Annotated in this window: 41 protein-coding genes, 1 pseudogene and 1 riboswitch (1 of these 43 running past the window's edge); of the genes and pseudogenes, 12 read left to right on the top strand and 30 right to left on the bottom strand. The window is 72.2% G+C overall.

Annotated elements, in window-relative coordinates; genetic code table 11:
• Window positions 1-16 precede the first annotated feature (16 nt).
• The 3 genes from ACSJJR_RS02560 to ACSJJR_RS02570 form a co-directional block, all read right to left on the bottom strand.
• The gene (locus ACSJJR_RS02560; RefSeq protein ID WP_435941660.1) at window positions 17-1,033 is read right to left on the bottom strand and encodes an ABC transporter substrate-binding protein; all 1,017 of its coding nucleotides are present in this window, start codon (window positions 1,031-1,033) and stop codon (window positions 17-19) included.
• Window positions 1,034-1,085: 52 nt separating this feature from the next.
• Window positions 1,086-1,853 carry an ABC transporter permease gene (locus ACSJJR_RS02565; protein ID WP_435941761.1) on the bottom strand — a complete coding sequence of 256 codons (768 nt, stop codon included), beginning with the start codon at window positions 1,851-1,853 and terminating at the stop codon, window positions 1,086-1,088.
• 231 nt (window positions 1,854-2,084) lie between these two features.
• A riboswitch (FMN riboswitch) is annotated at window positions 2,085-2,224 on the bottom strand.
• A 94-nt stretch (window positions 2,225-2,318) separates the two neighbouring features.
• On the bottom strand, window positions 2,319-3,590 hold the full coding sequence (locus ACSJJR_RS02570) for a type I restriction endonuclease subunit R, EcoR124 family (protein WP_435941762.1): 1,272 nt from the start codon (window positions 3,588-3,590) through the stop codon (window positions 2,319-2,321).
• Here ACSJJR_RS02570 and ACSJJR_RS02575 point away from each other — a divergent pair.
• Both ACSJJR_RS02575 and ACSJJR_RS02580 read left to right on the top strand, forming a co-directional pair.
• The gene (locus tag ACSJJR_RS02575; protein WP_435941763.1) at window positions 3,501-4,274 is read left to right on the top strand and encodes a recombinase family protein; all 774 of its coding nucleotides are present in this window, start codon (window positions 3,501-3,503) and stop codon (window positions 4,272-4,274) included. The two genes, ACSJJR_RS02570 and ACSJJR_RS02575, sit on opposite strands and share 90 nt — an antisense overlap.
• Window positions 4,222-4,788, top strand: coding sequence for a zinc ribbon domain-containing protein (locus ACSJJR_RS02580; RefSeq protein ID WP_435941661.1), 567 nt, complete (start codon window positions 4,222-4,224; stop codon window positions 4,786-4,788). Before ACSJJR_RS02575 ends, ACSJJR_RS02580 begins: the two co-directional genes overlap by 53 nt.
• 10 nt (window positions 4,789-4,798) lie before the next feature.
• On the opposite strand, the gene ACSJJR_RS02585 is transcribed toward ACSJJR_RS02580, so the two are convergent.
• Window positions 4,799-6,052: an AlbA family DNA-binding domain-containing protein gene (locus ACSJJR_RS02585; RefSeq protein ID WP_435941662.1), complete on the bottom strand. Its 1,254-nt coding sequence runs from the start codon at window positions 6,050-6,052 to the stop codon at window positions 4,799-4,801.
• A gap of 136 nt (window positions 6,053-6,188) precedes the next feature.
• Window positions 6,189-6,854, bottom strand: a pseudogene (locus ACSJJR_RS02590) (type I restriction-modification system subunit M); the annotation flags it as partial.
• Between the two features lie 418 nt (window positions 6,855-7,272).
• Between ACSJJR_RS02590 and ACSJJR_RS02595 the strand changes: the two are divergent.
• Both ACSJJR_RS02595 and ACSJJR_RS02600 read left to right on the top strand, forming a co-directional pair.
• Window positions 7,273-8,202 (top strand): Sir2 silent information regulator family NAD-dependent deacetylase, encoded by a 930-nt coding sequence (locus ACSJJR_RS02595; protein ID WP_435941663.1) that lies wholly within the window; start codon window positions 7,273-7,275, stop codon window positions 8,200-8,202.
• The gene (locus tag ACSJJR_RS02600; RefSeq protein ID WP_435941664.1) at window positions 8,192-8,971 is read left to right on the top strand and encodes a protein-ADP-ribose hydrolase; all 780 of its coding nucleotides are present in this window, start codon (window positions 8,192-8,194) and stop codon (window positions 8,969-8,971) included. Before ACSJJR_RS02595 ends, ACSJJR_RS02600 begins: the two co-directional genes overlap by 11 nt.
• A 100-nt stretch (window positions 8,972-9,071) precedes the next feature.
• Here the strand turns inward: ACSJJR_RS02600 and ACSJJR_RS02605 are convergent, their stop codons facing one another.
• A complete protein-coding gene (locus ACSJJR_RS02605; RefSeq protein ID WP_435941665.1) occupies window positions 9,072-10,565 on the bottom strand; it encodes an NAD-dependent succinate-semialdehyde dehydrogenase in 1,494 nt (497 codons plus the stop codon).
• Window positions 10,566-10,815: 250 nt separating this feature from the next.
• Between ACSJJR_RS02605 and ACSJJR_RS02610 the strand changes: the two genes are divergently transcribed.
• From ACSJJR_RS02610 to ACSJJR_RS02645, 8 genes are all read left to right on the top strand, one after another.
• Window positions 10,816-12,294: a fumarylacetoacetate hydrolase family protein gene (locus ACSJJR_RS02610; protein WP_435941666.1), complete on the top strand. Its 1,479-nt coding sequence runs from the start codon at window positions 10,816-10,818 to the stop codon at window positions 12,292-12,294.
• A 39-nt stretch (window positions 12,295-12,333) separates the two neighbouring features.
• On the top strand, window positions 12,334-13,866 hold the full coding sequence (locus tag ACSJJR_RS02615) for an aldehyde dehydrogenase (protein ID WP_435941667.1): 1,533 nt from the start codon (window positions 12,334-12,336) through the stop codon (window positions 13,864-13,866).
• Window positions 13,867-14,028: 162 nt separating this feature from the next.
• Window positions 14,029-15,096 (top strand): 3,4-dihydroxyphenylacetate 2,3-dioxygenase, encoded by a 1,068-nt coding sequence (gene hpaD, locus ACSJJR_RS02620; protein WP_435941668.1) that lies wholly within the window; start codon window positions 14,029-14,031, stop codon window positions 15,094-15,096.
• 2 nt (window positions 15,097-15,098) lie between these two features.
• Window positions 15,099-16,526, top strand: coding sequence for an MFS transporter (locus ACSJJR_RS02625; RefSeq protein ID WP_435941764.1), 1,428 nt, complete (start codon window positions 15,099-15,101; stop codon window positions 16,524-16,526).
• 140 nt (window positions 16,527-16,666) lie between these two features.
• Window positions 16,667-17,344 (top strand): GntR family transcriptional regulator, encoded by a 678-nt coding sequence (locus tag ACSJJR_RS02630; protein WP_435941669.1) that lies wholly within the window; start codon window positions 16,667-16,669, stop codon window positions 17,342-17,344.
• A gap of 116 nt (window positions 17,345-17,460) precedes the next feature.
• A complete protein-coding gene (locus ACSJJR_RS02635) occupies window positions 17,461-19,338 on the top strand; it encodes an FAD-dependent monooxygenase (RefSeq protein ID WP_435941670.1) in 1,878 nt (625 codons plus the stop codon).
• 98 nt (window positions 19,339-19,436) lie between these two features.
• Window positions 19,437-20,222: a 2-oxo-hept-4-ene-1,7-dioate hydratase gene (hpaH, locus tag ACSJJR_RS02640; protein WP_435941671.1), complete on the top strand. Its 786-nt coding sequence runs from the start codon at window positions 19,437-19,439 to the stop codon at window positions 20,220-20,222.
• The gene (locus tag ACSJJR_RS02645; RefSeq protein WP_435941672.1) at window positions 20,207-21,031 is read left to right on the top strand and encodes an HpcH/HpaI aldolase family protein; all 825 of its coding nucleotides are present in this window, start codon (window positions 20,207-20,209) and stop codon (window positions 21,029-21,031) included. The genes hpaH and ACSJJR_RS02645 overlap by 16 nt, the downstream gene beginning before the upstream one ends.
• Here ACSJJR_RS02645 and acpS read toward each other — a convergent pair.
• The 24 genes from acpS to aroB all read right to left on the bottom strand — a co-directional run.
• Window positions 21,025-21,537 carry a holo-ACP synthase AcpS gene (gene acpS, locus ACSJJR_RS02650; protein ID WP_435941673.1) on the bottom strand — a complete coding sequence of 171 codons (513 nt, stop codon included), beginning with the start codon at window positions 21,535-21,537 and terminating at the stop codon, window positions 21,025-21,027. The genes ACSJJR_RS02645 and acpS overlap by 7 nt on opposite strands.
• Window positions 21,538-21,687: 150 nt before the next feature.
• The gene (locus ACSJJR_RS02655; protein WP_435941765.1) at window positions 21,688-31,137 is read right to left on the bottom strand and encodes a fatty acid synthase subunit beta domain-containing protein; all 9,450 of its coding nucleotides are present in this window, start codon (window positions 31,135-31,137) and stop codon (window positions 21,688-21,690) included.
• 64 nt (window positions 31,138-31,201) lie between these two features.
• A complete protein-coding gene (locus ACSJJR_RS02660; RefSeq protein WP_435941766.1) occupies window positions 31,202-32,770 on the bottom strand; it encodes an acyl-CoA carboxylase subunit beta in 1,569 nt (522 codons plus the stop codon).
• Between the two features lie 90 nt (window positions 32,771-32,860).
• Window positions 32,861-34,738, bottom strand: coding sequence for a biotin carboxylase N-terminal domain-containing protein (locus ACSJJR_RS02665; RefSeq protein ID WP_435941674.1), 1,878 nt, complete (start codon window positions 34,736-34,738; stop codon window positions 32,861-32,863).
• Window positions 34,739-35,078: 340 nt separating this feature from the next.
• Window positions 35,079-35,750, bottom strand: coding sequence for a ribulose-phosphate 3-epimerase (gene rpe, locus ACSJJR_RS02670; RefSeq protein WP_435941675.1), 672 nt, complete (start codon window positions 35,748-35,750; stop codon window positions 35,079-35,081).
• Window positions 35,751-35,800: 50 nt separating this feature from the next.
• Window positions 35,801-37,168, bottom strand: coding sequence for an RsmB/NOP family class I SAM-dependent RNA methyltransferase (locus ACSJJR_RS02675; RefSeq protein WP_435941767.1), 1,368 nt, complete (start codon window positions 37,166-37,168; stop codon window positions 35,801-35,803).
• Window positions 37,169-37,422: 254 nt separating this feature from the next.
• Window positions 37,423-38,379, bottom strand: a complete 957-nt coding sequence (gene fmt / locus ACSJJR_RS02680) for a methionyl-tRNA formyltransferase (RefSeq protein ID WP_435941676.1) — start codon at window positions 38,377-38,379, stop codon at window positions 37,423-37,425.
• A 5-nt stretch (window positions 38,380-38,384) separates the two neighbouring features.
• The gene (locus ACSJJR_RS02685; protein ID WP_435941677.1) at window positions 38,385-39,065 is read right to left on the bottom strand and encodes an HAD-IA family hydrolase; all 681 of its coding nucleotides are present in this window, start codon (window positions 39,063-39,065) and stop codon (window positions 38,385-38,387) included.
• A 108-nt stretch (window positions 39,066-39,173) separates the two neighbouring features.
• A complete protein-coding gene (locus ACSJJR_RS02690; RefSeq protein WP_435941678.1) occupies window positions 39,174-41,234 on the bottom strand; it encodes a primosomal protein N' in 2,061 nt (686 codons plus the stop codon).
• A 55-nt stretch (window positions 41,235-41,289) separates the two neighbouring features.
• Window positions 41,290-42,492 carry a methionine adenosyltransferase gene (gene metK, locus ACSJJR_RS02695; RefSeq protein WP_435941679.1) on the bottom strand — a complete coding sequence of 401 codons (1,203 nt, stop codon included), beginning with the start codon at window positions 42,490-42,492 and terminating at the stop codon, window positions 41,290-41,292.
• Window positions 42,493-42,544: 52 nt separating this feature from the next.
• Window positions 42,545-43,861, bottom strand: coding sequence for a bifunctional phosphopantothenoylcysteine decarboxylase/phosphopantothenate--cysteine ligase CoaBC (gene coaBC / locus ACSJJR_RS02700; RefSeq protein WP_435941680.1), 1,317 nt, complete (start codon window positions 43,859-43,861; stop codon window positions 42,545-42,547).
• A gap of 25 nt (window positions 43,862-43,886) precedes the next feature.
• Complete coding sequence (gene rpoZ / locus ACSJJR_RS02705) at window positions 43,887-44,285, bottom strand: DNA-directed RNA polymerase subunit omega (protein WP_435941681.1); 399 nt, start codon at window positions 44,283-44,285, stop codon at window positions 43,887-43,889.
• 63 nt (window positions 44,286-44,348) lie between these two features.
• Window positions 44,349-44,921 carry a guanylate kinase gene (gene gmk, locus ACSJJR_RS02710; protein WP_435941682.1) on the bottom strand — a complete coding sequence of 191 codons (573 nt, stop codon included), beginning with the start codon at window positions 44,919-44,921 and terminating at the stop codon, window positions 44,349-44,351.
• A gap of 116 nt (window positions 44,922-45,037) precedes the next feature.
• Window positions 45,038-45,934: an orotidine-5'-phosphate decarboxylase gene (gene pyrF / locus ACSJJR_RS02715; RefSeq protein ID WP_435941683.1), complete on the bottom strand. Its 897-nt coding sequence runs from the start codon at window positions 45,932-45,934 to the stop codon at window positions 45,038-45,040.
• Window positions 45,931-49,251, bottom strand: a complete 3,321-nt coding sequence (gene carB, locus ACSJJR_RS02720; protein ID WP_435941684.1) for a carbamoyl-phosphate synthase large subunit — start codon at window positions 49,249-49,251, stop codon at window positions 45,931-45,933. Before carB ends, pyrF begins: the two co-directional genes overlap by 4 nt.
• Window positions 49,251-50,504, bottom strand: coding sequence for a glutamine-hydrolyzing carbamoyl-phosphate synthase small subunit (gene carA, locus ACSJJR_RS02725; protein ID WP_435941685.1), 1,254 nt, complete (start codon window positions 50,502-50,504; stop codon window positions 49,251-49,253). The genes carB and carA overlap by 1 nt, the downstream gene beginning before the upstream one ends.
• The gene (locus tag ACSJJR_RS02730; protein ID WP_435941686.1) at window positions 50,501-51,820 is read right to left on the bottom strand and encodes a dihydroorotase; all 1,320 of its coding nucleotides are present in this window, start codon (window positions 51,818-51,820) and stop codon (window positions 50,501-50,503) included. Before ACSJJR_RS02730 ends, carA begins: the two co-directional genes overlap by 4 nt.
• Window positions 51,817-52,803: an aspartate carbamoyltransferase catalytic subunit gene (locus tag ACSJJR_RS02735; RefSeq protein WP_435941687.1), complete on the bottom strand. Its 987-nt coding sequence runs from the start codon at window positions 52,801-52,803 to the stop codon at window positions 51,817-51,819. Before ACSJJR_RS02735 ends, ACSJJR_RS02730 begins: the two co-directional genes overlap by 4 nt.
• Window positions 52,800-53,381 carry a bifunctional pyr operon transcriptional regulator/uracil phosphoribosyltransferase PyrR gene (pyrR, locus tag ACSJJR_RS02740; RefSeq protein WP_435941688.1) on the bottom strand — a complete coding sequence of 194 codons (582 nt, stop codon included), beginning with the start codon at window positions 53,379-53,381 and terminating at the stop codon, window positions 52,800-52,802. The genes ACSJJR_RS02735 and pyrR overlap by 4 nt, the downstream gene beginning before the upstream one ends.
• A gap of 122 nt (window positions 53,382-53,503) precedes the next feature.
• Entirely contained in the window at window positions 53,504-54,364 is an 861-nt protein-coding gene (locus tag ACSJJR_RS02745) for an SDR family oxidoreductase (protein WP_435941689.1), read from the bottom strand.
• 105 nt (window positions 54,365-54,469) lie between these two features.
• A complete protein-coding gene (gene nusB, locus ACSJJR_RS02750) occupies window positions 54,470-55,075 on the bottom strand; it encodes a transcription antitermination factor NusB (protein WP_435941690.1) in 606 nt (201 codons plus the stop codon).
• A gap of 4 nt (window positions 55,076-55,079) precedes the next feature.
• Window positions 55,080-55,643 carry an elongation factor P gene (gene efp / locus ACSJJR_RS02755; RefSeq protein ID WP_435941691.1) on the bottom strand — a complete coding sequence of 188 codons (564 nt, stop codon included), beginning with the start codon at window positions 55,641-55,643 and terminating at the stop codon, window positions 55,080-55,082.
• A gap of 90 nt (window positions 55,644-55,733) precedes the next feature.
• Complete coding sequence (locus ACSJJR_RS02760; RefSeq protein WP_435941692.1) at window positions 55,734-56,357, bottom strand: shikimate kinase; 624 nt, start codon at window positions 56,355-56,357, stop codon at window positions 55,734-55,736.
• Window positions 56,354-57,671, bottom strand: partial view of a 3-dehydroquinate synthase gene (gene aroB / locus ACSJJR_RS02765; RefSeq protein ID WP_435941693.1) — the 3' portion only. Its footprint extends 422 nt past the window's final position; only the last 1,318 of its 1,740 coding nucleotides appear in the window; its start codon lies off the right edge, out of view; the stop codon is at window positions 56,354-56,356. The genes ACSJJR_RS02760 and aroB overlap by 4 nt, the downstream gene beginning before the upstream one ends.

Below are 57,671 nucleotides of genomic sequence, written 5' to 3' on the forward strand. Positions count from 1 at the left end.
CACACCGCTGCGACGCTCACACGAGAGGGTCGCACACGTCGTCGGTTGACGGCGTGGTGGCGCCCAGCAGGCCGCGTCCTGCCAGGAAGTCGATCATCTCCCCGACCTGCTCGGGCCTGAGCGCACCGATGACGGCGTCCGCGTCGGGCTTGACGAGGGCGGCGGTGGCGACGGCGACCTCCCGGGCGTGGGCAGCCTGGGTGGTGTCAACGAGGTCGGTGACGTAGGCGCGGGTGGCCTCCACCGCGCCGTCGGGGTCCGCCACGAAGCGCTCCATACCAGCCACCGACGCGGCCACCGCAGCGGCCAGGTCCTCGCGGTGCGCCTCCAGCTGGGTGCGTGTGGTGACGAGGGAGGCCCCGAGCAGCGGGACGTGGGGGGCGACGTCAATGGTGCGCACAGCCATCCCGTTCTGGGCGATCTGGACGGCGTCGTTGTTCGTGAATCCCGCGATGGCGTCCACCTTGCGGGAGACGAGGGCCGCCTGCTGCGTGTAACCGATCTCCTGGATATCGACGTCGGACTCGCTCAGGCCGGCGGTCGCCAGGGCGAGCTGGACGGTGAACCAGGTGGAGCCGTAGCGGCCGGGCAGGCCGAGGCTGTGGCCCCTGAGGCCCTCCAGCGTGCTGATGCCGGAGTCCTCGGGGACGATGACGCAGCCGGGGAAGCGCTGGTAGTAACCGCCGACGACGACGAGGTCGTTGCCGTGGGAGGCCGCCACGACGGCCTCGTCGGCCGAGGCGACGACGAGCTGCTCGGTGCCCGCCAGCAGGGCGTCGAACTGGCCCTCCTGGGCGCCGTGGTGGCGCAGGCTCACCCCATCGACGTAGTCGCCGGCGTCGGCAGCCATGTAGAAGGGCGCGAACTGCACGTTGGGTGTGTAGGTCATGCCGATGACGAGGCCCGAGGTGGAGGCGGTGCTCCGTCCGTGTGAGGCCGTGCCGGAGGCGCAGGAGGCCAGCAGGACGGCGGCGCCGGTGCCGAGGGCGGCGCCCAGGAGGCTGCGGCGGGTGAGGGTGGGACGCGGGGTCATGGGGTTCCTTCCGGGTTGTGTGCGGTGAGGGGTGTCAGGAGGAGGCGGTGCCTCACGTGGCTCGCCGACCGCGCATAGCGGCCACGACGCGGCTGCGGCGCTCGAGCTCGTGCAGGCACCAGTGGATGGAGGTCGCCAGGACGCACAGCAGGACGATGGTGGAGAACAGGCCGGTGGTGTCCACGCTGTCGCGCTGGTGGGAGAGCACCATGCCCAGGCCCTCGCCGCCCATCGTCATCTCCCCGACGACCGCGCCGGTGACCGACAGGGTGAAGCCCGTGCGCAGCCCCGACAGGATCGCGGGCAGCGCCATGGGCAGCTCCATGTAGACCAGGAGCGTCACGCCGTGGGCGCCGTCGAGTCGGGCGGCGTCCATGACGTCGGTGTCCAGCCCCCTCAGGCCCAGCAGCACGGTGACCGTGATGGGGAAGAAGACCATGAAGGCGCACAGGACGACGACGGGCAGGGTCCCGTAGCCGATCCACAGCACGAGCAGCGGGGCGACGGCGATGGCGGGCACGGCCTGGGAGGCGGCGACGTAGGGCAGCACGGTGCGGCTGAACATGGGCCAGCGGTACAGGGCCCAGGCGAGAGGAAGGGCCGCGGCGGCGGCCAGCAGGCAGCCCAGCAGGGCCTCGCGCAGCGTCACCCAGGCGTAGGCGAGGACGCCGCCCTGGGTCATGGCGAGCCACAGACGGCGGGCGACGTCGGTGGGGCCGGGCAGGAAGACCGCGGGCACCAGCTGGGCGGCGGTGACGGCCCACCACAGGGTGAGTGCGCCCGCACCCAGCAGCAGGGCGGGCAGCGGGCCGGTGCGCAGCCCGGACGCGGTGGCCCGCGTCGGCGGCGCGAGGGCGCCACGCGCGGCGTGTTGGGGGGCGGTGCCCACAGGTCCTCCCGGTACTCCCCCGGGACGGGTGCCCCGGGCGGCTCCGGGGTGAGGGGCGGGGCAGCGGCTCGCGCCCGCGCGGCGCGCCCCTGGGTCCCACAGCCGCCGTCCGTGCGCGCGCGGCGCGGCGGGCGGCGACGGCGTCGGGACGCCGGGCGCACCTCGTGCTTCCTCCCATCCGGACTCTCACCGTCGGTGCTGGAGTTCCACCAGCTCAGCCGCTCACGGCGCCCCGTCGGGGCGTGTGCGCGGGTCGCGGACTGTCACCGCCGGCTCGGACTTTCACCGACCCCGGAGCACGTGCTCAGGCAGGAGGCTAGCCGGTGGCGGGGTGGGGCGGCAACTGGCGGTGGCGGCTCCGTGAGCACGCCTGGCCCACAGGCACGTCGCTGCACCTCAGACGAGCCCGCGGAAGCGGGCCACGTGAGCAGCCAGGGCGTCGAGCACCCGCGTCTTCTTGGTCTCGTGGGTGTCGTCACCCGCGTCACGCCGGAAACGTGACATGGGTGGCAGGACCGCGGTGATGGCCGTGCCTTCGGTGGGCACCTGGCCGTCGCGCATGGCGGTGGCTACGAGGGTGCGGGCGGGTTGGTCGCGCAGGTGCTCACGGGCGATGAGCCCGGCGAGCTCGGTCTCCTGGCGGCCGGTGATGAAGCCCTGCCACTGCTCGGTGACGTCGCCGTGGGCAGACACGGACCTGACGAAGTCCTCGATGAGGTCGCGCTTGGAGTGGAGGGTGGGGCTGGAGGTGACGGCGCGGGTGATGTCGGCCGGGACCTCCTTGTCGGTGCGGCCGCCCATCTCGGTCCTGTGCTGCTCAACGAGCATGAGGATGTAGTCGACGCCGACCTCCACCTGCTTGACGAGCTCGATCTCGAAGACGAGGTCCTCAGTGACGTCCTCCCTGTCCCCCGTCGCCCGCTGCCGCAGGTCCTGGTACAGGTCGACGTAGACGCTGCGGTAGTCGGCGAAGTCCGCCTCGGTGAGGACGTCGTCGTCCGCGAAGTCGTCGAAGGAGGCAAGGATGTTGCGCAGGCGCAGGATCGAGCCGAAACGGGCGATGAAGTCGCGCTGGGCGGCCTCTGAGAGGATGGGGCTACCGGGGTCATGACGCTCACGCAGCTCGGCGAGCCGTGCGAGGTACTCGCTCAGGTACTCGGCGTAGGGGCGCAGCAGGACGATGCCGCCGGCGTCCTTGTCCCCGAACAGGGCAATTGCCTCATCGGTCTCGGCCTGAAGGTCGCGGAAGCACACGATGTTGCCGTAGGACTTGACGGAGTTGAGGATCCGGTTGGTGCGGGAGAAGGCCTGGATGAGGCCGTGGGAGCGCAGGTGCTTGTCCACCCACAGGGTGTTGAGCGTCTTGGAGTCGAAGCCCGTGAGGAACATGTTGACGACGATGACAAGGTCGATCTCACGGCAGGCGAGGCGTCGCGAGATGTCCTCGTAGTAACCCTCGAAGCCGTTCGCGCTGGAGTCATAGGCGGTGCCGAACTGCGTGTTGTAGTCGTCAATGGCCCGGTCGAGGAAGGCCCGGTCGTCCGCGCTCAGGGAGGTGGGGTCCGTGGTCTCCTCATCATCACCAAGAGCGTATCCCGTTTCGCCCGCAACACCGTCGACTCGCTCACCACAGTAAGGGCGCTCAAAGACAAAGGCGTGGAAGTCTATTTCGAGAAGGAAGGGATCTGGACTTTCGACGCCAAAGGTGAACTCCTCATCACCATCATGAGTTCGCTGGCCCAGGAAGAAGCCCGTTCCATCTCCGAAAACGTCACCTGGGGACACCGCAAACGCTTCGCCGACGGGAAAGTCACCATCGCATACTCCCGGTTCCTTGGTTACGACAAGGGTGAAGACGGCAACCTCGTGGTCAACCCTGAGCAAGCCAAGATCGTGCGGCGAATCTACAACATGTACTTAGGCGGCATGGCCATCGGCGCGATCGCCCGTACCCTCACCGACGAGCCCGAGACGTTCACCGCCCCAGGGAACAAGACCTGGCACTACCAATCGGTGCGTTCGATCCTCACCAACGAGAAGTACAAGGTCGACGCCCTCCTGCAAAAGTCCTATGTTGCTGACTTCCTGACAAAGAAGCAGGTCACCAACCACGGTGAAGTGCCCCAGTACTACGTCACCGCCAGCCACGAAGCAATCATCAGCCCAGCAGTGTGGGACTTCGTCCAAGCAGAACTAGCCAACGGTGCCGCGAATCAGCGAACACAACACCGGACCCGCCCCTTCTCATCCACTCTCGTCTGCGGCCAGTGCGGGCACTTCTTCGGATCGAAAACGTGGCATGCAGGCATGCAAATACGAAAAGATCATCTGGCGGTGCGGCCACAAATATAAAGGCGACACTACGTGCGCCACCGGGCACATCGACGATGAACGACTCAAAGACATGTTCCTCGAGGCCATCCGCCTCCGCTTCGGCTCACCAGCCGATGACACCGTCAACCGCGCCGTGCTCGACGCGCTCGACACCAGCGACCTTGAAGTCAAAGCGGCCGGACTGATCGCACAGATCGACCAAGTAGCGAAGAAGCTCGAATCACTGATCGCCCGCAACGCACGCGTCGCCCAAGACCAACAAGCCTACGAGAAGACATTCAACGCCACCCACCAACAGCACCAAGCCCTGTTGGCTGAGCACGCTGCCGTGGCCGCCGAGATCCAAAACAAGCACAAACGGCTTGCTGCCTACTGCTACTACAGGGAGGAGACTGCGAAACTCGATATTGAACAGTTGGTCTTCAGCCCATACCTCTGCGTCACCCTGCTCGACAAAGGAGTCGTCAGCACCGACGGCACGGTGACGTTCATTTTCCGCGACGGAAGTCAGATCAGCATCACCAAGACCTAAACAAGTACGACTAATCGTCGCCCGGCTCAGCCATAACCTTCAAGAACTTGACTCCACCCTGATTTATCACGTCTCGAGCAAGATCATTGGCGACTGGCATCACCGTCTCGATGGATGCCAGGGGATTAAGCTCTGTCGACACCAGCTGGAAGCGGCGGATCGGTTCCGCGTACTCCGCTGACAGCAAGTAGTTCGTGTTTGATTCCGTCGTGCGAATATAGATCGGTTCGCTTGGATTTCCAACCAAACCCACCCGCACGAGGAAACCGGCATTCGATTGACGGCTCATAGCGTGAGCACGCAGCAGTGCGATGAAGTCGATCAGAGCAGATTCAATGTCCGAAGCCATGCAATGATTCGGTAGGCCCACCGGGTAGTAGTGACGGGCATCCTCCCGATCTGTCAGGCCCCCGAGTCGGTAACACGCGAGCACGGTCGCATCATCGTGCAGATATTTCCGAAATGCGTATCGGTCCTCGCGATGGCTACGCATCACCCACTGCCGCAGTCCCTTACGGACTTCCCCCGAGTCCCAGCGCACAGGTCTGTTGCCACTGTAGACGAGTCCAGGGAATGACGCTTGACCCATGAGCCTATAGACGTCTTCCTCCCTCGGTGGCTCCAGCGAACCTGATGGTTCTACCGGGGCGGCCGCCGCGACCAAGCAAACGCCGTCATCGGGATTAAGCCCTTCACTTGCGCGCTCAAAAATTGCCTGAAGCCGCTGCTCACGATTGTCTGCTTGCTGGAACCGCTCGCGGAATCCGCGCTCAATCTCACGGTCGTTCATGAACACAGTGTGGGGCCCGTTGCGCCGAGGGGCAACGAAGGCAACGTCACCGTTTCGCGCAAAATGCGGAGCATCAGGAGAATCCGGAACCCGCATCATCACGACACTACCCTCGGTGGCTGGAAGTGGGAAGAATTCCAATCCCAAGACCGGAGGTCCTATACGAGCATATGCCACTCGAAGAATGCGCTGTTGCATATCCGCATTCCACTGAATCGGAGTTATATCCATGGCAGCACTTGTCTCACCGTCCTCAGCAACTCCGAATACGATCCAGCCGCCGCCGCTGTTAGCGATGGCCGCTACATCTTTGGCAGCCTCATCATCCCATCGCGGCCTGCGAGGATCATAGAAATTGGCCTTCCAGTCGAGCGCACCAGTCTCGCGAACGCCATTTTCGACCGCTTGCTCGATCAAACTCAGCGACAGGTCGCCAGGCTCAATTCCCAAGGCCTGATGAATTGGTGTGAACATAATCCTCCTAATCAGGGACACGATCGCCATCGGTCGCAGCCGTGACAGGCTCTTCGCATCACTGGATTCCCGACTCAACCAATCAAGCGGCTAAATCGTAGTTCGCGCGCGTTTGTATCCGTCGTGGCATGAAAGTTTCGTAGACACCGTTGACACGCGTCTTACCCGCCACGGTGATCCTGGCGAGGACCTCACTGACCTCCTGCGGGGTGAAGAACTCACCACCGGACTTGCCTGCGGCGGAGGCGTACATCGTCATGAGGAACTCGTACGCGTCACCGAAGGCATCAATCGTCGAGTCTTCGTAGGACAGGTCCAGGTCACCGATGGCCTCGAGGATGCGCACGAGCTTGTCGTTGCGCTGGGCGACGGTCCGGCCCAGCTTCGACGAGTTGACATCGACGTCGTCGAACAGGCCTCGAAGGTCCGACTCCGAGCCCGTCCCCACGGCCGAGGCCTCGATGTTGTGGAAGACCCGTGAGAGCGTCTCGTTGAGGTTCTCGTCGCGCGCAGCCCTGGCGCGAACGTTGTCGAACAGCTCTGAGGGAGGGATGAAGAAGCCCTTCTCGTTGACAATGCCCTCTCGCTCCCGGTAGGCGTCCGCGTCCGACATGAGCGCGTACCTGAAACCGGGGTCCCCGGCCTCCCACTCGGCCTCGTCGATGTAGGACGTCAGGTTCTCGGAGATGAACCGGTAGAACAGGAAACCCAGCACATAGGCCTTGAAGTCCCAGCCGTCGACACTGCCGCGCAGGTCGTTGGCCACCTGCCAGATCGCGCGGTGCAGCTCCGCACGCTCCATATGTCCGCTCACTTCTCGTCCTCGTCGTCGGTGTGGCGCCCCACAGCGCTGTACCCGCGCAGTGTCTCATCCTCCACCGACGCCAATATCCGCGACACCGGTGCACCAGGCGCTGCCGGCCTGACACCGCGCGTTCGATACCGCCGTCGGTGCGCCAGTCACGGCAGGCGCACCGGTGTCCACGCAGCGGACATGGACACGGTCCTGAGGGCGACAGCGGCCCGCAATCGGCCCCATATCAAGGACGCGCCCCCGTGGGATCGGTGCAGGTTCCGGCCATGTCCGCTGCGTGGACACGCTCGCGGCACCGCCCCCTTATGCTTGGACCCGCTGCGCCGCCACCTCGCTCTCGAGGCCCGGGACGGCAGGAGTAGCACCCGCCCGGCTGGCCACGCCCGGCTGGCCACGCCCAGTGGTGATGGACGACGACGCTGAGCAAGGGAAGGTCGGCACATGCCAGCACAAGCAGCCCCGGGCGAGGACGTCGCCCGGCTCCGGCGCGGGATCCGGCCTGTCCACCGCTGCGGGCCTGACCTACTCCGGCGAGCGCTTCGAGACGCTCTTCGCCGACTTCATCGCGGTCTACGGCTTCACGGACATGTACACGGCCGGCTTCCACCCCTTCGCGAGCCTGGAGGAGCGGTGGGCCTACTGGAGCCGCCACATCTGGTGCAACCGCTACGTCGCCACACCCAAGGACACGTACTCCACCCTGCTGACCCTGCTGGAGGGGCGCGAGTTCTTCGTGCTCACCACCAACGTCGACCACCGCTTCCAGACTGCCGGCCTGCCCACACAGCGCCTGTTCTACACGCAGGGCGACTACGGCCTGTGGCAGTGTGCCGTCCCGTGCCACCCCAGGACCTATGACAACCACGAGACCGTACGGCGGATGATCCTCGCGCAGGGCCTTACCATCGCTGACGACGGCGCCCTCGTGGTGCCTGAACGCGGGCTGCTCATGACGGTCCCCGGCGAGATCGTGCCCCACTGCCCCGTGTGCGGCGAGCCCATGGCGATGAACCTGCGCGCCGACGACACCTTCGTCGAGGACGCCGGCTGGCATGAGGCGGCCGCACGCTACCGGCGGTTCCTGCAGTCGCACAGCGCAGGCCACGTCCTCTTCCTGGACCTGGGCGTGGGTGCGAACACGCCGACCATCGTCAAGTACCCCTTCTGGCGCTCGACCTATGCCAACCCCGCGGCCGTCTACGCCTGCGTCAACCTCGGCGAGGCCTACGCCCCCGTACAGATCCGTGACCGCTCCATCCTCATCGACGCCGACATCGACGCCGTCCTCACCGCGCTGACCACCACCACCTCACAGGAGCCCCGCAATGCACAATGACCGCAGAGCCGCCCTCCTGCGTTCGACAGTCGACGCCCTGTGCGCCGAGCGCGGTGCCGAGCCCCCTGCGACGACGCAGGCGGACGAGCTGTGGACCGTGCTGCGCGCCCTGGTCAACACGCGCCCGCCCGCGCCCGCCGCCCCGTCCCTGCTCGCCACGCAGGACGAGCTGTTGCGCGCCATGATCGAGGAGGCGGGCGTGAGCACCGTCGCCGACGCGCTGGCCAGCCCCCAGGACAGCCACCTGCTGCTGTGGCGCGGCGACATCACGACCCTCGCCGTCGACGCCGTCGTCAACGCGGCCAACAGCCGGCTGCTCGGCTGCTGGGTGCCCGGGCACCTGTGCATTGACAACGCCATCCACACCTTCGCGGGCATCGAGCTGCGTATCGAGTGCGCCCGCATGATGCAGGGGCGCGAGGAGCCCACAGGCGCGGCGAGGATGACCCCCGCCTACAACCTGCCGAGCCGGCACGTCATCCACACGGTCGGCCCGGTCGCGGCCGGTCACCCCACCGAGGAGCACCGCCGTCAGCTGGCCTCCTGCTACACGAGCTGCCTCGACGTCGCCTCCGAGCACGGGCTGCGCACCGTCGCGGTGTGCTCCATCAGCACGGGGGTCTTCGGCTACCCGCGCCAGGAGGCCGCTGAGACCGCCGTCGAGACGGTGCGCGGCTGGCTCAGCGCCCACGACGCCGACCTGCGGGTCATCTTCAACGTCTTCTCCCAGGAGGACGAGAGCACCTACCGGCCGCTGCTGGGGCTGTGAGCCGGCAGCGCCCGCCTGCCCCAGGAGCCCGAGGGCGGCGCCTGCGCACCTGGGCGGGGCCGGTCCCCGGCGCGCGGGCCGACGGGGACCGGCCCCGGTCTCAGGGCAGGAAGTCGGGGGTCGGCATGCCAACGTAGACGGTCTCGAGGTAGTCCTCGATGCCCTCCTTGCCTCCCTCACGGCCCATACCGGACTGCTTGACACCGCCGAAGGGCGCAGCGGCGTTGGAGATCGTCGCGGAGTTGACGCCGATCATGCCGAACTCGAGGCGTTCGGCCAGCCGCATGACGCGTGCCATGTCCCGGGTGTGGACGTAGGCGCTCAGTCCCACGAGGTCGTCGTTGGCCAGGGCGATGACCTCCTCCTCGCTCGAGAAGGACACGATGGGGGCCACGGGCCCGAAGATCTCCTCACGGACGATGTCGGTGCGCGGCTGGACGTCAACCAGGACCGTCGGGGGGTAGAAGAAGCCGGGCCCCTCGGGCACCTGGCCGCCGGTGAGCGCCCGGGCGCCGGAGGCCAGTGCCCCGTCCACCATGGCGGCGATGGCGTCGCGCTGGCGCGCCGAGACGAGCGGGCCGATGTCCACGCCGTCCTTGGTGCCGTCGCCGAGCCGCTGCGCGCCCAGCGCCTGGGCCAGACGGCGTCCGAAGTCCTCGCTGACGGACTCGTGGACGAGGAAGTGGTCCGAGGCGTTGCAGGCCTGACCCATGTTGCGCATCTTCGTCACGACGGCGGCCTCGACGGCGGCGTCGAGGTCCGCGTCCTCGAAGACGATGAAGGGCGCGTTGCCACCCAGCTCCATCGAGGTGCGCAGGACGTTACCGGCAGCCTCCTTGAGCAGGGCCCGCCCCACAGGGGTGGAGCCGGTGAAGGAGACCTTGCGCAGGCGCGGGTCCTGGAGCAGCGGGCCGGTGATGTCGCGGTTGCGCTGCGAGGGCAGGACGGACAGGACCCCGGCGGGCAGCCCGGCCTCGGACATGATCCTGGCGAAGAGCAGGGAGGTCAGCGGGGTGTCCTTCGAGGGCTTGAGGAGCGCGACGTTGCCGGCGGCAAGCGCCGGACCCGCCTTGCGGGTGGACATCGCCAGCGGGAAGTTCCACGGGGTGATGAGCAGGCACGGTCCCACGGGACGGCGCACGACGAGGGCCTGGAGGTGGCCCTCAGGCAGGCGGAAGTAGTCGCCGCGCACGCGCACAGCCTCCTCGGCGAACCAGCGCAGGAACTCCGCGCCGTAGGTGACCTCGCCGTCGGCCTGCGCCAGCGGCTTGCCCATCTCCAGGGTCATGAGCAGGGCCAGGTCCTTGCGGTAGGTGGTCGTGGTCAGCTCGAAGGCGCGTCGCAGGATGTCGGCGCGCTCGCGCGGGGAGGTGAACTGCCAGGTCCTCTGGGCGGCCACGGCCTGGTCCATGGCGGTGGCGGCGTCCTGGGGGGTGGCGCTGGCCACCGTGGTGAGGACCTCCCCCGTGGCGGGGTTGAGGACGTCGAAACGCTCGCCGGAGGAGGCCTCGGTGAACTCGCCGTTGAGGAAGATCCCGGTGGGGACGCGGCTGAGGAGGTCGCTGACCGCGTCCTGGGTGCTCGTGTGGTCCATGTGGCTTCTCCTTTGAAGTCCTGCCGGGCCGGGGCCGCGGCGGAGACTCACCGCGTGGATGAGGCTCGAGGGTGTGTGTGGCGGTGTCGATGAGTCGCCGCGGGTCACGAAAGAGATGTTGACAGGTTGCGTGACCTGGGTCATCATTCTAACACACATCGTATACGATCTCATATACGGCAATACCGGGTACCCGCCAACGGTGGCGGCGCCACACCCACGCACAGCCGTCCGTGACAAGGAGCAGCCCGTGACCACCACCCCCACCGACGTCATCAGCGAGGCCCTCGGCCACCGCGCCGGCAAGGTCATCGCGGTGCACCTGTCCTACGCCTCGCGCGCCGCCCAGCGCGGACGCACCCCGGCGCAGGCCTCCTACTTCCTCAAGGCCTCCTCCTCCATCGCCGGCCCCGGCACGGTCACCCGCCCCGAGGGCACCGAGCTGCTCGTCTTCGAGGGCGAGATCGCCCTCGTCATCGACACCGCCGCCCGCAACGTCACCGAGGAGCAGGCCTGGTCCCACGTCGGCTGGGTCACCGCCGGCAACGACATGGGCCTGCTCGACATGCGCGCTGCCGACAAGGGCTCCAACACCCGCTCCAAGTCCGGCGACGGCATGACCCCCCTCGGACCCGTCCTCCTGGACGCCTCACGTCTCGACCCCGCCCGCATCGGCCTGCGCACCCGCGTGGACGGCGCCACCGTGCAGGACGACTCCAGCGCCGGCATGCTCTTCAGCCTCCCCCACTTCATCGCCGACCTGTCCCGCTTCATGACCCTCGAGCCCGGCGACGTCATCCTCACCGGCACCCCCGCGGGCTCCTCCGTCCTCGTGCCCGGTCAGAGCGTGAGCGTCGAGGTCTACAGCCTTGACGACCCCGGCCTGAGCACCGGAGAGCTCACCACCACCGTCGTGGCCGGCCCACCGCTGGGCCCCACCGGCGCCCAACCCGCCGCCGACGACGCTCAGCGCGTGGACGCCTGGGGCAGCCCCGAGGCCGCTGGGCTCGAGCCCTCCCCCGCCCCGTGGGTGCTCACCGAGGAGCTGCGCAGACGGCTGGGAGGCCTGGCCGTCTCCACCATCTCCTCCCAGCTGCGCCGACGTGGCTACCCCGACGCCTCCATCGACGGTGTCCACCCCCTCGTGCCCGGCAGCCACATGGTCGGCACCGCCCGCACCCTGCGCTACATCGCCTACCGCCCCGACCTGTTCGCCAGCCACGGCGGCGGCTACAACGCCCAGAAGCGCGCCATCGACGCCGTCGGCGAGGGCGAGGTCCTCGTCATGGAGGCCCGCGGCCTCAGCACCGCCGGCACCCTCGGCGACGTCCTGGCCCTGCGCGCCAAGGTCCGCGGCGCCGCCGGCGTCATCACCGACGGCGCCGTGCGCGACGCCGCCGCCGTCGCCGGGACCGGGCTGCCCGTCATGTGCGCCTCCACCCATCCCTCCGTCCTCGGACGCGTCCACGTCCCGTGGGAGACCGACGTCACCATCACCTGCGGCGGCACGACCGTCCAGCCCGGAGACGTCATCGTCGCCGACGACGACGGCGCCGTCGTCATCCCACCCGCCCTGGTCACCGAGGTCCTCGAAGCCGGCGAGCAGCAGGAGGACGCGGAGCGCTTCATCGCCGAGATGGTCGCAGCCGGCCACCGCGTTGACGGCCTCTTCCCCCTGACCGCCGCCTGGCGCGAGCGCTACGAGACCTGGCGCCAGAGCCAGCACTGACCCCACACCAGCACACCGCCCACCACCCAGGAGAGCACCTTGGCCACCACGCCCACGGGCCTGCCCGACACGATCCAGCACTACATCGGCGGCGCCCTCGTCGACTCCGCCGACGGCGCGACCTTCGAGGTCATCGAGCCCACCACCAACAGGCCCTACATCACCTGCGCCAGCGGCCAGCAGGCCGACGTCAACGCGGCCGTGGCCGCCGCCAAGAAGGCCTTCGACTCCGGTCCCTGGCCGCGCATGCTCGCCCGCCAGCGCGCCACCATCCTCAACCGGATCGCCGACGAGGTCACCGCCCTCAACGACGAGCTCGCCGCCATCGAGTCCTTCGACTCCGGCCTGCCCATCCGCCAGGCCCGCGGCCAGGCCACCCGCGCCGCCGAGAACTTCCGTTTCTTCGCGGACCTCATCGTCGCCCAGGTCGATGGGGCCTTCACCGTGCCCGGACGCCAGATCAACTACGTCAACCGCAAGCCGATGGGTGTGGCCGGGCTCATCACCCCCTGGAACACCCCCTTCATGCAGGAGTCCTGGAAGCTCGCCCCCGCGCTCGCCTCCGGTTGCACCGTGGTGCTCAAGCCCGCCGAGTTCACCCCCGTCTCGGCCCAGCTGTGGGTGGGCATCATGGAGCGCGCGGGCGTGCCCGAGGGCGTGTTCAACATCGTCCACGGCTTCGGCGAGTCCGCCGGCGACGCCCTGGTCAAGCACCCTGACGTCCCCCTCATCTCCTTCACCGGCGAGCTGGGCACCGGAAAGGTCATCTACGCCAACTGCGCGCGCCACATGAAGCACATGTCGCTTGAGCTCGGCGGCAAGTCCCCCGCCATCGTCTTCGCCGACGCCGACCTCGACGCGGCCCTGGACTCCACCCTCTTCGGCGTCTTCTCCCTCAACGGCGAGCGCTGCACCGCCTCCTCTCGCATCCTCGTCGAGCGCCCCGTCTACGACCGCTTCGTGGCCGCCTTCGCCGAGCGCGCCAGCAGGGTCGTCGTCGGACCTCCCTCCGACCCCGACACCGAGATCGCTGCCCTCGTCCACCCAGAGCACTACCGCAAGGTCACCGAGTACATCGAGATCGGCAAGAGCGAGGCCCGTCTCGTCGCCGGCGGTGCGCGCCCCGAGCACCTGGGCGAGGGCAACTACGTCCAGGCCACCGTCTTCGCCGACGTGCCCCCCACCGCCCGCATCTTCCAGGAGGAGATCTTCGGCCCCGTCGTCGCCATCACCCCCTTCGACACCGAGGAGGAGGCCATCCGCCTGGCCAACGACGTCGAGTACGGCCTGGCCGCCTACGTGTGGACAGGCGACGTCGCCCGCGCGCACAACGTCGCCAGCGCCATCGAGTCCGGGATGGTGTGGATCAACTCCCACAACGTGCGTGACCTGCGCACCCCCTTCGGCGGGGTCAAGGGCTCCGGCCTTGGCCACGAGGGCGGTTACCGCTCCCTGGACTTCTACTCCGTCCAGCAGTCCGTGCACGTGCGCCTGGGCGACGTGCACACGACGCGCTTCGGCGCCACCGGGTACGCCGACGGCGACCTCGGCCTCGGCGGGCCCTCCGCCTGAGACCCTCCCAGACCGCTGCGGTGCGCCAGGCAACGGGGCCCGACGCACCGCAGCCAGCACCACCCACCACCGCGGGGCAACGCCGCCCGACCACCACACCCACGAGGTCAGAGCCACGGCGGCTCACCGACCACCACACCACAACAGCCAAAGGAGACTGTGATGACCGATCTCATTCCCACCCCCCAGGCCCCCGCGCCGGACGTGCTGCGCTGCGCCTACATGGACATCGTCGTCACCGACCTCGCCGCCTCACGCGAGTTCTACGTCGACATCCTCGGTCTCGTCGTCACCGAGGAGGACGACGAGGCCATCTACCTGCGCGGGTTCGAGGAGTTCATCCACCACAACCTCGTCCTGCGCAAGGGGCCGCAGGCCGCCGTCGCCGCCTTCGCCTTCCGCGTGCGCAGCCAGGAGGAGGTGGACAAGGCCGAGGCCTACTACCGCGAGCTCGGATGCGCCACCCGCCGCGGCAGCTTCTCCAAGGGCGTGCACAACGCCGTGCGCGTGGCCGACCCGCTCGGATTCACCTACGAGTTCTTCTACGAGGTGGACCACGTCAAGCGCCTGGCCTGGGCCTACGACCAGCAGGGCGCCGGCGCCCTGGTGCGCCTGGACCACTTCAACCAGGTCTACCCCGACGTCGTCAAGGGCACCGCCTACCTCAACGACCTCGGCTTCAAGACCACCGAGTCCATCAAGGACGAGGCCGGCGTCACCTACGCAGCCTGGATGACCCGCAAGCACACCGTGCACGACACCGCCATGACCGGAGGCACCGGCCCGCGCATGCACCACATCGCCTTCTCCACCCACGAGAAGCACAACATCCTCTACATCTGCGACAAGCTCGGCGCCCTGCGCCGCTCCGACTCCATCGAGCGCGGCCCCGGCCGCCACGGCGTCTCCAACGCCTTCTACCTCTACCTGCGCGACCCCGACGGGCACCGCGTGGAGATCTACACGCAGGACTACTACACCGGCGACCCGGACAACCCGGAGGTCGTGTGGGACGTCCACGACAACCAGCGCCGCGACTTCTGGGGCCACGCCGTCGTGCCCTCCTGGTACACCGAGGCCTCACGCGTGCTCGACCTCGATGGCAACCTCGTGCCCCTCATCGAGCGCGAGGAGCCCCGGGAGATCGACGTCACCATCGGTGCCGACGGCTTCTCCTACACCCGCAAGGGCGACACCCAGGCCGGCTACAAGGTCGGGGGGCAGGTGTGACGATGACGGCCCCCGGCAACGGCCCCGCACCCGCGGGCATCATCCTCGACGAGCACAAGCCGCAGGACCGGCGCGTCGCGCTCGGCACCCTCGTGGGCACCGCCGTCGAGTGGTACGACTTCTTCATCTACGCCAACGCGGCCGCGATCATCCTCGCCCCGCTGTTCTTCGACCCCTTCGTCGCCAGCGCCGGACAGGTCGCCGGGCGCCTGCTGTCCTTCGCCACGGTCGGTATCTCCTTCTTCTTCCGGCCGCTGGGAGCCGCCGTCGCCGGGCACTACGGCGACCGGCTCGGGCGCAAGGCGATGCTCGTGCTCACCCTCGTGCTCATGGGGACGGCCACCTTCCTCATCGGCGTGCTGCCCACCTACGCCACCATCGGCGTGTGGGCACCGGTGCTGCTCATCGTCCTCAGGGTCGTCCAGGGCTTCGCCGCCGGCGGCGAGTGGGGCGGCGCCGCCCTCATGGCGGTTGAGCACGCGCCGGCCGGCAAGCGCGGTCTCTTCGGGGGCTTCCCGCAGATCGGCGTGCCGCTGGGGATGCTGCTGGCCACCCTCGCCCTGGCCGTCATCGACGTCCTGACCACCGACAGCCAGTTCGAGACCTGGGGCTGGCGGGTGCCCTTCCTGGGGTCCATCGTCCTCGTGGCCATCGGCATGGCCATCCGCCTGGGCGTGTCGGAGTCCCCGGTCATGGACGAGCTGGCCGAGGCCGACGAGCAGGTGCGCCTGCCCCTCGTGGACATGTTCAGGACGTCGTGGCGCCCCCTGGTCCAGGGAACCCTCATCTTCGCCGGCAACGGCGTGGCCGGGTACATGATCACGGGCGGCTACATCCTGTCCTACACGACCAACGACCTGGGGCTGCACCGAGAGACGATCCTCCACCTCGTCTCGCTGGCCGCCCTGTGCTGGATCGCCACCACCCTGGCCTCTGCCCACCTGTCGGACAGGGTGGGGCGCAAGAGGATCTACCTCATCGGCTTCCTCTTCCAGATGGTCTGGATCTTCGCCACCTTCAGGCTCATCGACACCCAGAGCTACGCCCTCATCGGGCTCGCCATGGTGGTGCTCACCATCCCGCTCGGCATGACCTACGGGCCCCAGGCCGCGCTCTTCGCCGAGATGTTCCCGGCGAGGATCCGCTACTCCGGTGCGGGCCTGGCCAACGCCTTCGGCGCGATCGTGGGCGGCGCCTTCGCCCCCTTCCTGGCGACCGCGCTTCAGGCACGCTTCGGCACCTCCATGGCCGTCGCCTTCTACCTGTTCACCGTCACCACCGTCGCCCTCGTGGCCGCGCTGCTGCTGCGCGACCGCACCGGACGCGACCTGTCCGCGGCCGCCGACGCCGAGGCCAACGCCCTCATCGACGAGGTCGCCCGCTCCCGCCACGCCACCGAGGCGACCTTCGAGCGCGGCGCCGGGTACTGAGCAGAAGGGACGACACGGGCATGGCGACGACGGTGGTGGCGTGGGGGCTCCCTACACTGCGGCTGACAGCCCCTCGCACCCTGCGACACGGGGCCAGCACAGCCCGCGGGGACGCCCCCGCCACCACCGCAGGAGCCAGCGTGAGCACGACCACCGGGTCCAAGTCCAAGATGGTCTACGAGTACCTGCGCTCACGCATCCTCGACGGGCGCTACTCCCCCGGCTTCCGGCTCGTCCTGACGGCCATCGCCCAGGAGACCGGGGTGTCGGTGGTGCCGGTGCGCGAGGCCGTGCGGCGGCTCGAGTCCGAGGGCCTGGTGGACTACACCCACAACGTCGGCGCCCAGGTCCTCGGGATCAACTACACCGAGTACCAGGACACGATGACCACCCTCGCGCTCCTTGAGGGGCTGGCGACCGCCCTGTCCGCACCGCACCTGTCCCCCGCCGAGCTCGACCACGCCAGCGAGCTCAACGCGCAGATGCTCCGGCTCACCGACGTCGAGTTCGTCTCCGCCGAGTACCGGCGCCTCAACACCCGTTTCCACGCCGTGCTCACCTCGGCGTGCCCCAACGAGAGGCTGCTGACGCTCCTGGGAACCGAGGCCGAGCGCGTCGCCATGATCCGGCGCTCCGCGCTCGACTTCAGCCCCACCGCCTCGCTGGTCTCCGTCCACCAGCACGAGCACCTCCTCGATCTCATTCGACGCGCCGCCTCCCTAAACGAGATCGAGCACTACGCGCGAGCCCACAAGCTCGCCTCCATGAGGAGCCAGCTGCCCAAGGCCACCGCCGTCGCCGGCGGCCCGCTCACCTGACTCCCCCAGGGCCCTGGGTCCTGCCACCCGGCCCTGGCGCACAGGGCCCTGGGTCCTTGCGCGCCGCAGCGCCCTGCGGCCGCCTCCCACCACAACGACGTGAAGGTCTGATTACCATGAAGTTCCACCACCACGGCTATGTCTCCGACAACCCCCGCACCCTGCCGGCCGCCGGAGTCGGCGTCAACCGCTCCCCCGAGCTGCCCGAGCAGATGGACGTGCTCATCGTCGGCTCCGGCCCGGCGGCCATCGTCGCCGCCGCGCAGCTGTCCGTCTTCCCTGACATCCTCTCGTGCATGATCGACAAGCGCGACGGCCGCCTCGTGCTCGGCCACGCCGACGGCGTCCAGCAGCGTTCGGTCGAGACCTTCCAGGCCTTCGGCTTCGCCGACGAGATCATCAACGAGGCCTACCAGATCACCGAGACCGCCTTCTGGTCGCCCTCCCCGGACGAGCCCGGTCACATCGTGCGCACCCGCTACACCGACGACGACCCTCACGATCTGTCCGAGTTCCCCCACCTCATCGTCAACCAGGCACGCGTGCTCGACTACTTCCGCGAGTTCATGGAGCGCCAGCCCTCACGCTCGCGCCCCTACTGGGGCCTGGAGCTGATCGACCTGAGCATCGGTGAGGGCGAGTACCCCGTCGAGGCCCGGCTGCGGCGCACCGCGGGTGAGCGCAGCGGCGAGGAGCTGACCGTGCGCACGAAGTACCTCATCGGTGGCGACGGCGCCCACTCGCGCGTGCGCAGGGCCATCGGCGCCACCCACCAGGGCACGGTCTCCTACCACGCCTGGGGCGTGGTGGACATGGTCGCCGACACCGACTTCCCGGACATCCGCACCAAGTCGATCATCTCCTCCCGGCAGGGGCACATCCTCCACATCCCCCGTGAGGGCGGCTACCTCTTCCGCTCCTACGTGGACCTGGGCGAGGTCGGCGCCGACGACAACCACAAGGTGCGCCACACGCCCCTGGAGGAGATCATCCGGCGGCTCAACGCCATCGTCGCCCCCTACACGGTGACCCCCAAGGAGGTCGCCTGGTGGAGCGTCTACGAGGTCGGTCACCGCGTCACCGACCGCTTCGACGAGGTCGGCCTCGACCCCGACGAGTCGCGCCAGCCGCACGTGTTCATCTGTGGCGACGCCTGCCACACGCACTCGGCCAAGGCCGGTCAGGGCATGAACGTGTCCATGCAGGACTCGTGGAACATCGGCTGGAAGCTCGCCCAGGTCCTGCGCGGGTACTCCTCCGAGAAGCTGCTGCGCACCTACAACGCCGAGCGCCAGCAGATCGCCCAGGACCTCATCAGCTTCGACTCCGAGTGGTCCTCACGCATGTCCGGCCAGTACAGCGACGACGAGCCCATTGAGGACTTCTACGTCCGCACGGCCGAGTTCCCGGCCGGCTTCATGACCCAGTACCCGCCCTCGCAGATCATCTCCTCGCGCGCCGTCCAGCAGGCCGCCACCGGGTACCCGCTGGGCAAGCGCTTCAAGTCCCACCCGGCCGTGCGCCGCTGCGACGCCACGACCCTCGCCCTGGGCCACCAGCACGTGGCCGACGGACGCTGGCGCGTGTACGTCTTCGCCGACGCCGCCGCCCCCGGCGAGCCCGGCCGCGTGGCCGACTTCGCGCAGTGGTGGGCCACTGACCCCAGCTCGCCCATGGTCCGCCACACCCGGCCCGGGGACGACCCCGACACCCTCTTCGACCTCGTGGTGGTCTACCGCCAGCACCACCGCGAGTACGACATCACCGACACGCCCGAGGCCTTCCGCCCGCGCACCGGCCCCTTCCAGGTCGAGGACTGGAACCAGGTGTGGTCGGCGCTGCCAGAGGACCCGGTCTTCCAGGCCCGTGGCATCGCCGACTCCGGGGCCGTCGTCGTCGTCCGCCCGGACCAGTACGTCGCCGACATCCAGCCGCTGGACGGCACCGCCGCGATCTCGGCGTTCTTCGACGGCGTGTTCGACCTCACCAACTGACCCCACCGGGTGGGCGGGGACGTGTGCCCACGCCCCCGCCCACCCCTCCCTCCGGCACAGCACACCAGGCAGCGCACGCTGCGGAAGACGAGGACAGGATGCTCACCCAGGACCAGATCGAGCAGATCGCCGCTGAGCTCGAGCAGGCCGAGCGCACCCACGAGCTCATTGAACGGATCACGGCCCGCTACCCCCAGGCGACGGTCGAGGACTCCTACGCCATCCAGAGCGTGTGGAGCCGACGGCGCCTGGCGGCAGGCCACCGCCTCGTCGGCCGCAAGATCGGCCTGACCTCCAAGGCGATGCAGGCCGCCACCGGCATCACCGAGCCCGACTACGGGGTCATCTTCGACGACACCGTCGTGCAGACCGGCGCCGTGCTCGACACCAGCGCCTTCACCAACGTGCGCGTCGAGGTCGAGCTCGCCTTCCTCCTCAAGGACGAGCTCGCCGGCCCGGCGTGCACCCTCATGGACGTCATGCGCGCCACGGAGTACGTCATCCCGGCGCTGGAGGTCCTCAACTCCCACATCCAGCTCGAGGGACGCACCATCGTCGACACCATCGCCGACAATGCCGCCTACGGCGCCATGGTCATCGGAGGCAGCCCCACGCCGCCCCACGCCCTGGACCTGCGGCGCGTGGGGGCGGTGCTCTACCGCAACGAGGCCATCGAGGAGACCGGCCTGGCCGCTGGCGTGCTCAACCACCCGGCCACCGGCGTGGCGTGGCTCGCCAACAAGCTCCACCAGCACGGCCAGCGCCTCGAGGCCGGGCAGATCATCCTCGCCGGCTCCTTCACCCGCCCCGTGTGGGTCGAGCGCGGTGACAGCGTCGTGTGCGACTACGGCGAGCTGGGGAGCGTCTCATGCCGCTTCCTGTGACCCTGCCCCCGACCTTCGCCCAGCGCCTGGCCGGGGCCCGCCGGGCCCAGGTGGGCATGTGGGTGTGCTCCGGCTCGACCACCGCGGCGGAGATCTGCGCAGGCAGCGGGCTGGACTGGCTGCTCATCGACGGCGAGCACGCCCCCCTGTCGCTGGCCTCGGTCCAGGAGCAGCTGCGGGCCGTCGCCGCCTACCCCGTCACCCCAGTGGTGCGCGTGAGCGCCAACGACCGGGTGCTCATCAAGCAGTACCTCGACCTGGGAGCGCAGAACCTGCTCGTGCCCATGGTCGACACCCCCGAGCAGGCGGCTGAGGCGGTCAGCGCGACCCGCTACCCCCCGGCGGGCGTGCGCGGCGTCGGCTCGGCGCTGTCCCGAGGGGCGCGCTGGAACCGTGTCGAGGGGTACCTGGCGCGCGCCAACGAGGAGCACGTCTCGCTCACCGTCCAGATCGAGTCCGCTACCGCGGTCGCCAACGCCGAGGCCATCGCCAGCACCCCGGGCGTGGACGCCGTCTTCATCGGGCCGGCGGACCTGGCCGCCTCGATGGGGCTCATCGGGCAGCAGACGCACCCCGAGGTCGTGGCCCAGGTCCAGCAGGCCGTCGCCGCGGCGCGCGCAGCGGGCACGAGGGTCGGCGTCAACGCCTTCGACCCGGCCACCGCGCACGGCTACCTCGACCAGGGTGTGGACTTCATCCTCGTCGGGGCCGACGTGGCCGTGCTGGCGCGGCAGTCCGAGGCCCTCGCCCAACGCTTCATCGACGAGCGCTCCGGTGGCGCCGCGGCCCAGGAGCGCGCCAGCTACTGACCCCCGGCGCCCTGGGCGACGGGTGCGCACAGCACGACGGCGGCCGCCCAGTCGCCGTCGTGGGTCAGCGACACGGGCCAGCAGCCCGGCTCGCTGGCGCCCGCGCCCAGGGCGCGCTCGACACCGGCCGCCACCTGGCCCGTCAGCCTCAGCCCCGGGCGCCCCCAGCGGTCGGTGACGACCTCGATCTCGCGCCAGTCCAGGCTCTCGGGGACCAGCGCCGGGGGCACCGCCCGCCCCGCCACCGTGTTGGCGGCCTGTGACCACGCCTTGACCAGGGCCTCCTTGGCCGCCCAGCGGGCCGCCAGGTGCTCGGCCTGGAGGGAGCCGGCGGCGTCGGCGCGCCGTCGTGCCTCACGCAGCTCACGTGCGGTGAAGGCCCGCTCGGCGAAGACCGTTCCCGGGATCGTCAGCTGGTGGGCGAGGGCGGGCACGTGCACGAGGTCCGTGCCCACGCCCAGCACGCAGGCCGGCACGGGCACCTCGGGCAGGTGGGGCTCAGACACGGCTCCTCCTCAGGGCTCGGGGACCAGGGCACAGGACTAGCACGGCGGCGCGGCTGCCGCCACAGCAACGGGCGGGGCCCGCAGCAAGCACCTGCTCGCTGCGGGCCCCGCCCACACTCACTGACGGTGCGGCCAAGCGCACCGCCGGGGTCACTGCCCCGCGTGGTACACGCCGTCGGCGCCCAGACGGGCCTCCGGGTCGAGCAGCATGGCGGCCTCGACCTCGTGGGGGTCGCGGTGCGGGCCCTTGTCGCCCAGGCGACGGCCCTCAACCGGCTCGAAGAGCGAGGCGCGCCCGATCATGCCCGCCCGACGACGGCGCGCGCCCTCGGCCAGACGACGGTTGGCGCTGGCGAGCCAGGCGTCCACGGCCTCCTGGCCGCCGGCCTGACGCAGCGCCGCCTCGAAGGCACCGGGGTGGACCACCGCGATGAGCCCGGAGACGTGGCCGAAGCCCAGGCTCGTGAGCAGGCCGGCACGCACCACGCCGCCGCGGGTGGGCAGGCAGATCGGCGTGCGCGGCCACACCCAGAAGGCGTCCTTGGCCAGCGGCGCGTCCACGACGTCGAGGCTGGCGTTGCCGGGCGCGACCCCGGTGGCCAGGACCTCGGTGAGGCCCGCGATCTGGAACAGCGCGGCACCACCCTTGGCGTGACCGGTCACCGACTTCTGCGACACCGCCACCAGCGGGTTGCCCTCGCTGCGGCCCAGGGCACGGGCCAGGCGCGTGTGCAGCTCGGACTCGTTGGGGTCGTTGGCCTTGGTTGAGGTGTCGTGCTTGGACACCACGGCGATGTCGTCGGCCTCGACGCCCAGTGCCCTGAGCGCACGCGCCAGCCGGGAGCCCGTGCCGCCGCGGCCCGCACCGAGCGCACCCAGGCCGGGGGCCGGGATGGAGGTGTGGGCGCCGTCGGCGTAGGAGGAGACGAAGCCGAGCACACCGGCCACCGGCAGGCCCAGGCGCTGGGCCACCGAGGCCCGGGCGAGGATGACGGTGCCGCCTCCCTCGGCCTCGACGAAGCCGCCGCGACGGCGGTCGTTGGCGCGCGAGAAGTGACGGTCCGAGATGCCCTTGGCGCGCATCGCGGCCGCCTCGGCGGTGGCGTTCATGTTGCCGAAGCCGACCACCGACTCGATGGAGATGTCGTCGATGGCGCCGGCGACGACGACGTCGGCCTTGCCCAGGACGATCTTGTCGAAGCCCTCCTCGACGGAGACCGCTGCGGTGGCGCAGGCCGACACCGGCTGGACCATCGAGCCGTAGCCGCCGACGTAGGACTGCATCACGTGCGCTGCCACGACGTTGGGCAGGGCCTCCTGGAGGATGTCGCTGGGACGCTCCTCGTCCAGGAGCCTGCCGACGAACATCTTGCGCATGGACTCCATGCCGCCGAAGCCGGTGCCCTGCGTGGAGGCGACGTCGCAGGGGTGAACGGCCGTGAGCAGCTCAGCGGGAGTGAAGCCGGCCGCGAGGAAGGCCTCCACCGCGGTCACGAGGTTCCAGGAGGCGATCGTGTCCATGCCCTCGACCATCGAGGCGGGGATGCCCCACCTGCGCGGGTCGAAACCCGTGGGCATCTGGCCGCCGACCGTGCGCGAGAGCGCGGCCCGGCGCGGCACACGCACCATCGAGCCGGCCAGGCGGGTGACGGTCCACTCCCCCGTCTGCGCATCGGCCTCGATGAGCGTGTGCTCGGGGTCGGCCTGCGCCACCGAACGGGCCGTGGCCTCGTCGGGGACGCTGAGGGTGATGTCGGCGTCGAGGTAGACGGGCACGTCGATCTCCGCGTCGGGGGCGATGACCCCGTCGTCGGTGAACTGGCGGATGCCGCAGCGGGCCACCACCTCGTCGCGGTAGCGGTCGTAGATCTCGTCCTCGGCGACCATCTCGCCGTCGGCGTCGTACCAGCCGGCCGTCGGGGAGTCCTGCCACGTGAGCAGGCCCATGCCCCAGGCGAGCTCGAGCACGCCGGCGGCGGTGAGCTCGACGTCCTCGCCGCCGCTCATGCCCAGCTCGGCCTGACGGCGGGTGCGGGCGGTGCCCCAGGTCGAGACCTCGCCGGTGGAGACGATGACGACCATGTCCTCCAGGTCCGTGGTGACCTCGCCCCAGTCCGGGGCGGTGGGCTGCACCGGAGTGACCGGGGTGGGCAGGGCGGCAACGCTTGCCTGCGTCCCGGACTCCTCGACGGGGGCCTGTGGGGTGCCGGCGGCCTGCTCGCGCAGGGCCACGAGGTCCACGCCGTCACCGAGGCCGCCGGTGAGGTCGGCGTCCACCGGCGCCTGGGCGGCGGCGGCACGCACCTGGGGAAGGCACAGGGCGACGAGCTCGGCGGCGATCTCCTCGGTCGCCCAGGTGCGCACGCCCGCGGCCTCGACGGCGGCGACCAGCGGGTCGTTGCCGCCCATGAGGCCGGTGCCGCGCACCCAGCCGATGCGCGGGTGGGCCAGCGTGACGCGCTGGGACCAGGAGCTCTCGGAGGACCAGCGGTTGACCACGGCGTCCAGAGCGGACTTGACCTCGCCGTAGGCGCCGTCGCCGCCGAAGGTGCCTCGGTTCGGCGAGCCCGGCAGCACCACGTGCAGACGGTGGTCCACGTGGGTGTCCGTGCCAATGGCCGACAGCGCCGCGATGGTGCGCTCGACGCTCCACAGGAGCAGGCGGGTCTGGGACTCGGACTCGGGGCCCGCGTCGGCCAGTGTGCCCGACACGCGCGGTGCGGCGAAGGGGAACAGGAGGGTCGGAACCAGCGCCTCCTTGACGAGGGTGGAGGTGCCGCCCGAGGTGACGACCTCGTCGTTGCCGATCCACGCGGCGAGCGCGTCAACGTCGCGGTACGAGGCGAGGTTGGCCGGCACGATCCACAGGCGCGCCCCGGCGCTGGCGTGCTCACGGTAGAGCCTGGTCGCGAAGGCCAGGCGCTCGTGGGTCAGACGCGAGGAGGTGGCGATGACCGTGGCGCCGCCCGACAGCAGCTCGCCGACGACGGCCGCGGCGATGGAGCCGGGGGCCACGCCGGTGACAACGGCAACGTCCTCGGCCCAGCGGACCGGGGCGGAGCCCGGCTGCGGCGTCGTGCGGGCGGCCTCGCTGATGGCGCGGGCGAGGGTCGCACGCTTGCCGTGGCCCTCGGACTCCAGGCGCTGCGCCCACCAGGCGGCCTGGTCGGCCACGGCCTGGCCCAGGCCCGTGAAGCGCTCGGGTGCCAGGTGCTCGCGCGCCTGGCTCATGCGCATCTCGCCGTTGCCCAGGCGGGCAAGGTCCTCGCGGGCGGTGGCCCAGCGGTCGTCGATGAGCACGGCCCGCCGCGGGTCGAATGCCGGGGTGACGGAGGCCAGCCAGCCGGTGCCGAGCTCGGCGTCAACGGCGGACACGAGGGCCTGGGTGGCCGCGGAGTCCGAGGCGGCCTCGGCCAGCGCCTCAGCGCTGGCGCCCGCGGGGGCGGCCAGGCCGAGGGCCTCCAGCAGGGTGCGGGCCGTCGTGGCCAGCACGCCGGCCTCGCCGGTGACCTTCTCGCTGAAGGCGTCCAGCGCCGCGGAGTCCACGACCGAGCCTCCGGCGCCACCCCCCGCGGAGGGCTTGGCGACGGCGACGCCGTGGTCTGCGGCGACCGCCTGGACGGCCTTGTCGATAAGGGCGTCCACGGCGGCGGCGGAGCCCAGCGGGGCCGAGGAGCCCAGGGTCGCCAGGTCCTCGCCGCGCACGGAGGCGCCCTCGCGGGTGCCCAGGAACAGGGCGACGGTGACGTGGGAGACCCAGCCCTCGCCCAGGCCCCAGGTGCCGGTCACGCGCTCGGCGACGCGGCTGGCGCGCACCCCCGACGGGCCGAGGATCCGGCCCAGGCCGGAGCGGATGGCGTCGGTGAGCACGGGGCCGAAGGGCTTGTAGCCTGGGGCGCCCTTGGCGACGATGGCGGCCAGCGAGGGCATGTCGGCGTCAGCCGCGCCGTCGATGGAGGCCAGCTGGAGCTCGGTGCCCAGGTCCATGAGGAGCTGGTTGCGCCGCGAGGAGACGCCGTTGGTGAGGGTCTCGGTGGTGTCGGTGGCGCCGATCTGGCTGGGGGCCAGGCGGGCGGCGTGCGCGAGCAGGACGGTCAGGGCGTCCGTGGCGCCGAAGGGCAGGTCCTCGACCGGGCCTGCGGCCACGGCGGGAGCGGGCGCTGCGGGCACGACCTCGACCTGCGGGGCCTGCTCGGGCTCCGGAGCCTGCGCAGCCGTGTCCGGGCTCGGCGCCGAGGCCACGGGCGCGGGCGTCGCCGTCGGCAGGGCGTCGTCCATGACCTCCTCGACGGCCGGGTCGGTGTCCGTGGCGAGCACACGCGACTCGTCGCGGCGGACGTTGTGGACGACGACCCGGCGTCCGGCGTAGGCCGGCAGCAGCAGCGTGCGCGCCGCCATGTTCGCCAGCGTCGGGGAGGCGGCCAGGCCGACCTCCACGAGGTGCTCGATGCCCAGCCCGCCGTCCTGCTGGGCGCGGAAGAGCACGTCCTGCGTCTCGATCCAGCGCACCGGGGAGGCGAACTGCCAGGCCAGGAGCTCGACGAGCAGCAGGCGGGCGAGCTCACGCGGACGGCTGGCACGCGCCGGCCAGTCCGCCAGGGCCTCACGCACGGGCTCGGAGGGCACGACGTCGAGGATCGCCTGGGCGAACTCGGGCGTCAGGGCGAAGGGGCGTGCCACGAGGTTGGGCACGTAGCGGCCCACGAGGCGCTCGTGGTCGAGGTCCTGCGGGATGAGGGCGAGCAGCCGGTCACGGAACTCGGGCACGCCCGGACGCAGCACCTCGGAGTGGAAGGGCACGTCGATGCCGGGCACGTACATGAAGGGGTTCTTCGCGCCGCGCGCCTCGGCCCGCTCGCGCGAGTCGCGGGCCAGGGCCTCGAGCCCCTTGACCGTGCCTGCCACCGCGTACTGCTGGCCGGCGAGGTTGTAGTTGACGATCTGCAGGAACTCGCCCGAGGCCTCGGCGACACCGGCCACGTAGGACTCGACGTCCTCAGCGCGGATGCCGGCCATCACCGGGCGCAGGGCGCCCATGCGGTAGTTCGACGCGCCGTTCTCGTCGCGCTCGACGAGGCTGTGCATGGTCGAGCCGCGCTGGAAGACGATGGAGATCGTCGTCTCCACCGGCATGACGCGCCCGTAGGCGCTCAGGGCCGTGTACTCGCCCAGCGAGTGGCCGGCGAAGGCGGCGTCCTCGACCAGCGCCCCCGCCTCGGACAGCCTGGCCACGGTGGCCATGGCGACGGTGGCGAGCGCCACCTGCGTGAACTGGGTGAGGTTGAGCAGGCCCTCGGGGTGGCGGTAGGTGGTGCCCCGTGCCGTCATCTCGGTGGGGTTGTCGCGCACGAGGTTGATGACGGAGAAGCCGAGCTCGGCGCGGGTGTGCGCGTCGGCGCGCTCCCACACCTCGCGGGCGGCGCGCGAGGCGCTCATCTCGTCCAGGCCCATGCCCTGGGCCTGGATGCCCTGGCCGGGGAAGACGTAGGCGGTGGGCTCGGCGGTGGTGACCGCGGTGCCGCGTGAGACGACCTCGTCGCCGATGCGGCAGGTGACCTCCAGGGCGAGGCCGCCGCCGCGCACGAGGCCCGTGCGCTCGACGGAGATCTCGACGACGTCCTCCAGGTCGACGGTGCCCAGCATGACGTAGGTCCAGCCGGCGAGCACGTGGCGCTGGCCGTCGACGTCGGTGGAGGCGGCGACCTGCTCGGCAGTGGCCGACAGCCACATGCCGTGCACGAGCGGGGCCTGCATGCCCGCGACCTTCGCGGCGTGGTAGCTGGTGTGGATCGGGTTGTAGTCACCCGAGACGCGTGCGAAGGCCGTCATGTCCGTGGGCGCGGTGACGCGCACGCGGCGCAGCAGGCGGCGCGCAGCGGGCTCGACCTCGCGGCCGGTGCCGCCGGCGAGCTCGGGTGAGGAGGGCACGGCCGTGCCGTGGGCGCGCCCACGGATGGCGAAGCGCTCGCGCATGAGGGCGATGACCTCGCCGGAGCGCTCGCCCTCGGAGGCGTCGGTCAGCTGCAGGCGCACATCGACCACGCGCCCCGCGCTGGACTCCTCCAGAGCGGCGACCCAACCGTCCACGCGCACCCGAGCCTGCGGGCCCGCCCAGGCGGCCAGGTCGGCCAGCGAGCGGTGCAGGTCGACGGTGTGGTCCAGGTGGACGGCGCCCAGCAGCCCCTCGATCAGCGGCATCCCGTCCTCGACAACCGAGCCCAGGGCGGCGTAGACCGTGGGCCAGCAGGGTCCCAGCAGCGCGTCCGGCACGAGGCTGGCGGCGCTCAGGCCCGTGGGAAGGGCGTTGGCGGTGACGGCGGCGTGGTCCACGCCCAGGGTCGCCGCGAGCGTGAAGGAGTCGTGGACCGTCCCGAAGGGCTGGGTGGCGGGCCGGCCGAGCGCGTCCACAGCCCCCTCGACGGCGGCGACGACCTCGGGCAGGGCCTCGATGTGGTCACCGGCGGCGGAGACAGAGCCGACGCCGGCGGTGCGGCGCAGCAGCTCGTTCATCGTGTCACTGATACGGCTGGGGTCCACCAGGGGGGCGGCCCCGTCCCAGGCGGCGGCGAGCCGCAGGGGCACGACCAGGCGTCGCACGGCGTGGACGGACTGTCCGCCGGGAGTGGCGTCCCAGTGGGTGTCGAGGTGGATGTCGAGGTCGTAGGCGTCCTCGGCGACGTCGGGGCGGTGGACGACGTCGTAGGCGCTGTCCTCGAGGACGCGCGCCGGGTTGGTGGTCAGGTGCCCGTTCCACAGCACGTGCGGGGTGGCGCGCACCAGCTCGGTGGCGTCCTTGACGGGGGCGGCCCCCACGGCCGGCGAGCTGGCGCCCAGGCGGCCGGCGGCGGCCTGCTCGGCGGTGCCGGCCTCCTGCAGGGCCTGGACGGCGGCGGCCTCGAAACGGCCCAGGAGGTGGCCGATGGGCTCGTTGACGGTGGTGATGCCGGCGACCGCGACGGGCCCCGGGATGATACGCACCTGGTCGGCCGTGTAGCGCGGGTCCTGCGCCTGCCACAGGGAGTCCTGTCCCCAGCGGCGCAGGATGTCGGCGTCGAGGACCGGGACGAAGGGGCAGGGCTTGGGGTGCTTGGCGCACAGGTCCACGAACCAGGCGGCGTCCGCGGGCTCCACGAGGGTCGTGGTGGCGGCCGGGTAGCGCTCGGCGACGGCGGCCAGGGCGGCGTCGGAGTCGAGGACGCTGGCGTGGTCCGCGAAGAGCGTGGGGACCTCGCCGTGGTCGGCCTCGCTCAGGCGGGCCTCGACCCGGTGCAGCATGTCGAGGAAGCGGTCGTACCAGCCCTCATCCATCCAGTCGGCCTCGGTGGCCGCGCGGCCCTCGTGCGGGCTGACGGTCAGCTCGGCGTAACGGGTGAGCCACTGCAGGTAGGTCATCGCGTCAACGTCGCCGAAGTAGGGCTTGGCCGTGCGGGACATGGCCTCGATGAGCTCGTCGCGGCGGGCGGCGACGGCCTGCTCGTCACCGGCGACGGCCTGGATGAGGCGGGCGGCGCGGGCGGAGGAGTTGTCGATCTCGTACAGGTCGGCGCGCAGGTGCGACAGGCCCGAGGTCATGCCGCCGGCGGAGGCTCCCGAGGCCACCCAGCCGTCGATGGCGCCCTCGGTGCCCTCGGTGATCCCGGGGGTGTCCACGAGCAGCTGCTTGACGTCCTCGTTGGTCCTGGCCTCCAGGGCCGTCATGGCGGCGGTGCCGACCATGACGCCGTCAACCGGGGCGTCGGCAGTGCCGTAGCGGCGGGCCCAGGCACCGGTGAGGTAGCGGGCGGCCTTCTCGGGGGTGCCGATGCCGCCGCCGACGACGAGGACGATGTTGTCGCGGGCGCGCACGGCGTCGTAGGTGGCCAGGAGCATGGTGTCCAGGTCCTCCCACGAGTGGTGCCCGCCGGCGTGCCCGTCCTCGATCTGCATGATGACCTGGGCGTGCGGCGCGGCAGCGGCAATGGAGATGACCTGACGGATCTGGTCCACCGTGCCGGGCTTGAAGGCGATGTAGGGGAAGCCCTCGCCGTGCAGACGCTCGATGAGCTCGAGGGCCTCGTCCAGCTCGGGGATGCCGGCGGAGATGACGATGCCGTCGATGGGGGTGCCGGCGCCGCGGGCCTTGGACAGCAGGCGCTGCGTGCCCAGCTGGAGGTTCCACAGGTAGCGGTCCATGAACATGGCGTTGAAGGCGGCCGTCCGGCCCGGCTCGAGCTGGGCCTCAAGGGAGGCGAGGTTGTCGGCCAGGACCTTGGCGGTGACCTGGCCACCGCCGGCCAGCTCGGCCCAGTAGCCCGCGTTGGCGGCCGCGGCGACGATCTCGGCGTCAACCGTCGTGGGGGTCATGCCCGCAAGCAGGACCGCGGAGCGGCCGGTCAGACGGGTGAAGGCCGTGGACAGGGTCAGACGGCCGTCAGGCAGCCGGGTCAGGCGCGGGGCGAAGCGGGCACGGTCCACGCTGGGTGCCGGGGCGGCGCCGGGGCGGTCGAGGTCGTCCAGGGCCCGGGCGGTGCCCGCGGCGACGACGCTCGTGCCCGTGCCGGCGACGACCGCCTCGGTCAGGCGGGCCAGGACGGTGCCGGGGCCGAGGTCGAGCACGAGGCGGGCGCCGTCGGCGCGCTCCAGGGCGTCGGTGACCAGGGCCGGCCAGTCGACCGGGTCGATGAGAACGGCGACGGCGAGGTCGTGCGCCAGCCCGGTGTCGATGCCGCAGCGTCCGGCCCAGGCCACGACGTCGCTCACGGCCTGCTCGAGCAGCGGCGTGTGGAAGGGGACGGAGGTGGCGAGGAACTCGGTGACGGGAGCCAGGACGGCGCCGCCGCGGCGACGCTCCTTGCGGTCCTCGGCGGAGCGGGCCGCGGCCTTGTCCAGGGCGGTGACGACGCGCTCGAGGTCCGTCGGGCGCCCGGACAGGATGTGGGCCTGGCGGCCGTTGACGACGCCGACGGTCACGGCGTGCTCCCCGGTGAGGCCGGGCACGCGCGTCAGCACGGCATCCAGGACCTCGCGGGTGACTCCGCGCACGGAGAGCATGGGGGTGGACTCACCCGAGGCGCCCAGTCCCAGGCGCTGGGTGGTGCGGGCAGCGGCCGCGCCGATGAGACGCGCCAGGGCGTGGACGTCGGTGACGCCCTCGTGCGTCATGTCGCCGCCGGCGGCCGCCAGGGCCCGCAGCAGTGCCACGCCGAGCACGCCCTGCGAGTGGCCGATGACCGCGGCGGGGGCGGTCTCACCCAGGACGTTGACGCCGGCGCCGGGCAGTCCGGCCAGCACGGCGTGCTGGGCCATGAGGATGCCGGGCACGGACACGTCGGCGGTGTCCGCGGCGGCGCTGGCCGGGGCGAGCGGGGTGGCGGACTCGTCGAGCAGGCGGCCGCCGCGCGGGGTGACGACGAGCAGGTCGGTGGACACGGGGGCCAGACGGCGGCAGACGGCCTCGTCCAGGGCCACGAGGCCGGCGGCGAGGCTGCGGTCGGTGCCGACCAGCTCGCTGAGGGTGGCGCGCCACGGGGTGGCCTGTCCTCCGAACATGAGGACGTAGCCCTCGCCCTGGGCGAGGCGGTCGGCCGTCGTGGTGCTGGTGGTGGTGGGCTGGGTGCTCATGCGGTCCTCAGTCGTCGGGGTCTGGGTCGGGTCGGTGGTGGGGGTGCTCGTGCTCACGTGGGGCTCACAGGGGTCCGTTGTCGTGCTTCTTGGTTGGCGTGCGCGCCGCGTCCTGCTTGGCCGCCAGGGCGGCGAGGGAGTCGACGATGACGGTGCGGGTGTCCTCGGGGGCGATGACGGCGTCGATCTCCCCGATGGCCACGGCCTTGTCGGGGTTGATGACGCTGCTGTCGTACTCGGCGACCAGGCGCTCGTGCTCGGCGGCGGCGGCCTGCTCGCCCTGCTCGTCGCGCACCCTGGCCAGCTCGCGGCGGTGGATGATGCCGACGGCGCCCGCCGCGCCCAGCACGGCGATCTCGGCGCCGGGCCAGGCGAAGTTGAGGTCGGCTCCAATGGCCTTGGAGCCCATGACGATGTAGGCGCCGCCGTAGGCCTTGCGCAGCACGACGGTCACCAGCGGGACGGTGGCGGTGGCGTAGGCGTTGATGACCTTCGCGCCGCGCCGGATGATGCCGGCGTGCTCCTGCTCGGCGCCGGGGCGGTAGCCGGGCACATCGACGAAGGTGACGACGGGCAGCCCGAAGGCGTCACAGAAGCGCACGAAGCGGGCGAGCTTCTCGGAGGCGTCCACGTCGAGGGTGCCGGCGTCAACCATGGGCTGGTTGGCCACGATGCCGACCGGACGGCCCTCGAAGCAGGCGAAGCCGACCACGACGTTGGCGGCGAAGTCCTCCTGGACCTGGACGAGCTCGCCGTGGTCCACGAGGGCTGCGACGACATCGACGACGTCGTAGGCCTGCCGGGTGGAGGCGGGCACGATCGTGCCCACGCCGGCAGCGGCCAGGCGGTCCTGGACCCGGTCGGCGTCGTCGTAGGCGTAACGGGGTGCCTCCTGCTCGGCGCTGGAGGGCAGGTAGGCCAGCAGGGTGCGCACCTGGGCCAGGGCGTCGGCCTCGTCCTCGGCGACGTAGTGGACGACGCCGGAGACCGAGCCGTGGATCTGCGCGCCGCCGAGGTCCTCGGCGCTGATGCGCTCACCGGTGACGGCGCGCACGACGTCGGGCCCGGTGACGAACATGTGCGAGGCCTCGCGGGTGGCGATGACGAAGTCGGTCAGCGCGGGGCTGTAGACGGCGCCGCCGGCGCAGGGACCGAGGATGACGCTGATCTGCGGCACGAGCCCGGAGGCGGCGCAGGTGCGGTTGAAGATGCGCCCGTACTGGCGCAGGGCCGCCACCCCCTCCTGGATCTTGGCGCCGCCGGAGTCGATGAGCCCGATGACCGGGATCTGCAGCCGCAGGGCGTCGTCGAGCAGGCGCACGATCTTGTCGCCCTCCACCGCGCCCAGCGCGCCACCCGAGACGGAGAAGTCCTGGGAGTAGACGGCGACCTGACGGCCGTCGATCTGCCCGAACCCGGTGACGACACCGCTCGGGCGGGCCTTGTCCCCCGCGCCGGAGCCGGTGTAGCGGCCGATCTCGAGGAAGGTCGAGATGTCGAGCAGGGCGTCGATGCGCTCGCGGGCGGTCTGCTTGCCCTTGGCGTGCTGGCGGGCGGCGGCGGTGTCCTCGGCCTCGCGGGCGATGCGGTCCGCGCGCTCGCGGAAGGCCTCGGTGGCCGGCGAGCCGGCCAGGGTCTGTGCCAGCGGGAGGCCGCCGGGGGCCTGGTGGGGCCTCGGGGTGGTGGCGCCGGAGGCGCTGGGGGTGGCGGTTGTGGTCACGGCTCAGGCCTCCTGTGCCTCGTCGGTCGGCTCACCGGGGCTGCTCAGGCGCAGCAGCTCCTCGCCCGCGCTGACGGTCTGCCCGGCGCTGACGTCAACGGCCTCGACGAGGCCGTCATGGGGGGCGTGCACGTAGTTCTCCATCTTCATCGACTCCAGGACCACGAGGAGGTCGCCCTCGTGGACACGGCACCCGGGCTCGACGCAGATGCGGGTGACGATCGCCTGCATCGGGGCGGCGATGACGCCCTCGGGTGCGGGGGCGCCGCCGTCAACGGCAAGCTGGCCCCCGGAGCGGGCGCGTGAGCGCGAGCGCAGCGGCTGGGGGGCCCGGTGGGGACGGGCCCCGATGTTGTGCCGGGCGCCGGGCCCACCCAGGATGCCGTCGGGCAGGGTGAGGCTCAGGCGGCGGCCGTTGATCTCGATGACGTAGCTTGAGCGGGTGCGCGGCCCGGCGACGGTGCTCGTGCCCGCGCTCGGGACCTCGCCGATGAGCGGAACGCTGGCGGCCGCCGGGGCGCTGAGGGCGGGCAGGACCGAGCTCTCGATCCAGCGGGTGGTCACACCCAGGCCGCCGTCGGCGTCCGGTCCGGTGAGCTCGGGGCGGCTGAGCACGTGCTCGTGCAGGGCCGTGCACACGGTGACGCCCTCAACCACCGTCTCGCGCAGGGCGCGGCGGGCGCGGGCGAGGGCCTGCTCGCGGCTGGCGCCGGTGACGACGATCTTGGCGAGCATGGGGTCGAACAGGGGGGTGACGACGTCGCCCTCGACGACACCGGACTCGATGCGGACGCCGGGGCCCGCGGGCCAGCGCAGACGGGTGATGGTCCCGGTCGAGGGCGACATGCCGGTGGCCGGGTCCTCGCACGTGATGCGCAGCTCGACCGAGTGCCCGCGGACCTCGGGGACCTCGCCGAGCCCGCCGCCGGCGGCGATGCGCAGCTGGACCTCGACGAGGTCGGTGCCGGTGACCTCCTCCGAGACACAGTGCTCGACCTGAAGCCGGGGGTTGACCTCGAGGAACCACAGGTCGCCCTCCGGGGTGAGGAGGAACTCGCAGGTGGCGACGCCGACGTAGCTGACGGTCTCAAGCAGGCGCCGGGAGGCCTCGACGAGGCGCTCGTGGGTGCCCGCAGGCAGGAAGGGGGCCGGGGCCTCCTCGAACAGCTTCTGGTTGCGCCGCTGGAGCGTGCAGTCGCGGGTGGACACGACGGCGAAGGCGCCGTGGCCGTCGCGGGCGCACTGGGTCTCGACGTGACGGGCCGCGGTGACGAACTTCTCGAGGATGAGGGTGCCGCCGCCGGCCTCGGCCGAGGCGAAGGCGGGGGTGGTGCGGGCCTCGTCGTCGTCGTGCAGGACGGTGATGCCGCGTCCGCCACCGCCGTCGGTGCGCTTGAGGGCCACGGGGTAGCCGTGCTCGGCGGCGAAGGCGATGACGGTGGCGGGGTCCGTGACCGAGTCGGTGATGCCGGGCACGGGGGCGACCCCGGCCCGCTCGGCGGTGGCGCGGGCGCTCATCTTGTCCCCCAGGGCCCGCATGGCACTGGGGCTGGGGCCCACCCACGCGATGCCGGCGTCGATGACGGCCTGAGCGAAGGAGTCGTTCTCGGACAGGAAGCCGTAGCCGGGGTGGATGGCCTGGGCTCCGGTCTCACGGGCCAGCGCGAGGACGGCCTCGGCGTCGGTGTACCCGCTGCCCTCGGGCAGGGCGTAGGCCTCGTCCGCGAGCTCGGCGGCCGGGGACATGAGGTCCTCAGGCGTGTAGGGCAGGATCGACGTGCCGCCGAGGTCGCGGACGGTCCGCACGACCCGCAGGGCGATCTCTCCGCGGTTGGCGATGAGGACGCGGTCAAGGACCCTGGTGGTCGCTCTCGTGGGCACGGTGCTCCTCTGTGTCTCGGCGCTCTGAGGAGGATCGTGGTCCCGCACAAAGCGGGATCCCTTCGGTCCTCCGGGCCGGACGCCCGTGCCAGCACCTGAGCGCTGACGGGGGTGGTCGTCCGGCGGTGCCGTCACAGCACGTGATGCACAAGGGCATGACGTGGCTGCGCCAGCACCCCCACGCTAGAGGCGATCCGTTTCAGCGTCACTTGTGCGCACCACACAAAACACGCCGCCCTTGTTGTGCCCATGGCGCCGTTCCGCGACATCCCGGGGCTTGGGGCCCGTGCAGGAGAGGATGAGGAGATCGCAGACGAGTTTTAGAGGTTACCCACAAACCTCAGGGGTGGTGGTGCCCTGAGGCCAGCGCCCGCAGGTGCTCGACCTCCTCCAGGGCGTCCTGCGCCCCGTAGACGGCCGAGCCCGCCACGAAGACCGTCGCCCCCGCCTCGGCGGCGCGCTCGATGGTCGAGCGGTTGACACCGCCGTCCACCTGGATGCGCAGCTCGAGGTGCTGCTCGCTGACAAGGCGCCGCGCCTGGGCGATCTTGGGGAGCATGAGGTCGATGAAGGACTGGCCGCCGAAGCCGGGTTCCACCGTCATGAGCAGCAGGAGGTCGATCTCGGCCAGGACCGGCTCCAGCACGCTCAGCGGCGTCGCCGGGCGCAGGGCCAGGCCCGCGCCGGCACCCAGGCGGTGCAGCTCACGCGTCAGGACGAAGGGCGCCCTCGTGGCCTCGGCGTGGGCGGTGACCACCGCGCAGCCCATCTCCGCGTACTGGGGCGCCCAGCGGTCCGCGTCCTCGATCATGAGGTGGGCGTCCACGGGCAGGCTCGTGTGCTCCAGCACCGTCTGGGCCAGGGAGGGGCCGCCGAACTGGTTGCCGACGAAGTGGTTGTCCATGATGTCGAGGTGGAGGCCGTCGGCGCCCTCGACACGGGCGAGCTCATCGGCCAGGTGCGCCTGGTCGGCGTTGAGGATCGAGGGGTGGATAGCGGCGCACGGGGTCATCGGGGCTCCTTCACAGTGCGGGACTCACAGGGCAGGCGCGGGCTCGTCGCTCAGGAGCGCCGTCGCACGAGCGCGCAGAACATGGCGTCTGTGCCGTCCACGTGCGGCCACAGCTGGAGCATCTGGTCACGGGCGCCCGCCGGGGGCACAGGGGCCACGCGGGTGGCGACGTCACCGGCGTGCACGAGCTCGGTGTCCTGACCCTGCCGGGCCAGGCGCCTCATGACGTCCTGGACCACCAGACGGGTCTCCATCACGTGCGGCGAGCAGGTGACGTAGGCGACCAGGCCGCCCGGACGCACCGCCCCCAGGGCGCTGGTGAGCAGCTCGCGCTGGAGGCCGGCCAGCTCGGTGACGTCCGTCGCCTCCCTGCGCCAGCGCGCCTCGGGCCGGCGCCGCAGGGAGCCGAGCCCCGAGCAGGGGGCGTCAACGAGCACCCGGTCGTAGCGGCCCGGCTCGGCCTGGCCGTAGCCGCGCCCGTCCTCGCACCGGACCTCTGCCACGCCCTCGGGCACGGCGCGCAGGGCGCCGCGCACAAGAGCCGCTCGGTGCGCGGTGACCTCGTTGGCCACGAGGTGGGCACCGCGCTGGGCTGCGCGGGCGGCCAGCAGGCTCGCTTTGCCGCCGGGGCCGGCGCACAGGTCGAGCCAGCGCTCGTCACGGCCGTCGAGGGGGGCCTCGGACAGCAGGAGGGCAACGAGCTGGGAGCCCTCGTCCTCCACGCCCGCGCGCGAGCGCCGCACCGCCTCCACACGGCCGGGGTCGCCCCCGTCCATGATGAGGGCGTAGGGGCTCAGGTCACCGGGACGGGGCTTGGTACCGGTGGCGGCCTCAACCTGGCGGGCCAGGTGCTCGGGGCTGATGAGGCCGTCACGGGCACACAGGACGACGGCCGGGTCGGTGTTGTCCGCGGCGAGCAGGGCGGCGAGCTCGTCCTCCTCTCGCCCGTGGGCCATGAGGGCCTGGCGCATGGCCCACGTGACCCACAGGGGGTGGGACTCGGTCAGCGACAGGGCGGTGAGCTCGTCGGGGGCCTGGGCGGAGACCTCCTCGAGCCAGGCGTCGAGGTCCTTGCCCGCCACGCGCCTGAGCACGGCGTTGACGAGCCCGGCGGCGCCCCGCCCTGCGGCGTGGGAGGCGAGGCTGACGGTGGCGTCCACAGCGCCGTGGGTGGCCACGCGCATGCCGAGCAGCTGGTGGGCGCCCAGGCGCAGGACGTCGAGGACGACGCCGTCGAGCCTGTCCAGGGGACGGTCCACGCAGCGCGAGATGATCGCGTCGTAGCGGCCCTGCAGGCGCAGGGTCCCGTAGGTCAGGGCCGTGGCGAAGCCGGCGTCACGGCGGGTGAGGCGGGCCTCGTCGACAAGAGGCGGCAGGACGAGGTTGGCGTAGGCGCCGTCCTCACGCACCCGGGTCATGGCCTTAAGGCTCACGAGGCGCGCCGGGTCCGCCTCGTGCCGGCGCGTGCCGGGGTGCCTGCCCTGCCCGTGGCGGGTGCCCGGCTGCTGCCCGATCCCGTCTGCCTGGCCGGCCCCGCGGGCCCGGTGACGGCGCCCGCCCTGGTTGCCCTGGCCGCGCTCGCGTCCCTGACCGCGCCGTTGGGCGCCGGCGTGGGGGTGTGCTCCACCGTGCCCGGCACCACGCCCTGCCCGGGCGCCCCGGTCGCCGCCCATCAGCGAGCCTGCCCGTCGTCGCTCGTGCCCAGGCGGGTGCCGGGGACGGGGCGCGCGCCACGGGCCCAGGCGCTGGCCTCCATCCAGCTCTTGCCGGCCGGGGCCACGAGCCCCAGCCTCACGCTCGTGCTCCCAGTTCCCACCAGGACCTCTCGTTTGGTCACGTGCAGCTCTCCGGGTGCCAGGGTGGCGTCGCCCTCGGCCACGGCCTCGAGGGGGCCCAGGCGCAGGGATGTGCCGAGGTAGGTGGTGCGGGCCCCGGGGGCGGGGGTGACGCCGCGGACCTGCCGGTCGATCTGCTCGGCGGGACGGCTCCAGTCCACCACGCCGTCGGCCGGCACGAGCACGGGGGCCAGGCTCACGCCCTGCTCTGGCTGCGCGGTGGCCACGGCGCTGCCGCGGGCCAGGCCGCTGAGCACGTCCAGGACGAGGGGGACGCCCTCGTCGGCGAGGCGGGTGAGCAGGTCACCAGCCGTGTCGTGCCGTGTCACGGGCACGGTGCGCGTGGCGTAGACGGGCCCGGTGTCGAGGCCCTCCTCGAGGCGGAAGACGCTCGCCCCCGTCACCCGGTCCCCGGCCATGACAGCCCGCTGCACGGGGGCGGCGCCGCGCCAGGCCGGCAGGAGTGAGAAGTGGAGGTTGAGCCAGCCGTGGGCGGGCACGTCGAGCAGGGCGGGGGGCACGAGCCTGCCGTAGGCGACGACGACGCCGACCTGCGCCCCCAGGCCGCGTACCCAGGCCTGCGTGTCCTCGTCCTTGAGGGTGGCCGGGGTGCGCACGTCAAGGCCGGCCTCACGGGCGAGGGCGGCGACGGGTGAGGGGTGCAGTGTGCGTCCGCGGCCCCGGCGGGCGTCGGCGCGGGTGAGGACCCCGACGACCTCGTGCTCCTCGTGGTCCATGAGGGCACGCAGCACGGGCAGGGCGACCTCGGGGGTGCCGGCGAAGAGAACACGCATGGGTCTCAGTCTATGGCGGCGGGCAGCAGGCCCCGTGCTGCCAGGTCCTCGCGCAGCGCGGCAGCGGTGGTGAAGTGGTGGGTCAGCAGGCCCACGGCCGCGGCCCCGGCGGTGTTGGCCGCGGAGTCGTCCACGAAGAGAGTGCGCCCGGCACTGAGCCCGTAGCGCTCGAGCAGGAGGCGGTAGACGCGGGCGTCAGGCTTGACCAGGCGCTCCTCGCCGGAGACGACGACGCCACGGAAACGGGCGAGCTCCGGCACGCGCTCACGCCCCAGGGGCCACAGCAGGTGGTTGAAGTTCGTCAGGCAGTACAGGGGCGTCCCGGCGCCCAGCAGCGCCTGGACAAGGGCAGCGGTGCCGGGGACGGGACCGGTGAGGGTGTCCTCGAAGTGCTCCCAGTAGGTGCGCATGGCCTCGACCTTGTCCGTGCGCGCGGGCTGCTCGGCGGCGACGGCGGCCAGCACCTCCTGCTTAGTGGCGCCGGCGTCCCACAGGGCGTTCCACCGGGTGAACTCGCCGGTGGTGGCCATCTCCTCCCACACCGAGGGATCGACCCGCCCCTGGACGGCGCGGTGGGCCTGCCACCGGTGCAGGACGTTGCCCCAGTCGAGGACGACGGCGTCGATGGGGACCGCTCCGTGCCCGGCGCAGGCCGTCTGAGGGGCGGACCCGCTGCTGTGCTCCACGGCGTCTCCTCACACTCGGTGCTGCTGGCCTGCCATGCTACCCGGGGCTCCTGCCGGTGACCTCCCCGCGCCCGCCCCAGGTGGCCTGCGCGCCGCACTGGCACCGGCCTACCACAGCACGGTGGGGTCGAGCTCGATGCGCACGGGGTCCTCGCGGCGCACGGAGCGCTCGCGTGACTGCAGGCGCAGCGTCTCGGCCAGGTCATGGCCCTGGCTCAGCGGCACGCGCACGAGGGCCCGCACACGCTCAGGCACCGGCACGCCGGCCCTCGTGGGCTGGGCCACTGGCTGTGGCGCGTGGACCGGTCCGAGCACGTCCCAGCCCTGCTCCCGCGCCGTCTGGAGGTAGGCCTCGACCGCCGGGAGCGGGCCGTCGAGGCGGGCGCAGCGCACGGCGGGCGGCAGCTCGAGCTCGAGCCGCTCACGCAGCTCCTCGGCGGCGAAGCCGGCGTGGTTCCAGCGCATGAGGGCCTGGGAGACAGCCAGGTCCGGAGAGCCCAGGAGGATGACCCGGGCGTCGCGCCGGGCGAGGACGACGGCATTGGCCCACCGCCGCAGGGCCTCGCTCGAGGCCCCGAGCTCGGGGCGCGAGGACAGCACGGCGCCGTCGAGCAGGAGGACCGCCGTGTAGCCGCCCTCGGCGACCGGCTCGGCGCCGGGGGTGGCCACGACGATCCGGGGGGCGGCGTCCACCGTGGTGACCACGCCGTGGTCGGCTCGGGTGCCCGAGACAACCACGGGCACGCCCGGGAAGGCGCGGCCGAGCTCGTCCCCCGTGCGCACGGAGCCCGATCCGCCCATGCGTAGGCGCTCGCCCCCGCACTGCGGGCACGCCCACCCGGCCCCGGGACGCCCGCACCAGCGGCAGGCCGCCTCACCACGTCGGCTCATCGACAGCGGGCCCGAGCAGGAGCGGCAGCGGGCGACGGCGCGGCAGGTGGCGCACACGACGACGGGTGCGTAGCCGGAGCGGGCGACCTGGACGAGGACGGGTCCGTGGCCCAGGGCCCGGTGCAGCGCGCGGTGCGCGAGGGAGGGGACACGGGCTCGGCCGCTGGCGCCCTCGCGGCCGAGCTCGGCGTCCGCGGGGACCTCGACGCGGGGCACGGTGGCGCGGACGAGGGGGAGTGGGGCCTCAAGGTCGCGGGCCCAGCCCTGCGCGACGTAGGACTGGGCCTCGACACTGCGCGTGCGCGAGGCGATGAGCAGGGCACAGTGCTCGAGCCCGCTGCGCAGGGCCAGGACGGTGCGGGCGTGGACGTAGGGGGCACGGGGCTCGTCAAGGCGGTCGTCGCCGTCATCCCAGATGACGGCCAGGCCGAGCCCCGCCACGGGGGCGAAGGCGACGGCGCGGGTGCCGACGACCACGCGCGCGCGGCCCAGAAGCAGCCTGCTGAAGACCCGGTAGCGGCGGGCCGGGCCGTGCTCGGCGCTGAGGACGAGGACCTCCTCACCATTGAGGGCGTCACCAAGACGCGGCGCCAGCTCCTCAGCCTGGGCGGTGGTGGCGACGGCGACGAGCGCCCCGCGCCCGCTGGACAAGCTGGCCCGCACGGCCTGGGCGAGCAGGACCTCCCAGTCGTCGAGGACGCCCTCGCGCGCGGGCAGGGCGGTCAGGACCGCCCGCGGGGCGTGGCCGTCGCTGACGGCGTCCAGGAAGACGGCGCCACCGGTGTAGGCGCCCCAGCCGGTGGCGGCCGCCTGCGGGCGGGCGGGCCGGAGCAGGCGCCCGGGGGGCTCGGCGCGCACGGCGCGCTCCGTGGTGGCGTGCCGGGTGGGCACGGCCAGGCGCAGGACGTCGGAGCGGGTGCCTGCGGTGCGGGCGGCAACGGCCTCCACGAGCCTGCGGGTGGCCTCGGGCACAACCGGCAGGTCGGACACGACGCGGCGCACGGGCGCCAGCCGGCCGGTGTGCGTCGTCGTGCTGGCGCGTTCCCAGACCCATCCCTGGACCTCCTGCCCACCGAAGCGGACGACGACGCGCACGCCCTCGGCGGCGGCGGCGTCGAGCCCGGGCGGCACGAGGTAGTCGAAGAGACGGTCCAGGTGCGGCACACCCGAGTCGAGCAGGACCCTGGCCACGGGCGCCATGACGCCGCCGCCGCTCACACGGCGCTGGGCAGGGGCGGGGGCCACGAGCAGCGCGTCCTGCTGGCCGGTGCGGCTCATCGCCCCTCCTCCTGCTCGTCGTGGCCTGCTCCCCTGCGGCCCGGGCCCCGGCGGCTCAGACCGCGGCGCGCAGCAGCGGCGCGCGGCTCGTGTCCTCCCATGTGAAGCCGGGGCGGCCGAAGTGCCCGTAGGCGCTCGTCGTGCGGTAGACCGGCCGCAGCAGGTCGAGGTCGCGGATGATGGCGGCCGGGCGCAGGTCGAAGACCTCCTGCACCGCGGCCTGGATCCGCTCCACCGCGACCGTCTCGGTGCCGAAGGTCTCGATGTACAGACCCACGGGGTAGGCGGAGCCGATGGCGTAGGCGACCTGGATCTCGCAGCGCTCGGCCAGGCCTGCGGCGACGACGTTCTTGGCGACCCAGCGCATGGCGTAGGCGCCCGAGCGGTCCACCTTCGAGGGGTCCTTGCCAGAGAAGGCGCCGCCGCCGTGGCGGGCCGTGCCCCCGTAGGTGTCGACGATGATCTTGCGGCCGGTCAGGCCCGCGTCCCCGGCCGGGCCGCCGATGGTGAACCGGCCTGAGGGGTTGACGAGGACCTCGGCACCGGAGACGTTGAGGTCGAGGCCCTTGGCCTGCTCGACGACGAGCACGGGGACGAGGACCTCCTCGGTCAGGGCGTCGCGCAGCCACGCCTGGCTGCGGTCCTCGTCGTGCTGGGTGGACAGCACGACATTGGTCAGGCTGACGGGCCGGTCCCCCTCGTAACCGATGGTGACCTGGGTCTTGCCGTCGGGGCGCAGGCCCGCGACGACGCCCTGCTTGCGCACGGCCGTCAGCCGCTCGGCGAGGCGGTGGGCCAGGTGGATGGGCAGCGGCATGAGCTCGCTGGTCTCCGTGCAGGCGTAGCCGAACATCAGGCCCTGGTCCCCGGCGCCCTGGGCGTCGAGCGGGTCGAGGCCGACGCCCTCCCCACGCACCTCGAGAGCCTTGTCCACGCCGGCGGCGATGTCCGGGGACTGCTGGCCGATGGAGATCGACACACCGCAGGAGCGGCCGTCGAAGCAGACGTCGGAGGAGTCGTAGCCGATGGCGACGATCTCGTCGCGCACGATCTGGGGGATCTCCACGTAGGCGCTCGTCGTCACCTCTCCGGCGACGTGGACGAGGCCCGTGGTCATCATGGTCTCGACGGCGACGTGCGCGGCCGGGTCCTGCTCGAGGATCGCGTCGAGGACGGAGTCGGAGATCCGGTCGCAGATCTTGTCCGGGTGGCCCTCGGTGACGGACTCAGAGGTGAAGAGACGGAGGGAGGAGTTCACGGGCACAGCCTACCGGCGGGACAGGACACGAACCGGGCCCCGGAGGACCTGGTCACTGTGCGTCAGCGCACGTCCCCGCCAGGCGATCGGCCACCAGCGCAACCAGCGCCCGGGCGACCTCGTCCTTCGTCCCCTGGGCGCGCGCGACCTCAGCACCGTGGGCGTCGAGCACGACGACGGCGTTGGGCACGTCGCCGAAGCCCAGCGCCTGGCCGACCGCGTTGACGGCCAGCAGGTCGGCGCCCTTGCGCCGTGCCTTGGCGGCGCCGTGGGCGAGGACGTCGCCGTCGGCGTCACCCGTCTCGGCGGCGAAGCCGACGACGAGGGTGCGCACCCCGTCCGTGCGCGGCGGGCGGCTCACGAGGCCGGCGAGGACGTCGGGGTTCTCGACGAGCTCGATGGGGGCCGGCCGCGGCGCGCCACCCTCCTGGCCGGGGGTCAGCACGTGCTTCTTGATCTTGGCGCTGTGCACGCTGCGGGGCCTGAAGTCGGCGACGGCGGCCGCCATGACGACGGCGTCGGCGTCAACGCAGGCGCTCCTGACCGCGTCCTGCAGCTCCAGGGCGGTGCCCACCGCGAGGACCTCCACCGTCGGCCCCAGGCCGCGCAGGAGGTCCTCGCTGATGTTGGCGGCCACGAGGGTGACCCGGGCCCCCTGGGCGGCTGCGGCGCGGGCGACGGCGACGCCCTGGCGCCCGGAGGAGCGGTTGCCGAGGTAGCGCACCGGGTCCAGGGGCTCGCGGGTGCCACCCGCGCTGACGACGACGTGGTGCCCGGCCAGGACCTGGGCCGCTGCCTCAGGCGTGCGCCGGTGAGCCAGGGCGCTCAGGGCCGCGGCGACGATGTCCTGAGGCTCGGGCAGGCGCCCGGTGCCCGAGTCCTCGCCGGTCAGGCGGCCGTCGGCGGGCTCGAGGACGTCCAGGCCACGGCGGCGCAGGGTGGCGACGTTCTCGACGGTCGCCGGGTTGCGCCACATCTGGGTGTGCATCGCCGGGCACAGCATCACCGGCGCGGTGGTCGTCAGGACCGTGGCGGTGAGCAGGTCGTCCGCTCGTCCGGCCGCCACACGGGCGAGGAGGTCCGCGGAGGCCGGGGCGACGAGGACGAGCTCGGCCCACTCCCCCACGGCCACGTGCTCGACCGCGGCGGGGTCGTCGAAGACGCCGGTGGACACCGGCCCCCCGGACACCGCGGCCAGGGCCGGGGCGCCGATGAAGCGCAGGGCCGCCTCGGTGGCGACCACCCTGACCTCGCAGCCGGCCTCCCGCAGGCGCCGCACCACCGTGGGCGCCTTGTAGGCGGCGATGGACCCGGACACGCCGACGACGACGCGCCGCCTCCCGGTCGGGGACGCGGCGCGTGCGCTCATGTGCTGCTCCACCAGGGCCAGGACGTCAGAACTCGATGTCGTCCACGCTGGTGGCCGGGCCCTCCTCGCCCAGCGACAGCGGGTTGTCCCGGAAGAGGTCGGAGAACGTGTCCTCCTCAGCGGCCCGGCGGGCCTCCTCGGCCTCGGCGCGGCGGGCGCGGGCGACGTCACCCGCGATGACCTCGAGCTTGTCCGCGGCGATCTCGCGCAGCGCGATGCCCAGCGGCTTCTCCTCCGTCTCGGTCTCCACGAGGGGGCCGAAGAACTCCAGGTGGTTGTCCTCGAGCTGCTGGGTGTAGCTGTTGATCTGCCGGGCACGCTTGGCGGCCTCCACCACGAGCCCGTACTTGGAGTCAACCTTCTCCAGAAGGTCGTCGATCGGCGGGTTCGTGATGCCCTCGGGCTGGGGGGAGGTACCGAGCATGTGCGTGACCTGCTTTCTGAGCGCGTGACCGGCCCTGACAGGCCGTGCGGTAACCGGGACAGTCTAGCCCGCCAGGCCGAGCAGGCCCTCGAGCTCATCCGTGGCACGCGCCACGGTGTCGTTGACGACGACGTGGTCGAACTCGTCCACGGCGGCCATCTCCGTGCGCGCGGTGAGCAGGCGCCGCTCACGCTCGGCCGCGTCCTCGGTGCCCCGGCCGACGAGGCGGTTGACGAGCTCGTCCCAGCTGGGCGGGGCCAGGAAGACGAGCCGCGCCTCGGGCAGGGTGCGGCGCACCTGCCGGGCGCCGTCGAGGTCGATCTCGAGCAGGACGGGACGGCCGGCGCCGAGCTCGGCCTGTACCGGGCCGCGCGGGGTCCCGTAGCGGCAGCGCCCGTGCACGAGGGCCCACTCGAGCATCTGGTCCTCGGCGACGAGCCGGTCGAACTCCTCGTCGGTGACGAAGTGGTAGTGGACACCGTCCACCTCCCCCGGGCGCGGGCGGCGGGTCGTGGCGGACACGGAGACGTACAGGCCGGGGTGGCGCCGTCGCAGCTCGGCAACCACCGTGCCCTTGCCAACCGCAGTCGGGCCGGCCAGGACAACGGCGCGCGGGGACGTCGTGGGCTCGCTCATGGGCCCATCATCCACTACCGGCCACCACCCGGAGAAAACGGGCCGGCGGCGCGAGACAGCGCGCCGCCGGCCCCCGTGCCCGGGCCGCGGGCCGGGCACGCGGCCTGCCGGCCCGTCTAGCCCCTGAGGGCCTGTGCCGCCTCGGCGGCCGCGGCCGCGGCGGCCCGGCGCAGTGAGGCGGCCTCGGGGCCGGCTCCCAGCACCCCGCGCGAGGTCGAGGCGAGCACCTGGCTGCGTGCGGGGCCAAAGACCTGCTCGAGCTCGGCCGCGCCTGCACCCTGCGCACCGACCCCGGGGGCCAGCAGCGGGGCGGCCGAGGCCGCCAGGTCCAGTCCGAGCTCCTGCACGGCCTCACCCACGGTCGCGCCGACAACGAGGCCGATGCTGCCGAGCGTGCCGGCCTTCGAAGCCTGCGCGTTGGCGGCCGTCACGCCGTCCACCACCGCGCCCGCCACCGAGCGGCCGGAGGCATCCGCCGCGTGCTGGACGCTCCTGCCCTCCGGGTTCGAGGTCAGTCCCAGCACGAAGACGCCGCGGCCGGTCTCACGCGCCAGGGCGAGCACGGGCTCCAGGGAGCCGAAGCCGAGGTAGGGCGAGACGGTGAGGGCGTCCGCCGCCAGCGGCGAGCCCTCGGACAGGTAGGCGTCCGCGTAGCCTCCCATCGTGGAGCCGATGTCACCCCGTTTGACGTCCAGGATGCTGAGCGTGCCCGCCTCGCGCAGCGCCGCGAGGGTCTCCTCCAGGACCGCCACGCCCGCCGAGCCGTGGCGCTCGAAGAAGGCTGACTGCGGCTTGACTGCGGCGACCCGGCCACCGAGAGCGTCAACCACCCGCAGGGAGAACTCGCGCAGCCCGGTCGCGTCGTCGCTCAGCCCCCAGGAGTCCAGCAGGCCCTTGTGAGGGTCGATGCCCACACACAGGGGGCCCAGCTCGTCCATGGCCCGGGCCAGACGGGTGCCGAAGGGCGCGCGCCCGGCGACGCCCGCGGCGGGCATGTGCGCCGCGGTGCTCATGCGCCCACCTGCTCTCGTCGTGCGGCGCGCGCGGCGTCGTGCTCCTGCAGGGAGCGGATCCTGAAGGGGCCACGCAGCCTGGCCTCCAGCGCCTGGACGGTCGCCTGCAGCTGCTGCACCGTCGTGATGATGGGACGGTCGGCACTCGTCGTGGCCGCACGGATCGAGTAGCCGTCGGCGCGGGCGCCCTGCCCCTTGGGCGTGTTGACGACCATGTCCACCATGCCGGACTCGATGAGCTCGACGATCGTCTGCTCGCCGTGCTCGCCCAGGCCCTCGCTGACCTTGCGCACCGCGGTGGCGGGGATGCCGTTGCGGCGCAGCACCTGGGCGGTGCCCGTCGTGGCCAGCACCGTGAAGCCCAGCTCGGCCAGGCGGGCGACCGGCAGGACGACGGCCCGCTTGTCGCGGTCCGCCACCGAGACGAAGACCGTGCCCTCGGTGGGCAGACCGCCGTAGGCGCCGGCCTGCGACTTGGCGAAGGCCGTCGGGAAGTCGATGTCGTAGCCCATGACCTCACCGGTCGAGCGCATCTCGGGACCGAGGACCGTGTCCACCGCCCTGCCGTCGGGGGTGCGGAAGCGCCTGAAGGGCAGGACCGCCTCCTTGACCGCGATGGGGTCCAGCGGGTCGGTGTGGGAGGTGTCGTGCAGGGGCAGGTGGCCGCTGCGCCTGAGGGAGGCGATGGACTCGCCCGCCATGAGCAGCGCCGCCGCCTTGGCCAGCTGCACGCCGGTGGCCTTCGAGACGAAGGGCACCGTGCGTGAGGCACGCGGGTTGGCCTCGATGACGTAGAGCGTGTCGCTCATGAGGGCGAACTGGATGTTGATGAGCCCGCGCACACCCACGCCCTCGGCGATGGCCTGTGTGGAACGGCGGATGCGGGCGATCTCCGTGTCCGACAGCGTCATGGGGGGCAGGACGCAGGCGGAGTCGCCCGAGTGGATGCCGGCCTCCTCGATGTGCTCCATGACGCCCCCGAGGAAGAGCTCGGTGCCGTCGTAGAGGGCATCGACGTCGATCTCGATGGCGTCGTCGAGGAAGCGGTCGATGAGCAGCGGCCCGTTGGCGTAGGCGCCCCCGGGCTCCTGGCTGGCGCGCACGAGGTAGTCCTCCAGGCCGGAGCGCTCGTAGACGATCTCCATGCCACGCCCACCCAGCACATAGCTGGGGCGCACGAGCACGGGGAAGCCGATCGTCGCGGCCACCTCGAGGGACTGCTCGTCCGTCAGCGCCGTCCCGTGGGCGGGGGCGGGCAACCCTGCCCTGGCCAGGACGGCTCCGAAGGCCTGGCGGTCCTCAGCGGCGTCGATGGCCTCAGGGCTCGTGCCGATGATGCTCACGCCCGCCGCCTTGAGGCGGGCCGCCAGCGACAGCGGGGTCTGGCCGCCGAGCTGGACGATGACACCGGCCACGGGACCGGCGGCGAGCTCGGCCTCGTAGACCTCCATGACGTCCTCGAAGGTCAGCGGCTCGAAGTACAGCCTGTCGGAGACGTCGTAGTCGGTGGAGACCGTCTCCGGGTTGCAGTTGACCATGACGGTCTCGTAGCGCTCGGCCAGCGCCATGGTCGCGTGCACGCAGGAGTAGTCGAACTCGATGCCCTGGCCGATGCGGTTGGGACCCGAGCCCAGGATGATGACGGCCTCGCGCTCGCGCGGCGCCACCTCGCTCTCGGTGTCGTAGCTCGAGTACAGGTAGGGGGTGCGGGCGGCGAACTCAGCGGCGCAGGTGTCCACCGTCTTGTAGACGGGCCGCAGGCCGTAGGCGTGGCGCACCTCGCGGACGGTGTCCTCACTCAGGCCCCTGATCCCGGCGAGCTGGAGGTCGGAGAAGCCGTGGCGCTTGGCCTCCGCCAGGACCGTGGGGGTCAGGGCCGGGGCCTGGCGGACCATGTCGGCCGTCTCCTGCAGGAGCAGCATCTGGTCGAGGAACCACGGGTCGATGCGGGTCGCCTCGTACAGCTCGTCCACGCCCGCCCCGGCGCGCACGGCCTGCTGCAGGTCGAGCAGGCGGTGCTCGGTGGGTGTGCGCAGGGACTCCAGCAGTGCGGGTAGGGCCTCGGGCGCGGGAGCCGGGCCGTCCCAGTGGAAGGCGGTGCCCTTCTTGTCGATGGACCGCATGGCCTTCTGAAGGGCCTCGGTGAAGGACCGTCCGATGGCCATGGCCTCACCGACGGACTTCATCGTCGTGGTGAGCGTGGGGTCCGCGCCACGGAACTTCTCGAAGGCGAAGCGCGGGACCTTGACGACGACGTAGTCGAGAGCCGGCTCGAAGGAGGCGGGGGTCGAGCCCGTGATGTCGTTGGGGACCTCGTCGAGCGTGTACCCCACGGCCAGCCGGGCGGCGATCTTCGCGATGGGGAAGCCAGTGGCCTTGGAGGCCAGGGCCGAGGAGCGCGAGACGCGCGGGTTCATCTCGATGACGACGACGCGCCCGGTGGCGGGGTCCACGGCGAACTGGATGTTGCAGCCGCCGGTGTCCACCCCGACCTCGCGGATGACGGCGATGCCGATGTCGCGCAGGCGCTGCAGCTCGCGGTCGGTGAGGGTCAGGGCAGGGGCCACGGTGATGGAGTCGCCCGTGTGGATGCCCACCGGGTCGAGGTTCTCGATGGAGCACACGACGACGCAGTTGTCCGCCTTGTCGCGCATGAGCTCGAGCTCGTACTCCTTCCAGCCGAGGATCGACTCCTCCAGGAGCACCTCGGTGGTGCGCGAGGCCGCCAGGCCCTGGCCGGCGATGCGCTCGAGGTCGGCGGCGTCGTAGGCGATGCCCGAGCCCAGCCCACCCATGGTGAAGGAGGGGCGCACGACCACGGGGTAGCCGCCCAGGGCCTCGACACCCCGGTGGCACTCGTCCATCGTGTGGGCGATGACGGAGCGGGCGACCTCGGCGCCGCAGCGCTCGACGACCCTCTTGAACTCGTCGCGGTCCTCACCGGCGTTGATGGCCTCGGCGTTGGCGCCGATGAGCTCGACGTCGTAACGCTCGAGCACGCCGGCCTCGACCAGGCTCATGGCGGCGTTGAGGGCCGTCTGGCCGCCCAGGGTCGGCAGGAGCGCGTCAGGGCGCTCCTTGTCGATGATGGAGGTCAGCACCTCCAGGGTCAGCGGCTCGACGTAGGTGGCGTCGGCCACGTCCGGGTCCGTCATGATCGTCGCTGGGTTGGAGTTGACGAGGATGACGCGGATGCCCTCCAAGCGCAGGACACGGCAGGCCTGGGTGCCGGAGTAGTCGAACTCGCAGGCCTGCCCGATGACGATGGGCCCCGAGCCGATGACGAGGACGGAGCGGATGTCGGTACGGCGGGGCATCAGTCGTTCTCCTCGGCGGTCGTGGCCTCGCCGTGGCCCGTGGCGGCACGGTGGGCGGTCATGAGGCGCACGAAGCGGTCGAACAGGTGCTCGCCGTCGTGCGGTCCCGCCGCGGCCTCCGGGTGGTACTGGACGGAGAAGGCGGGGATGTCCAGGGCGCGCAGCCCCTCGACGACACCGTCGTTGAGGCCCACGTGGCTGACCTCGACGCGCCCGTAGCGGCCGGAGTCGTAGGGGGCGGTGCTGGGCGCGCCGACGGGGGCGTCAACCGCGAAGCCGTGGTTGTGCGCGGTGATCTCGACGCGGCCGGTGGCACGGTCCAGCACGGGCTGGTTGACGCCACGGTGGCCGTAGCCGAGCTTGTAGGTGCCGTAGCCCAGGGCCCGGCCGAAGATCTGGTTGCCCAGGCAGATGCCGAAGAAGGGCAGGCCGGCGTCGAGCACCCCGCGCAGGAGCGCGACCTCGGCGTCTGCCGTCGCAGGGTCACCCGGGCCGTTGGAGAAGAAGACGCCGTCGGGCCTCAGGGCCAGCAGCTCGCCGAGGGTCGTGGACTGGGGCAGCACGTGCACACGCACCCCGCGCTGGGCGAGCTGGTAGGGGGTGCGGGCCTTGATCCCGAGGTCAACGGCGGCAACGACGGCCACGGGCTCGCGCCCCTGCCAGGCACCGGAGGGCTCGACGACGTAGCCGTCCTCGGTGGTGACCTCGGCCGCGAGGGCCTGGCCCTCCATGACGGGCTCGCAGCGCACCGCGTCGAGGCAGATGTCCAGGGCCGCCTGGGAGGGGGCGCCGCGCAGGTCGGTGCCGACCCCGGCGGGCAGGGCATCGCCGGAGAAGATGCCGGCGCGCATGGCTCCGCGCTCGCGCAGGTGGCGGGTCAGGGCGCGGGTGTCAACGTCGCAGATGCCGACGACGCCGGCACTGACGAGCTCGTCCTCCAGCTCGCGCCGGGCACGCCAGGAGGAGGCCCGCCGGGCGGGGTCGCGCACGACGTAGCCGGCGACCCAGATGCGCCCGGACTCGGGGTCCTCGTCGTTGACCCCGGTGTTGCCGATGTGCGGGGCGGTCATGACGACGATCTGACGGTGGTAGGAGGGGTCCGTGAGGGTCTCCTGGTAGCCGGTCATCGCCGTGTTGAAGACGATCTCGGCGACGGTGCGCCCGGTGGCGCCGTAGGAGCGGCCGACGAGGGCGAAGCCGTCCTCGAGGACGAGCAGGGCGGGGGCGCGTGTGGGTGAGGCGGCCGGGCTCATGCCTGCGCCTCACCGTCGCGGGCGACGGGCACGCCGCCCAGGACCGTGGGCCGCCCGTGCAGGAAGGTGGCGACGACCTGGCCAGGCAGCTCCATGCCGGCGTAGGGCGTGTTGGTCGAGTGCGTCCACTGCGAGGCGCCGTCAACGGTGCGCCGCACCGTGGGGTCCACGACCGTGATGTTGGCGGGGGCTGCGACCTTGAGGCCCTGGCCCTGGTCCTGCACGCGGCCGATGCGGGCGGGGGTAGTGGACATGACCCGGGCGATGTCGCGCCAGGTCATGCGGCCCGTGCTCACCATCGTCTCGATGAGGATCGGCAGGGCGGTCTCCAGGCCGGTCATGCCGAAGGCTCCGGCCTGCCACTCGCAGTCCTTGTCCTCCAGCGGGTGAGGGGCGTGGTCGGTGCCGACGACGTCGATGGTGCCGTCCGCCAGGGCCTCGCGCACGGCCTCGACGTCCTCGGCGGTGCGCAGGGGCGGGTTGACCTTGTACAGCGGCGAGTAGCTGCGCGCCATCTCGTCGGTGAGCATCAGGTGGTGAGGGGTGGCCTCGGCGGTGACGTCGATCCCGCGGGCCTTGGCCCAGCGGATGATCTCGACGCTGCCGGCCGTTGACAGGTGGCACACGTGCAGGCGCGAGCCGACGTGCTCAGCGAGCAGGACGTCACGGGCGATGACTGCCTCCTCGGCGACGGAGGGCCATCCCCGCAGGCCGAGCTCGGCGGAGACGACGCCCTCGTGCATCTGCGAGCCCTCGGTCAGGCGCGGGTCCTGGGAGTGCTGGGCGATGACGCCGTCGAAGGACTTGACGTACTCCAGGGCGCGACGCATGAGGACGGGGTCGTGGACGCACTTGCCGTCGTCGGAGAAGACGCGCACCCGGGCGGCGGAGGCGGCCATGGCGCCCATCTCGCTCAGCTGCTCGCCCTTGAGGCCCTTGGAGACGGCGCCCACGGGGTGGACGTCCACCCAGCCGGCGTCCTGGCCCAGGCGCAGGACCTGCTCGACGACTCCGGCGTTGTCCTGGACCGGGGTCGTGTTGGCCATGGCGAAGACGGCGGTGTAGCCGCCCACGGCGGCAGCACGGGTGCCCGTGAAGACCGTCTCGGCGGACTCGCCGCCGGGCTCGCGCAGGTGGGTGTGGGGGTCCACGAGCCCGGGCAGGGCGATGAGGCCGTCGAGCTCGTGGCGCACGGCGTCGGCGGGTGCCTGCGCGGCGGCCTCGGGGCCGATGGCGGCGATACGGCCGTCGATGACGAGGATGTCGGATGCGTCCTCGCCGTAGGGGCGGGCACCGATGAGGAGGTGGGCGGTCACAGCTGGGTCCCTTCGTCGGCCAGGAGGAGGTAGAGGGCGGCCATGCGCACCGAGACGCCGTTGCCGACCTGCTCGATGATGCGCGAGCGGGGGTCGTCGGCGGCCTCGGCGGTGATCTCCAGGCCGCGGTTCATCGGACCGGGGTGCATGACGATGGCGTGGGCGGGCATGGCCTCACGGCGGGCGGTGTCAAGGCCGTAGGCGCGTGAGTACTCGGCGGGGCTGGGGAAGTAGCCGCCACCGGCCGCGCTCATGCGCTCGCGCTGGACGCGCAGCATCATGACGGCGTCGGGGCCGACCTCGGCGATGGTCTCGTCCAGGTCGTAGGAGACCGAGCAGGGCCAGCCCTCCATCCCCACCGGCAGGAGGGTGGGCGGGGCCACGAGCGTGACCTCGGCGCCCAGGGTGGTGAGCAGGTCCACGTTGGAGCGCGCCACCCGCGAGTGCAGGATGTCACCGACGATGACGACCCTGGCGCCGGCGAGGTCTCGCCCGCGCGGGGCGGGCGAGCCGTCGGCGGCCCCGGTGGAGGGGTCGTACCACCGGCGCAGGGTCATGGCGTCGAGCAGGGCCTGGGTGGGGTGCTGGTGCTTGCCGTCCCCGGCGTTGAGCACCGGCACGTTGATCCAGCCGGCGTGGGCCAGCAGGTGGGCGGCACCGTCGGCCGAGTGGCGCACGACGACGGCGTCGGCACCCATGGCCATGATCGTCTGGGCCGTGTCCTTGAGGGACTCCCCCTTGGACACCGAGGAGCCCTTGGCGGAGAAGTTGATGACGTCGGCGCTGAGCCTCTTGGCGGCGGCCTCGAAGGACAGGCGGGTGCGGGTGGAGTCCTCGAAGAAGAGGTTGACGACCGTCTTGCCGCGCAGGGTGGGCAGCTTCTTGACGGCGTGGCGCTGGGTGGCGGCCATGGCCTCGGCGGTGTCGAGGACCATGACGGCCTCGTCGTGGCCGAGGTCCTTGGCGGACAGCAGGTGCTTCATCGGGCGGCCTCCGTGGTGGGCTCGGGCGACGGGTGGATGGCGACCGAGTCGGCTGCGGCGCCGAGCTCGGTGAGGCAGACGACGACCTTCTCCTTGCGGGAGGTCGGAAGGTTCTTGCCCACGTAGTCCGCGCGGATCGGCAGCTGGCGGTGGCCGCGGTCCACCAGGACGGCGAGCTGGACGGCGTCGGCGCGTCCGATGGAGCCCAGGGCGTCGAGGGCGGCGCGGACGGTGCGCCCGGAGTACAGGACGTCGTCGACGAGCACGACGGTGCGGCCCTCCAGGACGTCGCCGGGGATGACGGTGGCCTGCGGCACGCGGATGGCGTGGCGGCCCAGGTCGTCGCGGTACATCGTGATGTCGAGGGTGCCGACGGGCACCTCGCGCCCGCCGGTGGCGAAGGCGAGGGCCTTGGCCAGGCGCTGGGCGAGGGGGACGCCGGCGGAGGGGATGCCGAGCAGGAGGATGTCCTCGACACCTCGGTTGCGTTCAACGATCTCGTGTGCGATCCGCACGAGGGAGCGTGCGATCTCGGCCTCGCCGAGGATCTGCTTGCCGGTGGGCTGCGCGTGGGCCACGGTGCGTGGACCTCCTTCCCCGCCTCGCTGGACGGAGTTCAAGGATGTCTGACGGCCGCATCGTATCCCTGCACGGTGCGCGCCCGCCCGGCGGGCAGGTGGGGCGCCGCGTGAGATATCAGTCAGGGGCGCTCGCCCGTGAGGACCTCGACCAGGCTCAGGGGCTCGCGGCCGGTGAGGCGGCGCACGTCGTCGGTGACGGCGGCGAGCTGGCCGGAGGCGATGGCGGTGTAGGTGCTCACCCAGCCGTCTACCTGCCAGGCTGGGGCGCCGTAGCCGGCACGCGAGGCGTAGGCCTGCTCAAGATCCTCCTCGCGGTAGGTCGTGGGGGTGCCCAGCTCGGTGAGGGTGCGGGCGACGTCGATCAGGCTCAGGGCCTGGGGGCCGGTCATCGTGTAGACGGCGCCGTCGTGGGCGGCGGAGCCCGCGGCGAGCTCGGCGAGCACGGCGGCGGCCGAGCGCACGACGTCGGCCCGGGCGACGGCGCCGACGCGTCCTCCCGTGGGGCCGGCGGGCCCGGCGATGACGCCGTTGACGGCGAGCTCGGGCAGGAAGTCGAGGTAGAAGGAGTCGCGCAGGAACGTGGTCGTCATGCCCGAGGAGGCCAGGTGGGCCTCGGTGGCGCCGTGGGTGCGGCCGAAGGTGAAGACCGAGTCCTCCCCCGCGCCCAGGAAGCTGGTGTAGACGACGTGGCGCACTCCCGCCTCGGCCGCGGAGTCGATGAGGGCCCGGTGCTGCTCGAGGCGGTCGGCCGCCTCGGAGGCGCAGACCATGAGCAGGACGTCCACGCCTCGCAGGGCGACGGGGGCGGCCTCACGGTCGCCGTAGGTGGTGACGGCGACGTCGCGGGCCCAGGCCGGTGCCCGGCTGGCGTCACGCACGATGAGGCGGGGGGCCAGGCCGACGTCGTGCAGGAGGGCGGCGACGCCTCCGCCGACGCGGCCGGTGGCGCCGGTGACGGCGAGGACGGGGGTTCTGCTCACGCCACCACACCCTAGCGGCAGGAGCCGACGGGTCTGGCAGGCCGTGGGCGGCCCTGGTGCGCGGCCGCCCACGGCCTCGGGACGCGACGGGGCCGCGCCCCGCTGTCAGCGCAGCGTGTCGGCGAGGTCCCCGATGCGCCCGAGCACGCCGCCGAGGTAGCGGGGCGAGTCGTCCGTGGAGAGCATCCTCGCCAGCGTCATGGCCTCATCGACCGCCACGGGGGCGTCGACGTCGTCGTTGTAGATGATCTCCCACGTGGCGACGCGGGCGATGGCGCGGTCCACGGCGGGCATTCGGGCCAGCGTCCAGTCCTGGGCGTAGGTCTCGATGGTGTCATCGACGTCGGCCAGGTGGTCCGCGACGCCGCTGAGGATCTCGCGCGTGTAGGCGGGCGCCTCGGTGTGGTTGGCGGAGTCGACGGCGCGCCGGGCGGCGAAGTCGCGCAGGGTCTGCGCGGCCTCGGCGACGGTGTGCTGGGGCTCGGTGTCCTCGCCGTGGGCGTCGCCGTGACGGGGCTCGTCCACCTGGTGCTGGGGCCTGCCGCCCAGCATGCCGCGCTGGTCCGCCTCGAAGAGGATCTCGACGGCGCGGCGGCGGGCCTTGGTGCGTGCGGTGACGAGGTGCTTGACGTGGCGTGAGGAGCCCGTGGCCCCGCCGTCCAAGGCGGCGTGGCCCGCGGGCGCCTCGTCGTGGAGGCTGGTGCCGGTCATCGGGTCAGTCGGTGACGCGGGAGATGTACTCGCCGGTGCGGGTGTCCACCTTGACGCGGTCGCCCTCGTTGAGGAAGAGGGGGACCTGGATCTCCGCGCCCGTCTCCAGGGTGGCGGGCTTGGTGCCCGCGGAGGAGCGGTCGCCCTGCAGGCCCGGCTCCGTGTGGGAGACGGTCAGCACGACGGAGGCGGGCAGCTCGACGAAGAGCACGGAGTCCTCGTGGAAGGCGACGATGACGTCCTGGCCCTCGAGCATGTAGGTGGCGGCGTCGCCGACGGTCTCGGCGGAGACCGGGACCTGCTCGAAGTCCTTGACGTCCATGAAGACGAAGTCCTCACCGTCCTTGTAGGAGAACTGCATGTCACGGCGGTCAACGGTGGCGGTGTCAACCTTGAGGCCGGCGTTGAAGGTGCGGTCAACGGTCTTGCCGGACAGGACGTTCTTGAGCTTGGTGCGCACGAAGGCGGGGCCCTTGCCCGGCTTGACGTGCTGGAACTCGACCACCTGCCAGAGCTGGCCCTCGATGTTGAGCACGAGGCCGTTCTTCAGGTCGTTCGTCGTTGCCACGGGTGTTCCTCACTGTCGGGGAGAAGTCTTGTCGCCGCAAGACTACCGTCCGCTTCTGCCGGGACCCCGGGGCGAGGCGTGCGAGGCCGGTCACCACCCCAGCAGCACGGCCGCCTCGCCAGCCGCCTGTGCGGGGGTGGTCGCGCTCGTGTCCACGACGACGGCCCCGGCGCCCGCGGCCTGGCGGCACAGGTCCTGGCGGGCGTGGAGCATCTGGGTGAAGGCGTGGTGGACGTTGCCCAGCGCCACCGAGCGCGGGGCGTCCAGCCCGTTGCGGGTGGCCAGGCGCCGGGTCGTGGCGGTCAGCAGCACCGTGCGGGCACCGCCCGCACGGGCGCGCTCCAGGGCGGCGCGGACCCCGGCGTCGGCCAGGCAGCCCGAGCCCAGGGCCGTGACGGCGCCGACGGGGTCAGCGAGCAGCGCGCACGCGGCCTCAGCCTCAGCCTGCCGGTAGCGCTGCTCCCCCACCGCGACGAGCGCCAGCTCCTGCCGGACGCCCAGGCGGCCGGCGACCTGGGCCCCGAGGTCGCGCACCACCAGGCCCAGGGACCGGCCGAGGGCCTGCGCGACGCTGCTGCACCCGGCACCCGGGGCGCCGAGGAGCACGACGGCGTCCTGCGGGCCGACGGACGCCGCAGCGGCACGCTCGCTACCGGGGTCCGCAGCCCCGGAGACTGCGGGGGCCGCGGCCGGTGCGGGGACGGGCACGCTCACGGCTGGGTCCGCCCCTCGCCCGTGACGGCCGCGTGCGCGGCGCGCAGGACCGCCTCGTCCGGCTCGACCCCCCACACGGGCCGGGCGAGGCCGTCGAGCAGGACCATGCGGATGCGCCCGGAGCGGACCTTCTTGTCCGAGAGCATCACCTGCGCCAGCTCCTCGTAGCGGCCGGCCCCCTCGGGGAAGGACGTCGGCAGGCCGGCCGCCGCCAGGACCCGGCGGTGGGTGCTGAGCAGGTCGGCGTCGATGCGGCCGCTGCGGTGCGCGACCTCAGCGGCGAAGACGCAGCCGACTGCCACCGCCTCACCGTGGCGCCAGGCGTAGCCGGTGACCGTCTCGACGGCGTGGGCGTAGGTGTGCCCGTAGTTGAGGATCTCCCGCAGCCCGGACTCGGTGAGGTCCTCGCCGACGACCCCCGCCTTGACAGCGACCGAGCGCGTGACGAGCTCGGCCAGCACCGGGCCGTCCAGGCTCAGCAGGTCGGCAGGCCGCGAGCCGAGCACGAGGTCGAGGATGGCCGGGTCGGCGATGAGACCGCACTTGACGACCTCGCCGAGCCCGGCGCGCAGCTCCTCGGCGCCCAGGGTGCCCAGTGAGTCCAGGTCGCACACGACGGCGGCAGGCGGGTGGAAGGCGCCCACGAGGTTCTTGCCGGCGTCGGTGTCGATGCCCGTCTTGCCGCCGACGGCGGCGTCCACCATCGCCAGCAGCGTGGTGGGGACCTGGACAACGCTCACACCCCGGAGCCAGGTCGCCGCAGCGAAACCCGCGAGGTCCGTCGTGGCGCCGCCTCCCAGGGCGACGACGCAGCCGTCACGCCCCATGCGGAAGGAGCCCAGGGCCTGCCACAGCCGGTCCAGCACGGCGGTGCGCTTGGCGGCCTCGCCCCCGGGCACCGCGAGGCGGGTGACCCGTTGGCCGTCGGCGGCCAGGGCCGCCTCGAGGTCGCGGGCGCGCTCGTCAAGGACGTCGGCGTGGACGACCGCCACCCCTCCGGCGCCGTGGCCGGGTGCGGCGGCCACGGCCTGTGTGACGCAGCGGCTCAGGTCCTGGCCGATGACGACGTCGTAGGGATGGGGACCGCCCACGCACACGGTGGCACGGTTCTCGGGCCCGGCCACGGTCGCGGAGCGGTCCGCTGCGGGGGCCGGGTGGCCCAGGTGCCGCAGGACCTCCTCGGCCACGGCCTCAGGGGTGAGGCCGTCGGCGACGACGGTGAGGGTGGCGACCTGCTCGTACAGGGCGGTGCGCTCAGCGGCCAGCTGCTCCATGCGCCTGCGCACGCCGTCCGCCCCGGTGCGGGCGCCGCCG

This window comes from Actinomyces sp. W5033 (genome assembly GCF_051303165.1).

Bases quoted from the DNA above. Each gene is read 5' to 3' on its own strand.
- coaBC (WP_435941680.1), bottom strand. From the start codon at position 43,861: ATGAGCGCACGCGCCGCGTCCCCGACCGGGAGGCGGCGCGTCGTCGTC.
- ACSJJR_RS02580 (WP_435941661.1), top strand. From the start codon at position 4,222: ATGCAGGCATGCAAATACGAAAAGATCATCTGGCGGTGCGGCCACAAA.
- hpaD (WP_435941668.1), top strand. From the start codon at position 14,029: ATGACCGATCTCATTCCCACCCCCCAGGCCCCCGCGCCGGACGTGCTG.
- ACSJJR_RS02645 (WP_435941672.1), top strand. From the start codon at position 20,207: ATGCCGCTTCCTGTGACCCTGCCCCCGACCTTCGCCCAGCGCCTGGCC.
- ACSJJR_RS02735 (WP_435941687.1), bottom strand. From the start codon at position 52,803: ATGAAGCACCTGCTGTCCGCCAAGGACCTCGGCCACGACGAGGCCGTC.
- carA (WP_435941685.1), bottom strand. From the start codon at position 50,504: ATGAGCCCGGCCGCCTCACCCACACGCGCCCCCGCCCTGCTCGTCCTC.
- pyrF (WP_435941683.1), bottom strand. From the start codon at position 45,934: ATGAGCACCGCGGCGCACATGCCCGCCGCGGGCGTCGCCGGGCGCGCG.
- carB (WP_435941684.1), bottom strand. From the start codon at position 49,251: ATGCCCCGCCGTACCGACATCCGCTCCGTCCTCGTCATCGGCTCGGGG.
- ACSJJR_RS02675 (WP_435941767.1), bottom strand. From the start codon at position 37,168: ATGACCCGGGTGCGTGAGGACGGCGCCTACGCCAACCTCGTCCTGCCG.
- ACSJJR_RS02655 (WP_435941765.1), bottom strand. From the start codon at position 31,137: ATGAGCACCCAGCCCACCACCACCAGCACCACGACGGCCGACCGCCTC.
- ACSJJR_RS02600 (WP_435941664.1), top strand. From the start codon at position 8,192: ATGCACAATGACCGCAGAGCCGCCCTCCTGCGTTCGACAGTCGACGCC.
- ACSJJR_RS02605 (WP_435941665.1), bottom strand. From the start codon at position 10,565: ATGGACCACACGAGCACCCAGGACGCGGTCAGCGACCTCCTCAGCCGC.
- gmk (WP_435941682.1), bottom strand. From the start codon at position 44,921: ATGAGCGAGCCCACGACGTCCCCGCGCGCCGTTGTCCTGGCCGGCCCG.
- ACSJJR_RS02625 (WP_435941764.1), top strand. From the start codon at position 15,099: ATGACGGCCCCCGGCAACGGCCCCGCACCCGCGGGCATCATCCTCGAC.
- ACSJJR_RS02560 (WP_435941660.1), bottom strand. From the start codon at position 1,033: ATGACCCCGCGTCCCACCCTCACCCGCCGCAGCCTCCTGGGCGCCGCC.
- hpaH (WP_435941671.1), top strand. From the start codon at position 19,437: ATGCTCACCCAGGACCAGATCGAGCAGATCGCCGCTGAGCTCGAGCAG.
- ACSJJR_RS02595 (WP_435941663.1), top strand. From the start codon at position 7,273: ATGGACGACGACGCTGAGCAAGGGAAGGTCGGCACATGCCAGCACAAG.
- rpe (WP_435941675.1), bottom strand. From the start codon at position 35,750: ATGACCCCGTGCGCCGCTATCCACCCCTCGATCCTCAACGCCGACCAG.
- rpoZ (WP_435941681.1), bottom strand. From the start codon at position 44,285: ATGCTCGGTACCTCCCCCCAGCCCGAGGGCATCACGAACCCGCCGATC.
- fmt (WP_435941676.1), bottom strand. From the start codon at position 38,379: ATGCGTGTTCTCTTCGCCGGCACCCCCGAGGTCGCCCTGCCCGTGCTG.
- ACSJJR_RS02635 (WP_435941670.1), top strand. From the start codon at position 17,461: ATGAAGTTCCACCACCACGGCTATGTCTCCGACAACCCCCGCACCCTG.
- nusB (WP_435941690.1), bottom strand. From the start codon at position 55,075: ATGACCGGCACCAGCCTCCACGACGAGGCGCCCGCGGGCCACGCCGCC.
- ACSJJR_RS02690 (WP_435941678.1), bottom strand. From the start codon at position 41,234: ATGAGCCGCACCGGCCAGCAGGACGCGCTGCTCGTGGCCCCCGCCCCT.
- ACSJJR_RS02585 (WP_435941662.1), bottom strand. From the start codon at position 6,052: ATGTTCACACCAATTCATCAGGCCTTGGGAATTGAGCCTGGCGACCTG.